Genomic DNA, 55,162 nt, shown 5'->3' on the forward strand with positions numbered 1-55,162 from the left:
CCGACCCCTCAACCTGCGTCACCACCAACTCCGCCGTGACCTGCCCGACCAACGACGCATGAGCCAACGGACTCGTCTCCCGCGCAGCCCGCTCCGCCACCGCATGTGCCTGTACGCCTGCGGCCCACGACTGCAGCCGTGCGCACGCGCCGACCAGCTCGCCCAGCAGGTCGTCGGACAACGCGGCGAGCGGATCCGACCCAGCGTCGGCAACAGCGGGTCCGCCAGCAGCCACGGCAGCGGACCCGACAGCACGTGCGACCTCGGCGGCGCGGTGCGGTGCGGCACCCAGCCCGGTGTACTCGGCGACCACCCACGCGAGCTCGGCGCCCGGCGCACCGGCCAGCGCCTGCCGCAACACCTCGGCCGGCCACAGCGCCACGGGGCCGGGGTCGTGAGGCGCGGGGCCTGGGTCGTGAGGCGCGGGGCCGAAGGGCCGGCTGTCAGGCTCCGCGGCAGTCTCCGCTGGAACGCCAGGCCCGGCTCGCCTGTCACGCTCACGGAACAGCGCCTCACCCTCGGCGAAGAGCGCGGCGAGCCAGGCGTCGTCCGGCATGGTGCCGGCCGCGGGATCGTCGTCGGGCGCCGTGGGCGTCGCATGCTCGCCGGGCACGACCTGCCCGGCGTCGTCGACCAGCCCGACCGGAGCGCCCTTCCCCGCGAGCACCCCACCGGGCGCGGCGGCGTTCGGGGACGCCACCCAGCCACCGCCGCCATCGGGCCACTGCTTGCCCATGCTGATACCTCCCCCTGAACTCGGACGCCACTCAAACAGGTCTGCTACGCACCATTGCAGCGGACGTTTGTTCGATCCTAGGATCGGCCACTGACATGCGCTCGTTCTTCTGCCCGCCGCGTAAACGGGCTCTGCCCGGATGCGAGCGGTCAGGGACGACCATCCACAATGAGGCGCAGCCCCTAGGAAGGAGGCCCGTTGAAAGCCCCCCCACCGATCGTGTGCCTGTGCGGCTCGTCCCGGTTCGCGCAGGAGCTCCGCACGGTGAACCGTGACCTCACCCTCGCTGGGGTGATCGTCCTCGCCCCCGCTGAGCTCGGGTACCCCGGCGACCGGACGAACGACCAGCAGATCACCGACCAGCAGATCACCGACGAACCGATCACCGACCAACAGAGGACAGCGCTCGGCGCCCTGCATCTCGCGAAGATCGACCTCGCCGACCGCGTCGTGGTGGTCAACCCGGGCGGCTACCTCGGGGAGTCCACGCGACACGAGATCCGCTACGCGCACCGGACGGGAAAGCCGGTGGAATACACCGACCTACCCGGCTCTGCCGTCACCCCGTGACCCGGTCGCCCACCGCTCACCGCTCACCGCTCACATCCCAGCGGGATGCCGCCACCGCCACACCAGCTTGCGCAGCTCGTCGAACCACAGCACCGACGACGCCATCCCGACGGCCACCGCCCAGTGCGCCAGGTCCAGTCCGGCGGTGCCGAACGCCACCTGGAGGAACGGCACCTCGACGACGGCCACCTGGAGCAGCACCCCGAGCACGATCGCGCCCCAGAACCACCGATTCACGAACATGCGGTGGAACGCGCTCGTGGTCTCGGAGCGGGAGTTGAGCACGTTGAAGAGCTGGGCCAGCACGAGGGTGGTGAACCCGGCGGTGCGGGCGACGGTGAGGTCGTCGCTGCCCTCGACCAGGCCGCCGGGCAGGAAGATGTCGATGGTCAGCAGGGTGGCCACGCCCATGACGAGGCCGATGCTCAGCACGCCGGTCCACATGCGGCCGTCGATGATCCGCTCGTCCGGGCCGCGCGGCGGCCGGGCCATCACGTCGTCGGTCTCCGGGTCCACGCCCATGGCGAGCGCCGGTCCGGAGTCGGTGACGAGGTTGATCCACAGGATCTGGGTCGCCAGCAGCGGCACGACCACGGCCTCGCCCCCGGCGGCTCCCTCCAGGCCGACCACCCCGGCCAGCACCACGCCGAGCAGCACGGTGCACACCTCGCCCATGTTCGAGGAGAGCAGGTAGCGCAGGAACTTCTTGATGTTGTCGAAGATGATCCTGCCCTGGCGCACGGCCGCGACGATCGTGGCGAAGTTGTCGTCGCCGAGGATCATCTTGGCCGACTCCTTGGTCACCTCCGTCCCCGTGATGCCCATGGCGACGCCGATGTCGGCGGTCTTCAGGGCCGGGGCGTCGTTCACGCCGTCGCCGGTCATCGCCACCACGTGGCCGTCGGCCTGGAGCGCGTCCACGATCTGCAGCTTGTTCTGCGGGGCCACGCGTGCGTAGACCGAGACGCCGCGCGTCGTCTCCCGCAGGCCGGCGGCGTCCAGGGCGTCCAGCTCGGTGCCGGTGACGGCGCGGGCGCCGGGCTCCACGATGCCGAGGTCGGTCGCGATGCGGGTGGCCGTGACGGGGTGGTCGCCGGTGATCATCATGACGCGGACGCCGGCCCGGCGGGCCTCGGCCACCGCCGCGGCGACCTCGGGCCGGGGCGGGTCGATGATGCCGACCACGCCCAGGTAGACCAGGTCGGACTCGTGCTCCTCCAGACCCTCGGGCCCGGTGTCCTCGGGGACCCGCCGGTAGGCCACGCCGAGCGTCCGGTATGCCTGCGCGGACAGCCGCTCGACGGCGGCGAGCGCCGCGGCCCGCCGGTCGTCGTCGAGCAGGACGGTCTCGTCGCCGACCTGGAGGTCGGTGCAGCGGGGCAGGAGCGCGTCGGGCGCGCCCTTGGTGACGAGCGCCCACGCGCCGTCGCCGGGCGGGTCCACGAGCGCGGACATGAGCTTGCGCTCGGACGTGAACGGCACCTCGCCGCGCCGCTCGAACCCGGCGACGCGGTCCACGGTGCCGGCGAGCTTGTGCGCGGCCACGAGGAACGCCGCCTCGGTGGGGTCGCCCTGGACGGTCCACTCGCCGTCGGACTCGACGAGCTGCGCGTCGTTGGCCAGTGAGCCGCCGCCGAGCACCATGACCGCCTCGCGGGTGAGCCGCTCGTCGGTCAAGGGCCCGCCGTCGCCGTCGCCGTCGTCGCCGGCACCGCGAGCCAGCGCCTCCCCCTCCGGCCGGTAGCCGACGCCGGTCAGCGTGACCTCGCCCGATGCCGTGACCACCCGTTGGATCGTCATCTCGTTCTTGGTCAGGGTGCCCGTCTTGTCCGACGCGATGACGGACGCGGAGCCGAGCGTCTCGGCGGAGTGCAGCTTCTTGACGACGGCGTTGCGCCGCGCCATGGCCTGCACCCCGACGGCGAGGACCACCGACAGGATGGCGGGCAGGCCCTCGGGGACGGCGGCCACGGCGAGCGAGACGCCGAGGAGCAGCACGGTCACGAGATCGGCCGGGGTGCGCACCTCGTTGACGACGGCCGCCAGGACCATCACGACCACGGCGATGCCGATCACCGTGAGGCCGAGCACCCGGCTGACGTGCGCGATCTCGCGCTGCAGCGGGGTGACCTCCTCCTCGGTCGAGTCCAGCAGCCGCGCGATGTCGCCCATCTGGGTGCTCATGCCGGTGGCCACGACGACGGCGCGTCCCACACCCTGGGCCACGGCGGTGCCCTTGTAGACCATGTCGAACCGGTCGCCCAGCGGCGCCGGAGCCGCGAGCACGGCGGCGTCCTTGAGCACCGCCTCGCTCTCGCCCGTCAGGGAGGACTCCTGGACGCGCAGGGCGGTCGCGCTCAGCAGCCGGGCGTCCGCGCCGACGGCGTCCCCCTCGGCCAGGACGAGCACGTCGCCACGCACCAGCTCGGCCGACCGCACGGTGACCCGGCGCCCGTCGCGCAGCACCGTGGACATCGCCTCGGTCATGGTTCGCAGCGCCGCCACGGCGCTCTCGGCCTTGCTCTCCTGGACCAGGCCGAGCACCGCGTTGAGCACCACGATGGCCGCGATCACGACGGCGTCGACGGGCACGCCGTGCGCGTCCTCGACCCACCACACGGCCAGCGAGATGGCGACCGCCACGAGCAGCAGCGCCACGAGCGGGTCCTGGAACTGGTCCAGCACCTTGCGCCACAACGGCACGGGCGGCCGCGAGCGCAGCTCGTTGGGGCCGTCGGCGGCGAGGCGGCGCGCGGCCTCGGCGGCGGTCAGCCCGGTGGTGGGGTCGACGCCGAGGTCGGCGGCGACGTCGTCGGCCTCCCGGACCGACGGGTCCGGGGTGGGCATCGGGACGGATGGCGGCGGGACGCGCTGCTGCGAGGTGGCCACAGTCGATCATGCATCGACGGCGTCGCGTGCGCGCGGCTCACCGGGGCGGGGCGGGAACCAGCACCTCGCCCATGTCGCCCTCGCGCCACCGCGCCAGCACCCGGTGGAAGGCGACCGGCCCGGGGCTGTACCCCGTCGGCGCGCCGCCCTTCCGGGTGCCCTCGCCGTTGTAGTAACCCGGCGTGCACTCGGCCAGGAACGCCGAGTTGTCCTGCCCTTCGCCCACCTCCGCGATGGTGGCGGCCCAGGCGTCCTGTGCCGCCAGGGTCGGCTCCACGTACCGCGCTCCGGTCTTGGCGGCGCGGGCGACGACGGCGGCGATGTGCCCGGCCTGCTCCTGCAGGACGTGCACGAAGTTCACCGAGTTGGCGTTCTGCGCCGCGCCCAGGTGGAACAGGTTGGGGAACCCGTGGGTGTAGAAGCCGTGCAGCGTGCGCGGGCCGCGCGCCCAGGCGCCCAGCAGCGGGGCGCCACCGCGGCCCAGGACGGGCAGCGTGCCCGACACCACGCCCGAGACCCCGACCTCGAAGCCGGTGGCGAAGATGACGCAGTCCACCTCGTACTCGTCCTCGCCCACCACCACGCCGGTCTCGGTCATCCGGGTCACCCCGCCGTGGTCCGCCGTGTCCACGAGCGTCACGTTCGGCCGGTTGAACGACTGCAGGTACTGGTCGCTGAAGCCCGGCCGCTTGCACATGTACCGGTACCAGGGCTTGAGCGCCTCGGCGGTGGCGGGGTCGGTCACCACCTCGTCGACCCGGGCACGGATCTGGTTCATCTTGACGAAGTCCGCCAGCTCGTCGAGCCGCTCGCGCTCCGCCGGGTCGAGGGTCGTGTCCACGGCGCCCGTGATCATCTGGCGCTGCAGCCGTGCGGTGCCGGTCCAGCCGTCCTGGGTCAGGTCCTCCGCGACGTCCTCCCCCGCCAGGATCGCCAGGAAGTTCTCCATCCGCTCGCTCTGCCAGCCCGGCCGCAGGCTCGCCGCCCACTGCGGGTCGGTGGGCCGGTTGTCGCGCACGTCCACCGACGACGGCGTGCGCTGCATGACGTACAGGTGTGCCGCGTCCCGGGCGACGTGCGGGATCGCCTGCAGCCCGGTAGCACCCGTGCCGATGACGGCGACGCGCTTGTCGGCGAGCCCGGCCAGGCCGCCGTCCGCCGTGCCGCCGGTGTACCCGTAGTCCCAGCGGCTGGTGTGGAAGGTGTGGCCGCGGAAGTCCTCGATGCCCGGGATGCCGGGCAGCTTGGCCTGCGAGAGGGTCCCGGAGGAGACCACGACGTGGCGGGCCCGCATGCTGTCGCCGCGGTCGGTCCGCACCAGCCACTCGTCGGCGTCGTCGTCCCAGCGCAGCTCCGTGACGCGCGTGTGGAAGACGGCGTCCCGGTACAGGCCGTAGTGCTCCGCGATCCGCACGGCGTGCTGCCGGATCTCCTCGCCGGGCGCGTACCGCCACCGCGGCACGTAGCCCGTCTCCTCCAGCAGAGGCATGTACACGTACGACTCGATGTCGCAGTGGATGCCCGGATACCGGTTCCAGTACCAGGTGCCACCGAAGTCGCCCGCCTCGTCCATCATCCGCAGCGACTCGACGCCGGCCTCGCGCAGCCGGGCGCCGGTGAGCAGGCCGCCGAACCCGCCGCCCACCACCAGCACCTCGACCCGGTCGGTCAACGGCTCCCGCTCGGCCCACTCGGTGTACGGGTCCTTCGCGTAATAGCCGAACTCCCCCGCGGCACGCCGGTACTGCGCCGTGCCGTCCGGCCGGACACGCCGGTCCCGCTCGTGGCGGTACCGCTCGCGCAACGCATCGACGTCGACGCTCAGGTCGGTGCTCGGGTCGGTGCTCGGGCGGATCAGGTTCTCGGACACGGTCATGACCTTTCGTCGGGCGAACGTGAGGTGCCGAGCGCCGTTGCCCGAGGCAGAAGAACCGTACATCAATGTACGTTTAGCGGGTGAATCCCGGGGGGCCGCCTTCACCGAGCCTCCTCGTTACGCTCGGACAATGACCCTGGCACAGCCCCGAGCCGACGCCGTGCGCAACCGCGAGCTCCTCGTCGCGGCGGCCCGCCGGGCGTTCGCCGAGCGCGGCCCGGACGTGCCGCTGGAGGAGATCGCGAGCGAGGCCGGCGTCAGCCGCACCACGCTGCACCGCCACTTCGAGAACCGGAAGGCGCTCGCCTCCGCCGTCCTGGAGCACAACGTCACCGACATCGAGACCCGGGCGGCCGCGCTGGCCGACGCCGACGACGGCGCCGAGCAGCTGTACCACTTCCTGCTCGACGTGCAGTTCGAGTCCCCGTGGCTCGCGCGCGTCGTCGCGGACGGCCGGATGCCCGGCACCGCCGACCTGGCCGCCCGGACGGCGGCCGCGCTGGACCCGCTGCTGGACCGGGCCCGGTCCAGCGGCCGGGTGCACCCCGGCGTCGGCACGGGGGACGTGCTGCTCACGCTGCCCATGGTGATGGCCGTCCAGGCCGCCGCCGACGCCGTGGAGACGCCGGCCCGCCTGGGCACGACCCGGGCGATCCTGCACCGGGGCCTGTTCACGACCCAGCCGCCGACGGCAGGCTGACCGTCACGCGCCCGCGGGCGGGGACGCACGCGGGAACCAGCCGTGCACCACGCTGCGCCACGCGTCGTGGAAGGACCGCCCGACGCGCCACTCGTGCCAGGTCAGCGCCAGGATCAGGGCGTCGAGCAGCACCAGCGCCACGACGCCGATGCCCGGGCTCAGCACCAGCTGGACGAGCTGGACCGCCAGGAGCACGCTCAGCGCGCCGACGGCCCACGGGTACACCCGGCGGGACCCCGCCAGGAGCGCGACGACGATCGCCACCTTGACCACGCCGTGCAGCAGCAGGAACAGGCCGCCCGCGACGGCGGCGCCGTGGTCCAGCCCCGTCGCCTCGTCGAGCAGCAGGTGCGCCACCAGGTCGTGGGGGTCCTCCCGCAGCTCCTCCGCGACGGCGGCCCGGGTCAGCGCGACGATCCGGTCCTGGTGCAGCACCAGCAGCGCGGTCCCGGCCACCAGCTCGACCAGGCCGTCCAGGCCCTTGACCAGCACGCCCAGCACGAAGGCGGTCTCGACCAGCAGGCGTCGCCGCACCGGTTCGTTCATGGATCACCACTCTGGTACCCGGGGCCGTGCGTGACAACGGGCCGGCGCGCGACGGGTGTCGCGCGCCGGCCCGTCCGAGGAGCCTCGCCTAGTAGGCGGCGGCTGCGGTCTTGCGCTGCGGCCAGAGCGCGATGGCCAGCCCCGCCAGGGCGCTCAGGGCGTGCAGCCCGTTGTCGGCCGCATTGATGTTGAGGAAGTTGATCTCGGGGTTGCCCACCGCGAACAGCCCGTACACGAACGCCGCGCCGTACCCGGCCACCAGCAGCCAGCCGAACGTCCGCGCCCGGGCGACGGTGGACCACAGGCTGATCCCGAGCACCCCGATCAGGAGGTGCACGATGTTGTGCAACGGGTTGACCGCGAACCCGAGCAGCGTCTGGCTGTGATCGTGCTCGGCGAAGCCGCTGAACCCCGTCACGAGGAACCCCACGGCTCCGACCAGCAGGTAGACCACGCCGATCGTCAGGGCGAGCCACTGGGACACCCCGCGAGTGCGCGTCGAGGACATGGATTGCGTCATGGCGTTACTCCGTTCTGTTCGGCGTTCTCGCAGGTGGTTCGGAGCCGAGACAGGTCCGGATGGGGTGGGTTTACGACGACTTCTCTGCGCCGCGGCTCACGCTGCCGTGGCGAGTGAGGGCCACCGGGGCGAAGGTGAAAGTCCAGGAGTCCCTGAACGAAGGAGAGGACGTCATGGGCATCGACGACAAGCTCAAGCACGCGGCCGAGGACGTGACCGGCAAGGTCAAGGAGGCCACGGGCAAGGCCACCGACGACGAGGATCTGGAGGCCGAGGGCCGGACGGACCAGGCCAAGGCCTCGCTCAAGAAGGCCGGCGAGAACGTCAAGGACGTCTTCAAGAAGAGCGACTGAGCCGATCCGGCGGCTGGGCCGGAACTCAGCCGCCGCCGACGCCCGTCGTCGCGCTGCCCAGCGCCGGCAGCGCAGCCGTGAGCTGCCTGGTCAGGGGTGGTCCGGCCGCGGCGTCCCCCCGGTGAGTGCCTCCAGCGTCGCGCGGGCCCCCGCCTGGTGCAGCGAGCCGAGCGCGTCGAGATACGCGGCGACGAAGCGCGGCTCGGTCACGAGGGACCCGAACAGGTCCGGGCTGCGCAGGAACGCCACGGCGTCGCCGCGCTGCGAGCGGGCGAGCGGCACGAGCCGCTCCGCGAGCCGGTCGACGACGTCGATGGGCTCGCCCTGCTCGTCGGTCCCCTCGGCGTACCGGGCCCAGCTCGCGACGATCGCCGCCGACCGGACGATCTCGCCGCCGGCGCTCAGCTGCTCGCGCACGATCGGCACCAGCCACTTCGGGATGCGGTCCGAGGTCTCCGCGCACAGCCGGGCGAGGGTGTCCCGCACCTCCGGGTTGGCGAACCGCTCCACGAGCGAGCGCTTGTACTCGTCGAGGTCGACACCCGGGACCGGCCGCAGGGTCGGCGTCGCCTCGCGGTCCATGAAGTCGCGCACGAACCGCGCCACGACCGGGTCCGCCATCGCCTCGTGCGCGTACCGGTAGCCGCTCAGCCAACCGAAGTAGGCGATGGCCTGGTGGCTCGCGTTGAGCAGCCGCAGCTTCATCAGCTCGTACGGCTCGACGTCGGTCACGAGCTGTACGCCCGCGTGCTCCAGTGGTGGCCGGCCCAGCGGGAAGCGGTCCTCCAGCACCCACTGGAAGAACGGCTCGGCCACCACAGGCCAGCGGTCCGCGACGCCGAGCCGCTCGGCCACGAGGGCCCGGTCCGCGTCCGTGGTCACGGGCGTGATGCGGTCCACCATCGAGCTGGGGAAGGCGACCTCGTCGTGCACCCACCGGCCGAGGTCCGGGTCGCGCAGGGCCGCGAAGGCGGCGAACACGGTCCGGGCCTTGTCACCGTTGCCCTGCACGTTGTCGCAGGACATGACGGTGAACGGCGGCAGGCCGCGCGCCCGCCGTCGCGCCAGGGCCTCCACCACGTAGCCGAACACGGTGGCCGGCACGGCCCCCGGCCGGGCGTCGGCGACGACGGCGGGCGCCGTCGCGTCGAACTCGCCGGTGACCTGGTCGAACCCGTAGCCGCCCTCGGTGATCGTGAGCGACACGATGCGGGTGTCCGGGTGGGCCATGCGCTCCAGCACGGCCTCCGGGTCGTCCGGCGCGAACAGGTACTCCACGATGCTGCCGACCACCCGCGCGTCGAAGCGCCCGTCCGGGTGCTTGGTCACGAGGGTGTACAGGCCGTCCTGCGCCCGCAGCGCGTCGCGCATGGCGGCGTCGCCCGGCAGCAGGCCGACGCCGCAGATGCCCCAGTCGCGGGCCTCGCCGCGCCGCAGCAGCTCGTCGACCGCGAGCGCCTGGTGCGCACGGTGGAAGCCGCCGACGCCCAGGTGCACGATCCCGACGCGGAGGCCGGCGCGGTCGTAGGGCGGCAGGCTGACGGCGGGCGCGGCGGCGCCGGTCCCGGCGTCGGGCAGCGCGCCCGGCAGCGGGACGGCGAGGTCCAGCGTCACTTGATCGCTCCCATCGCCAGGCCGCGGACGAGCTGCTTCTGCGCGACCCACCCGGCCAGCACGACGGGGACGATGGCGACGGTCGCGGCCGCGGACAGGACGGCGAGGAACTGGCCGCGCCCGTCCACGAAGCTCGTGAGGAACGGCGGGGTGGGCCGCGCCACCTGCGCCGTGAGGAGGTTCGCGAGAAAGAACTCGTTCCACGCGAAGATGAAGCAGATCAGGCCCGCGGCGGCGACGCCGGGCAGCACGATGGGCAGGACCACGCGGAAGATCTCGGTGCCCAGGCGGGCGCCGTCGAGCTGCGCGGCCTCGATGACCTCGCGCGGCACCTCGGCGAGGAAGGACCGCATCATCCACACCGCGATGGGCAGGTTGACGCCCACGTAGAGGATGGTCAGCCAGGTGATGTTGTCGAGCCCGCCCACGGACTGGAGCAGCAGGTAGACCGGGATGATCGAGGCGGCCACCGGCATGAACCGGGTCGAGATGAAGAAGAACAGGGCGTCGCGCACGTTGGCGACCGGGCGGATGCTGAGCGCGTAGGCGGCCGGGACGGCCAGCACGAGGACGAGCAGCGTGGACCCGAGGCTCGCGCTGAGCGAGTTGATCAGGTACGGCAGCATGTCGCGCGCGAAGACCGCGTCGAACTGGTCGAGTGTGAGGTCGGGGGCGAACGTGGGCGGCATGGTGGCGGCCTGGTGCTCGGGCTTGAAGGCCGTGAACACCATCCAGGCCACGGGGAAGAAGAACATCAGCACGAGCACCCAGGTCGCCGCTGTGATCAGGCCCGCGCGCAGGCGTGAGGACGTCATCGGTCGATCCCTTCCGTGGAGAAGACCTTGAAGAGGGTGCGCAGCGCGACCGAGGCGACGACGATCGTGACGAGCACGGTCATCACGCCGTACGCGGCGGCCTCGCCGACCTCCAGGCCGACGAACGCCCGCTCGTAGAGCAGGTAGGACAACGTCTTGGTGCCGCCCGTGCCCCGGGTCATGATCGCGATCGGGTCGAAGACCTGGAGCAGCATGATCGAGGCCAGCAGCACCGCGATCTCGACGTACTGGCGCAGGTGCGGCAGCGTGATCGAGCCGAAGGTGCGCAGCGCCCCGGCGCCGTCGACGGCGGCGGCCTCCAGGACGTCCCGGTCCTGCGCCTGCAGCCCCGCCAGCAGGATCAGCATGGCGAACGGCGTGTACTGCCAGGTCAGGACCAGGATGATCGTGAGCATGGGCAGCTCGGTGTTCCAGGCCACGGGCGGCAGGCCGACCAGGCCGAGGCCCCAGTTGGCCATGCCGGTCGCGGCGTCCAGGATGGACCATTTCCACACCAGGGCCGCGGCGGCGGGCATGACGAGGAACGGTGTGATCATCAGGGTCCGGGCCACGCCGCGCCCCACGAAGTTGCGGTCCAGCAGCACGGCGAACAGCATGCCGAGCAGGGTCGAGGCCACCACGGACGTGCCGGTGACGGCGACGGTCGCGCCGAGGGACGACAGGAACGAGCCGTCGCGCAGCACGGTCACGTAGTTGTCGAGACCCGTGAACCCGCGGTCGCCCGGCCGCAGCATGTTCCAGCGCTGCAGCGAGTAGTAGATGGTCAGCACGAACGGGATCTGGGTCAGGACGATCGAGGTGGCCAGCGCGGGCCAGAGCAGGGCGCGCGAGACGGCCAGCCGGCGTCGGCGGCTCTGCTTCCCGGTAGGTGTCGTCCGCGGGGGCCGACGGCTCGTCGGGGCGGACATCAGAACGGTCATGGGGCCCTCCTACTTCTGGGCGTCGCCCGCCTTCTGGGCGAGGTCCTGGGCGCGTTCGAGCACGGGGGCGAGCTCGCTGCGGCCCGCGAAGACGTCGGCCAGGTCCTGCGAGACCTGGTTCCCGAGGTCCTGGAACTCCGGGATGGTGACGTACTGGATGCCGGTCCACGACTGCGGTGCCACGCCCGGCTGCTCCGGGTTCACGGCGAGCATGATGTCCCGCGTGATGGGCGCGAAGGACGCCGCGGCCTCCTCGTACTCGGGGATCTCGTACGTCGAGTTCCGCGCACCCGGGGGCACGCGGCTCCAGCCGAGCTCGGTGCCGACGAGCTGGTGGTACTCCTTGCTGGTGGCCCACTTCACGAACTCGACCGCGGCGTCCCGGTTCTGCGTGGTCTCGGGGATCGCGAGGTTCCAGGACCACAGCCAGCCGGACTCCTCCGTCTCGACCACCGGCGCGTGGGCGTAGCCCATCTTGCCCGCGACCTGCGACGACTCCGGGTCCTCCAGCAGGCCGGCCGCGACCGTCGCGTCCACCCACATCGCGGACCGGCCCTGGCTCACGTTGTTCAGGCACTCGGTGAAGCCGGTGGAGACGGGGTCGGCCTCCCCCGCGTCCTCGACGAGGTCCACGTAGAACTGGACGGCCTCGGCGAACTCGGGCTGGTCGACCTGCGCGTTCCACCCGGCGTCGAACCAGCTCCCGCCGAACGTGTTCACGACCGTCGTCAGCGGCGCGAAGACCTCGCCCCAGCCGGGCTTGCCCCGCAGGCAGATGCCGTCGACGTCGTCCGAGTCGACCTCGCGGGCGATGTCCGCGACCTCCTGCCACGTCGGGTGCTCGGGCATGGTCACGCCCGCCTCGTCGAGCAGCTCCTTGTTGTACATGAGCATGGAGGACTCGCCGTAGAACGGGACGGCGTACAGGGAGTCGTCGACCGTCAGCGCGTCCTTGACCGGCTCGAACAGGTCGTCGACGTCGTAGTCCGCGTCGGACTCCAGGTCGCCCGTCAGGTCGGTGAGCCAGCCGTTCTGGGCCCAGATCGGCACCTCGTAGGAGCCGACCGTGACGATGTCGTACTGGCCGCCGTCGGTCGCGACGTCCTTGGTGACGGCGTCCCGGAGGTCGTTCTCCTCCATCTGGACGAAGTTCACCGTGATGTCCGGGTGCTCCTCCTCGAACGCGGACTTCAGCTCCTCCATGTCCTTCATCTGCGGGTTGTTGACGGTCGCGAGCGTGAGCTCGACGGGACCGCCGTCCTGTCCGGCGGCGTCGCCGTTCCCGCCGCCTCCCGCTCCGGCGCAGGCGGTCAGCGCCAGCGCGAGCGTCGCGGCCGCGAGGCCGGCGGGCGCGGCCTGGCGGCGCGCAGTTCTCGTGAGCATCATTGCTTCGACCCTTCTGGTCACGTCGTCGTGAGGTGTCGTGGTGCCGCACATCGTGGGCCGGGCCACAAACCGGGTCAACGAGGGTGAAACCCAAACGGTCAACGAGACTGTGGTATCGCACAGCGGCGTGGGGTCCTGAGGCCCGACGGCGGGGCGGGCACAGGCGCCGGACGCCCGCACGGCCGACGCCCCGGTCCGTTCTGCCCGGTTCTACACCGCGCCGTCACCTGGGAAAACGCATCCCGCACCGGGCACGAACTGCTGGCCCCGAGGGGTCGACCGGTCACGCCCTCAGACCTGGACGATCTCCGCCCCTGCGGCATGGAACGCGCGCGCCCGCGCCGCGCCGAGCTGCGTGCCGGTGATCATCGCCTCGAAGTCGTCCAGGCCGGCGAACCGCACGAAGCTGGTCACGCCGAACTTGTGGTGCGCCCCGATGAAGATGCGACGCCGGCTCACCTCGATCGCCGCAGCCTTGACGCTCGCGACCGCCGGGTCGGGCGTGGTCAGACCGTCCTCGACGGTCACGCCGTTCGCGCCGATCAGCCCGAGGTCGAGCCGGAAGGTGCGCAGCATGTCCACGGCCGCACCGTCGACCACGCCCAGCGTCCTGCCGCGTACGCGCCCGCCGATGATGATCACCTGCACGTTGGGCCGGGCCGACAGCTCAGTGGCGACCGGCAGGGACGACGTGACGAGGGTCAGCTCGCGGTCGGTCGGCAGGGCGCGCGCCGCGAGCAGCGGCTGGAACCCCTCGTCGACGAAGATCGTCCGCGCCTCCCCCAGCCGCCGCGCCACCTCGGCGGCGATCCGCGCCTTCTCCTCCGGGAAGCTCTCCCGGCGCTGGGACAGGGCCGTCTCGAACGAGCTGGTCTCCACCGGGAAGGCGAGCCCGTAGCTGCGGCGCACCAGGCCCTGCGCCTCCAGCTTGCGCAGCTCGCGGCGCACGGTCTCCTGCGAGACGGCCAGCATCCGGGCCGACTCGCTCACCTCGATCCGGCCGCGCCGCCGCACCAGGGCCAGCAGCTCCGCGGACCGCGCGGCCTGCCTCCCGGCGCTCGCGTCGAGCACCATCGCCACGCCTCCCGTCGTCGGGCTCCGGCCCCTGAGTCTGCCGCGTACCCGCGCATCCCGGAAGCCCTGCGTGGGGATCAGCCCCGCCCACCGGGCAGGTCCTAACCGCGCGCCGCCGGCGGACGCACCTGGCTCGGGGCATAGCCGAAGCGGCGCCGGAAGGCCCGTCCGAACGATCCCGGGTCGAGGAACCCAGAGCGCTGGCACGCCGTCTGCACGCCGTGCCCCCGTTCCAGCATGCTGTGCGCGAACTCGAGCCGGATCCGCCGCACCTCGGACGCGGGCGACCGTCCGACGTCCGCGAACAGAGCCTGCAGCGAGCGCACCGAGACGTGCGCCTCGGCGGCAAGGTCGGCCACGGAGAACAGGGGGTCCGCGAACCGTTCGTGGATGATCGCGTACAGCCCGTCGCGCAGCACTGCACGCGACCGGACGGGATGCGGCGTCGGCGCCGAGTCGCGCAGCCGCTCCTCAGCCCTGTGCCGCAGGGCGTCGCCGGCACGGGGCGTGAAGCTCAGGACCGTCGCGCCCGTGTCGTTGAGCCTTCTCGTCGACCAGTGCACCGGGCGTGGGTCCCCCGCACGCGTCACGAACCATTCCTCGCCCTGGTGCTCCAGTCCCTGCGCGCAGATGATCGGACACTCGTCGGGTGGATAGGCGGTCCCGTCGAGCCGGTTGCGGTGGAGCAGCTCGTGACTGGGACCACCGATGAGATCGAGCTCGTTCCGGTAGCCGAGGAAAGTGACCGCTGCCCGGTTCGCGACGACCACGAATCCTTCGGATCCGATGACCCACAGAGGAACGGGAGCCGCACTGACCACATCCGCGAGCAGCAGCCGGTCCGCGGCAGGTTCGGCGGTGAATTTCGTCGGGTATTGCGCCAGTCCGGCCATCGGCTCCTCCGTTCTCCGGGGACCGTACGCGCAGGGCGATCCCGCACTCGTTGCGCAGACGTTTCACGCTCGTAAAAGGACGCTGCCGCTTCGCTTTCTGCGCATTGCCGTTCGCAAACGGCCTAGGAGTGCGCGGTGCCCGTTCGGTGAGATGAAGGCACACGGGCGGCACCCGACCGCCTCCTTCCGACCGGAGAACAGATGACCACGTGGAACAGCACGCGCGAGGCAGCGACGCAGGACGTCCGCGACTCCCGGCGCCGGTCAGGAACGACCTGGGCGGAGATCGCCGAACAGGTCGACCGCCCCCTGCTGTGGACCATCGCCGCGCTCCTGGGTTCGCACCCGGTCCCCGCCGACGTCGCCGAGGCCGTCGGCCGGCTGCTCGCGCTCGACGAGGACACCGTCGCCGCCCTCCAGGAGCAGCCGTACCGCCTGAACGGCGACTCCCTCCGGGCGGACCCGACGATCTACCGCTTCTACGAGCTCCTGGACGTCTACGGCCCGGCCCTCAAGGAAGCCATCCACGAGGAGTTCGGCGACGGCATCATGAGCGCGATCAACTGCAACGTCGAGATCTCCCGCCGTGAGGACCCGGACGGGGACCGGGTGCGCGTCGTCATCGACGGCAAGTTCCTGAAGTACCAGTGGTGACCCAGACCTCGATACGGAGCCCCTTCATGTCTTACGTAGCCCCCAAGGACTTCGCGATCCGGATGGTCGACGCCGGCCAGTCCAAGGCGTTGATGTCCACCCGCGACACCCTCATCCGCAGCTACATGGCGGGCGCGATCCTCGCCCTGGCCGCCGCCTTCGCCGTCACCGTCAGCGTGCAGACCGGTCAGCCGCTCATCGGCGCCGTGCTCTTCCCGGTCGGCTTCTGCATGCTGTACCTGCTCGGCTACGACCTGCTGACCGGCGTGTTCACGCTCGTTCCGCTCGCGTGGCTGGACAAGCGCCCTGGCGTGACGGCCGCTGCGGTGCTCCGTAACTGGGGACTCGTCTTCCTGGGAAACTTCGCCGGGGCGCTGACGACCGCACTGCTCATGGCCATCGTCTTCACCTTTGGCTTCTCCAGCCCGCCGAGCGAGGTCGGCCAGGCGATCGGGGTGATCGGTGAGGGCCGGACCGTGGGTTATGCGGAGCACGGAATGGCCGGCATGCTCACCCTTTTCGTGCGCGGGGTGCTCTGCAACTGGATGGTCTCGACCGGCGTCGTCGGCGCCATGATGTCCGACAGCCTCTCCGGCAAGGTCATCGCGATGTGGATGCCCATCCTGGTGTTCTTCTACATGGGTTTCGAGCACTCCGTCGTCAACATGTTCCTCTTCCCGATAGGGCTCATGCTCGGCGGCAATTTCACGATCGGCGACTACCTGCTCTGGAACGAGCTGCCGACCGTTCTCGGAAATCTCGTCGGAGGACTGATGTTCGTCGGAATCATGATCTATCACACGCACCTCAGGACGTCCCCGGCCAGAGTGCTCCGCTAGGGCATCTCCCGGGCCGTCCCGTCGCGGACGGCCCGCTTCACCGACTCGTCGTGCTCGGTGTGCGCCCGGTGCAGGAGATCCATGAGCTCGCTCTCGTCGCGGGCCTTCTGCCGGTACTTCTCGCCGAGGTTCTTGATCGTCGTCTCCTCCTCGCAGAGCGCGGCGTAGACCCGGATGCGCTCGGCGTGGTCGGCCGTGTAGCCGAGGTCCAGGTACTCGGTCGCGTGCCGGCGCGCGTTGGCGATCGCCGTCTGCGCGCGCCCCGCCTTGCTCCACAGGGAGGCGACGACGGTCACGATGATCACGCCGAGGATGACCGACAGCGACAGACCGGTGCTGATCTCGAAGACCGGGACCGGCTCACCACCGTTGATGAACGGCACGTTGTTCTCGTGCAGGGCGTGGAGCACCAGCTTGACCCCGATGAAGGCGAGGATGATGGCCAGCCCGTACGAGAGGTAGATCAGCCGGTCGAGGAGGCCGTCCAGCAGGAAGTACAGCTGGCGCAGGCCCAGGAGCGAGAACGCGGTGGCCGTGAACACGATGTACACGTCCTGCGTCAGGCCGAAGATCGCGGGAATCGAGTCGAGCGCGAACAGCAGGTCGGTGCCGCCGATCGCGACCATGACCAGGAGCATCGGGGTCAGCGCCCGCTTGCCGTCGTAGATCGTGAACAGCTTGTCGCCGTCGTAGTCCGGGCTCGTGTGGAACAGCCTGCGAGCCACCCGCACCGCGATGTTCTCGTCGTGTCTCGACTCCGAGCTCTCCGGCCTGAGCATGTTGCCGGCCGTGACCAGCAGGATGAGCCCGAAGATGTAGAACACCCAGGCGAAGGAGTTGATCAGGGCCGCGCCGAGGAAGATGAACCCGGTGCGCGCGGCCAGGGAGAACGTGATACCGAACAGCAGCACCTTCTGCTGGTCCTCCCGCGGCACGCGGAAGCTCGTCATGACGATGAGGAAGACGAACAGGTTGTCGACCGACAGCGCCTTCTCCGTGATGTAGCCGGAGAAGTACTCCGACCCCGCGGCGACCCCACCCAGCACCAGCACGCCCACCCCGAAGAGCAGCGCGATCCCCACGTAGACCGAGGACCAGATCGCGGCCTCTCTCAGCCCGGGGACGTGCGCCTTGCGCACGTGGAAGAAGTAGTCGAAGAGGAGCAGCAGCACGATCCCTGCGACCGTGAGCGTCCAGACGAGCGGCGAGACATCCATGCGGCCTGCTTTCGGTCGAGGGACGGAGCCGCTCGGTGCCCACGACCAACGGTTCGGGCAACGAGGAGGCTGGTGTCCGGACGAGGCGAGGCCTCCGAGGTTACCCCGGCGACGCTGGTCGGTTCTCGTCGAACGCATGGAATTCGTCGGCCTCGGGGATTCACCCAGGGTTCACCCCTACGCCCCCGTCCCGAAGATCGTCTCGGGGTCGGACGACGTCGCCACCCACCCCTTGTTTGGATGGCCGTCATGAGCGCACCCGACACGGCCCTCGCGGCCCCTCCCCCGACCGGCACCCGCCCCCGCTGGCGGTTCATCGACTCGCTGCGCGGCTTCGCCGTGCTCGGGATCCTGCTGGTCAACGCCGTGGACATCACCCGGCTCGGCATGGCCCGCATGCTGGAGGGCGGCGCCCCGGTCCAGGACCCGGTGCTCGACGCGCTCTACCTCACGGTGCAGACCCGGTTCGTGCCCATCTTCGTCCTCCTGTTCGGCATGAGCCTCTGGATCGTGCTCGACGGCGCCCGCGCCCGCTCCGCACGACCGGTCCTCGTGCTGGTGCGCCGCCTGGTCGCGCTGTCGGTCATCGGCGGGCTGCTGATGCTCGCCTACCCCGGGAACGTCCTGATCGAGTACGGCGTCGTGGGGCTGCTGATGCTGCCCGTCGTCGCGTTCGCGCCCCGCTGGGTCACCCTGGCCGGCGGTGTCGCGCTCACCGCCGTGGCCTACGCGGTGTTCGGCGGCGGCCTGCCGTCCGTCCCGGGCCTCATCCTGCTGGGCGCGGGAGCCACCGCCTACGGCCTGCCCAAGGCCCTGGAGTCCTCGGGCCGGGCGGTCGCGATCGTGTTCGCGAGCGCCGCCGTCCTGACCGTGCCGGCCCTGGTCTGGCAGACCAACACGTCCGCCGGCGACCCCCGCTTCTCGACGGCGGGCTCCGTGGCCGGCCTGGTCATGGCCGTGCTGTACACCACCGGCCTGGCGCTGCTCTGGCGCACCCCGGCGCGCCGGGCGATCGCGGCCTTCTTCGAGCCGCTGGGCCGGATGGCGCTGACCAACTACGTGGGCGCCGCGGTCGTGGTGGCGCTGATCGCGCTGGTCGTCGACTTCGGCCACATGACCAGTGCGGCGCCCGTGGTGGTCCTGGCCCTGGTGCTGATCGTGGTGCAGTCCGTGCTCAGCCGGCTCTGGCTCCGGCACTTCGTCTACGGCCCCGTCGAGTGGCTGTGGCGCACCGCGACCTGGCTCCGGCCGGCGAGCATGCGGCGCCGGGTCGACGCGACCGAATATCAGTAGGCAAAAACCTAAAGGGTGTAGGCTGGGTCCATGACCCGCACACCCCTGACGTCCGCCTCGGTGATCGCCGAGGCGGCGGCGCTGGCCGACGAGAGCGGGCTGGAGGCAGTCACGCTCTCGGCGGTCGCCCGCCGCCTCGGCGTCCGCACGCCCAGCCTGTACTCGCACGTCCGGGACCATGCGGCGCTCGTGGACGGCGTCAGCGCCGTCGCCCTGGCGGACCTGTCCGCCAGGGTCGCCGAGGCGGTCGCGGGCCGTGCCGGACTTCCCGCGCTGGAGGGCCTGGCCGAGGCGCACCGCGCGTTCGCCCGGCAGTCGCCGGGTCGGTGGCAAGCGCTCCAGCGCCGGGCCGGGCCCACCGTTGTCGCGTCCGACGCCGCCCGGTCGATCGTCACCCTCACGGACGCCGTCCTGCGCGGCTACGACATCCCGCCCGGCGAGCGCGTGCACGTGACGCGGCTGCTCGGCAGCACGATCAACGGCTACCTCGCCCTGGAGCGCATCGGCAGCTTCGACCACAGCGAGCCCGCGCCCGACGTCTCCTGGCGCAGGACGGTCGTCGCGCTCGACTCCCTCCTGCGCGCCTGGCCCGCCGAATCCGAACACCCCTGACCAAGGAACACCCCATGCTCAGCACACCCCTGACCCCGTCCCTCGTGCACGGCGCGGCCGAGATCGAGACCACGGCCCGCGGCCTGCGCCCGCACCGCCTGCCGCAGTGGGCCCGCACGCAGTTCCCCGACCCGCACCTGCTCATGATGGAGGCCCAGCCCTCCGGCGTCCGCGTGGCCTTCCGGACGGGGGCGCGCACCGTCGCGCTCGAGACCCACCCGTCGCGGCTCGCCTACCGCGGCGCGGACCGCCCGCGCGGCAGCGTCGACCTGGTGGTCGACGGCGCCGTCGTGGCGAGCAGCCCGCTCGCCGGCGGCGACGTGCTCGAGTCCGACCTGCAGACCGGCGCCACCGAGTTCCTGTGCGGCACCTCGCACACCACGACGTTCGACGGCCTGCCCGCCGGCGACAAGCTCGTCGAGATCTGGCTGCCGCACAACGAGTCGGTCGAGCTGATCGGGCTGCGCACCGATGAGCCGGTCACCCCGGTGGAGCCGGACCGCCGGGTGTGGCTGCACCACGGCAGCTCGATCAGCCAAGGCTCCAACGCGAGCACGCCGACCCAGATCTGGCCCGCCGTCGCCGCGCGCCGCGCGGACGTCGAGCTGCGCAACCTCGGGTTCGGGGGCAACGCGCTCGTGGACCCGTTCGTCGCGCGCACGATCCGGGACGCGCCCGCGGACCTGATCAGCGTCAAGCTCGGCATCAACGTCGTGAACCTCGACGGGATGCGGCTGCGCACCTTCGTGCCGGCCGTGCACGGGTTCCTCGACACGATCCGCGACGGGCACCCGACCACGCCGCTCCTGCTGGTCTCGCCGATCTTCTGCGGCATCCACGAGGACACCCCCGGCCCGGGCGCCGTCGACCCGGACAGCCTCGGCACCGACCACGTGCGCTTCCGCGCCACGGGCCGCCCCGAGGAGCAGGCACAGGGCAAGCTCACGCTGCGGGTCATCCGCGACGCGCTGGCCTCCGTCGTCGAGCACCGCGCGGACGACCCGAACCTCCACTACCTGGACGGCACCACCCTGTACGGGGCGGACGACGCCGTCGTGCACCCGCTGCCGGACGCGCTGCACCCCGACACCGCCACGCACCGGCTGATCGGCGAACGGTTCGCCGACCACGCGTTCGCCCAGGACGGGCCGTTCGGGCGGCCCGCCGGCGTCACGGCGCGGGCGTAGCGGCGCGCGACGGCGCGGGCCGGGCCTGCGCGGGGAAGACGGCGGCCGTCACGAACCGGCCGTCCTCGATCCGCACGGTGAGCTCGCCGCCGTCGTCCGCCACGCGGCGCGAGAGGGTGGCGAGCCCGCGCAGCTCCGGGAGCGTGTCGTCGGCGACGCCGTCGTTGACCACGGTGAGGCTGTGCCCCGTGAGCTCGATGCGCACCAGCGTGGCCCGCGAGTGCCGCAGGATGTTCGTCGTCGTCTCCCGGAGCACCTGCGCCAGCAGGTCGGTCGCGCGGGCGCCGGCCTCGGCGCGGCGGTCCACCCGCACGCGCATGCCCGCCGCCTCCAGGAGGTTGCGCGCGTTCTCCAGCTCCGCGGACAGGTTGAGCTTGCGCTGCCCGTAGGCCAGCTCCTTGGTCTGCGCGATCGTGTCGCCCACCAGCGTGTACATCTCGCGCAGCTCCTGCTCCACGCGTGCGGTGTCGCTGTGCAGCAGCTTCTGGGCCAGGGCGATCTTCAGCTTGACCACGTGCAGGGTGTGGCCCTGGATGTCGTGCAGGTCGCTCGCGAACCGCATCCGCTCGCGCACCACCGCGAGCTCCGCGTCGCGCTCGCGCGCCTCCTCCAGCTCCGCCATGACGTCGTAGAACCCCTTGTTGGGGAACATCAGGCCGATCAGCACCACGGTGACCCCGGTCGGGATGACGACGTTCGCGAGCAGCTCGTCCACCCCGGGATCGGCGGTGCGGGCCAGGCCCAGCGCACCGACCGCCGCCACGTAGGCGGCGATCCCGACCGCCGCCGCCCCGCGGTGGCGCGGGAGCTGGGCGACGCTCATGCCGCCGATGACGGCGAGCGAGTAGTACGCCGCCTGCGGGTCGCCGTCCATCGCCAGCACCCCGTAGGGCCAGACCGCCGCGGCGACCAGGAGGCACGGCAGCGCGACCCGGTTGATCTCCCCGACCGTCCAGCGCTCGAAGGCCACCACCACCGCCACGATCCCGAGCCCCAGGACGACGACGTCCAGCGGCGTCTGCGCCTGGCGCACCAGCATGAACACGCCGACGGCGACGAGCAGCGGCAGCATCATCGACAGGTTGAGCGTGCGGAACCGCCGCCGCGAGAGCCGCGTGGCGTCGGGCGACCAGGGGGCCGCGGGGAACGGGCCGCGCCCCGGGCGAGCAGATCCGGCGGTCATGGGTGGGTCTTCTCGTCGATCGGCAGGGAACCCCTCCCAGTATGGTCGCCGTGGGCGGGCGCAGCAGTGACGCTGCGTCATACGTTCCGCCCCGGGATGTCATGCCGCAGACCTGACGTGAGCACACTGGTCCGGGGCGCCCGCAGCGGGTGTGCTGGACGGCATGACGACAACCCCCGCCATCGACATCGACCGGCTGAACGTCACCTATGGCGACTTCCACGCGGTCAAGGACCTCTCGTTCCAGGTGGAGCAGGGCGAGCTGTACGCGCTGCTGGGCACCAACGGTGCGGGCAAGACCTCGACCCTGGAGGTCGTCGAGGGGCACCGCAGGGCGACGTCGGGCACGGTGCGCGTGCTCGGCAAGGACCCCGCCGACCGGCGCGCGGTCCGGCCCCGCATGGGGATCATGCTCCAGGAGAGCGGGTTCTCCCCCGACCTCACCGTGGCCGAGTCGGTCCGTCTGATCGGACGGCTCAGCGGCCGCGCCGACACGGCGGAGCGGGTGCTGGGCGTCGTCGACCTCACCCGCAAGGCCGACACCCGGGTGTCGCAGCTCTCCGGCGGCGAGAAGCGGCGGCTCGACTTCGCCACCGCCGTGTACGGGCGGCCCGAGCTGGTCTTCCTGGACGAGCCCACGACCGGGCTGGACATCCAGTCGCGCGACGCGCTGTGGGACGCCGTCGAGCAGCTCCGGGAGGACGGGTCCACCGTGGTGCTGACCACCCACTACCTGGAGGAGGCGCAGCAGCGCGCGGACCGCATCGGCCTGATGCACGACGGCGCGTTCCGCCACCAGGGCACCGTGGCCGAGCTGACCCGCACCCTGCCGGCCGCCATCCGGTTCGCGCTGCCGCCGGGCGCGCCCGCGCCGCTGCTGCAGGCCGCGCCGCTGGCCGACGGGTCCTACCAGATCGAGACCTTCGACCTGCAGCAGGACCTCAAGCTGCTCCTCGACTGGGCCGACGCGCACTCGGTCGAGCTGGTGGGCCTGTCCGCCGCACCGACCCGGCTCGACGACGTGTTCCGCGCCATCGAGGCCGAACCCGTCCCCGCCTGACCCGAGAAACGGAAACGACCACCATGCTCTCCATCGCGCGCAGCGAGCTGACCCAGATCCTCCGCAACCGGGCCGTGCTGATCACCAGCCTGATCATGCCCGTGGCGGCCAGCGTCTTCTTCATCCGGTTCCGGGAGACGTTCGAGCAGATCGGCAGCCTCGGCTACATCGGCGCCGTGATCGTCTTCACCATCGCCGCGTTCAGCCTCTACGCCACCACGGTGACCACCCTGGCCGCCCGCCGGCAGGACCTCTTCCTCAAGCGTCTGCGCTCCACCGCCGCGAGCGACGCCTCCATCCTGACCGGTCTGGTGCTGCCGATCAGCGTGCTCTCCGCGGTGCAGGTGGGGCTGATCCTCGCGGTGTTCGCCGGGCTGAGCGGCGGGCCCGCCGACGTGCCGCTCCTCGTGCTGGCCGTCGTGGCGACGTTCGTCATGATGCTCGCCCTGGGGCTGGCCACCGCGGGGATCACCAACTCCCCCGAGCACGCCCAGGTCACCTCGCTGCCCCTGAGCCTGGGGGTCGTGGCCGTCACGAGCTGGGTGGGGATCACCGGCACGGAGGACCTCACGCTGCTCAAGCGGCTGCTGCCGGGCGGCGCGGCCACCGAGCTGATCGTCAACGCCTGGAACGGCGGCGTGCCGCTCGGCGACTCGCTGCTGCTGCTCGCGCCCACGCTCGCCTGGGTGGTCGTGGCGGTCACGCTCGCCCTGCGGATGTTCCGCTGGGAGCCGCGGCACTGAGCCGCGCCCCGCGCACGACGGCGCCGCGCCGTCCGCTCCCTGGGGTGGGGCGGACGGCGCGGCGCTCTTGTCCTGCGGCCGACGGCGCGAGGGAGGCGGCGTCAGCTGATCTTGCGCTTGTACCCGGCGATCGCGAAGGCGTAAGCGACGACGAGGATGCCGACGAGCCATCCGAGGGCGATCCAGATGTCGTTGCCGACGGGCTGCTGGGCGAACAGGGCCCGGATCGTGTCGACGATCGAGGTCACCGGCTGGTTCTCGGCGAACCAGGCGACCGGGCCCGGCATGGTCTCGGTGGGCACGAACGCCGAGCTGATGAACGGCAGGAAGATCAGCGGGTAGCTGAACGCGCTCGCGCCGTCCACGGTCTTGGCCGAGAGCCCGGCGATCACCGCGAGCCAGGTCAGGGCGAGGGTGAACAGGACCAGGATGCCGGCCACGGCGAGCCAGTCGAGCAGCGAGGCGCCGGTGCGGAACCCCATGAGCAGCGCGACGCCGATGACGATCGCCACCGAGATCAGGTTGGACACCACCGACGTGAGCACGTGTGCCCACAGCACGCTGGACCGCGCGATCGGCATCGACTGGAAGCGTTCGAAGATGCCGCCCTGCATGTCGAGGAACAGCCGGTAGGCGGTGTACGCGATGCCCGAGGCGATGGTGATGAGCAGGATGCCGGGGAGCATGTAGTTGACGTACGACTCGCCGGTGCCGGTGTTGATGGCGCCGCCCAGCACGTAGACGAACAGGAGCATCAGCGCGATCGGCGTGACGGCCGTGGTGATGATCGTGTCGGGGCTGCGCAGGATGTGGCGCAGGGAGCGACCGGTGAGCACACCGGTGTCGCCCAGGACGTGGGAGGTCATCGGGTTTCCTTTCCTGCCGCGGCGGTGCCGCTGGTCGTGTCGTCGGGGGTGCCGTTCTCGGTGGGGTCGGGCTCGCCGACCAGGGTGAGGAACACGTCCTCCAGCGAGGGCTGCTTCTCCACGTACTCGACCTTGGCCGGCGGCAGGAGCGCCTTGAGCTCGGCCAGGGTGCCGTTCTGGATGATGGTGCCCTTGTGCAGGATCGCGATGCGGTCGGCGAGCTGCTCGGCCTCGTCGAGGTACTGCGTGGTCAGCAGCACGGTGGTGCCGTTGTTCGCGAGCTCCTTGACCGTCTGCCACACCTCGATGCGGGCCTGCGGGTCCAGCCCGGTGGTGGGCTCGTCGAGGAAGATGATCGGCGGGTTGCCGATCAGGCTCATCGCGATGTCGAGCCGGCGGCGCATGCCGCCCGAGTAGGTGCCGGCGCGGCGGCCGCCCGCGTCGGTCAGCGAGAAGCGGGCGAGCAGGCCGTCGGCCACGGCGCCCGGGTCGGGCAGGTGGCGCAGCTTCGCCACGAGCACCAGGTTCTCCCGGCCCGTGAGGATCTCGTCGACCGCGGCGAACTGCCCGGTCAGGCTGATCGACTCGCGCACGTCGCCGGCCTGGGTGCCGACGTCGAAGCCGTGCACGGTGGCGGTGCCCGCGTCGGCCTTGAGCAGCGTCGACAGGATCCGCACGAGCGTGGTCTTGCCCGCTCCGTTGGAGCCGAGCAGGGCGAAGATGCTGCCGGCCGCGACGTCGAAGTCGACGCCCCGCAGCACGTGCAGGTCCTTGAAGGACTTCTCGATGCCGTGCACCCGGATGGCGGGTGTCGTGGCCTGGTCGGTGGTCATGTCCAGTTCTCCTTCGCTGGGGTCAAGCACTGGGGAAATCTCGGGGGTCAGGGACGGCGGACGACGATGTCGCCGTAGCCGGTGCTGGCGTGGATCTCGGCGGTCGACTCGTTCTCGACCGGACCCTCGGTGGGGGTCAGGTGGTTGCGGACGCTGCCGTGCTCGGAGACGACGTCGAGGTAGGCGGCCACGCCCTCGGGCACGCCGACCTCGATGGTGCCGAAGGACGTGGTGAGCGTGGCGCTGCCGGACTCCAGGTTGTTGACCCGGATGCCCGCGTGGGCGGACTTCACGGTGAGGGTGCCGCGCACCTGGCTGACCATGATGTCGGCGTGCGCGCCCTGCACCTGGAGGGTGCCGGTCACGGAGCCGACGGTCGTGGTGCCGTTGCTCGCGCGGATCGTGGCGTCGCCCGCGACCTCGTCGACGCGCACCGAGCCCGCGCTCACCTTGATGTCGGCGGGCCCGGCGACCCGGCGGGCGTTCACCGAACCGGCGGACACCTTGAGGGTGACGCGGTCGACGTCGTCCAGCGTGACGTTGCCGGACGCGAGGGTCATGTCGACGGAGGCGAGGGCGCCCTCGACGTAGAGCGAGCCGGTCTTGCCGCGCAGCTCGGAGCCCGCGGGCAGCTCGACGGTGATGTCGGCGGTGCCGGCCGCGAAGGGCAGCACGTACTGCTTCCACGAGTTCGGGTAGGTGATGGTCACGGCGTCGCCGTCCCGCTCGACGCGGACCTCCTCGGCGGCGCGCACGCTGCCGGACTTCTTGTCGGTGGGCAGCACGGTGACGACGACGTCGTCCCGCTCGCCGGCGACGACGTGCAGGTTGCCGAACGGCACGTCCACGACGACGGGGACCGGGTGGGGGGCGGGGAAGGTAGGCATGGCAAGGCTCCAAGGCGGTGTGAACGATGGTGGTGATGTCTGCGGCGATGTCAGTGGTGTCGCGGTGGTGTCACGCGGGCGGGTCAGCGCACCCACCCGGTGACGCGGCTGTTGGCGCGCTGCTCGGGGCCGGCCGGCTCGGCCGCGCGGCCGGGCGGCCGCTCGACGGCGGCGGCGACCGCCCGCACGAGCCAGGTGTTGACCGAGACGCCGTCGCGCGCGGCGGCGAGCTCCGCCTGCGCCTTGAGGTGGTCGGGCAGGCGCAGGGTGGTGCGGGTGGTGGCCCCCGCCTCGCCCTCCACCTGGGCCGACGCCGGTGCGGCCGGGGCGGGAGGCGCTGCGGGGGCGGCGGGCGCCGGCGCGGCAGGCCCGGCCGGGGCCGCCGGCGTGTTGACGACGAACTCCGGGGAGCCGCCGCGCAGCCGCACGTCGACCGAGCCCGGGGCGAGCTCGGCGGAGATCTCCCCGGCGGCGTCGGAGAGGGCGCTGAGCAGGACGAGGCGCGCGGCGGCATCCAGCGGTGCGGTCAGGCGGGCGGCGAGCTCGCGGGCGTCGTCACCGCCGGCGGCGGCTGCCGTGGCGAGCTGACGCTGGAGCTCGTCGGCGTATCGGTTCAGGTCCATGGCACCATCATGACACCTACGTGGTGTCACTGCAAGCCCTTTGACGCCACCAATGACACCACGTCTTCGCCGCGGGGGTTGGCGGGGCCGGGCGGGGTCAGCGGGACAGGCGGTCCACGACGGCGCCGTAGAGCCACGGCGCCCGCGTCGCGGCGGGCACGATGGCGGCGCGGGCGGGGCTCTCCGCCCAGGCGAGCAGCCCCGAGGTGAGCACGCGGTAGTCGCGCGTGACGGTCCGCCAGGCACGCTCGTACGCCGCCGGGTCCTCGAGGTGGCGGACGGCGGCGTCGGCCTGCGCGAGGCCCACTCGGACCCCCTCGCCGGTCAGTGCGTCGACGTACCCCGACGCGTCGCCCACGAGCCGCACCCGTCCCGCGGTGCGCCGCCGCGACCGCCGCCGCAGCGGGCCCGCGCCGAGCACCGTCCCGGTCGGCTCGGCGCCGTCGAGCCGGGCGGCGAGCTCCGGGAACTGCGAGCGCAGCAGCGTGTCGAACCCCGCGCCGGTCACGGTGCGGGGCGCGAGCAGCGCGACGCCGACGACGCCGTCGCCGACCGGCGTCACGTAGGCCTCGGCGTGCGGCGACCAGTGCACCTCGACCAGGTCGGTCCAGGGCGTCACAGCGAAGTGCCGGCGCAGGCCGTACCGAGGGCGGGCCGGCCGGCCGGAGCCCCGCCCGGTCCGGCGTCCGGGGCGGACGTCGAGCCCGGCCAGGCGGCGGACGACGGAGTGCAGGCCGTCGCACCCGAGCAGCCAGCGGGCGCGCAGGGTGACGGAGTCGCGGGCCGGGTGGCCGCCGCCGTCCGCACCCCCGGGCGTCACCTCGATCTCGACCCCCGCGTCGTCCTGCCGCAGCGCGGTGACCCGCCCGGAGGTGCGGCGGGCGCCGACGTCGGCGGCGCGGGCCCGCAGGGCGTCGTGCAGGGCGGTGCGCCGCACGCCCCGCCCGGGTCCGGCGGTGAACTCGTGGTCGGCGTGCCGGCCGGGCGCCCGGTAGCTGATCCCGGTGAGCACGTGGCCCGGCGGGTCGGCACCGAGCGCCTGCACGGCCCGCAGCGCGCCGGGCAGCAGGCCCTCGCCGCAGGCCTTGTCGAGGGTGCCGGCCCGGTGGTCCACGACCAGCACGTCGAGCCCGGCGGCGCGCGCGTGCACCGCGGCGGCCAGACCGACGGGCCCGGCGCCCACCACCAGGACGTCCGCGTCGGCGGCGGCCCGGCCCATGCCGCTCACCCCACCCCGGGCACGGCCTGCCGGAGCGCCCGGTCCTCGGCCGGGATGCGGAACCGCGCCAGCAGCACGGCGTTCAGCACGGTGAACGTGACGGCCGTGACCCAGCAGGTGTGCACCAGCGGCAGCGCGATCCCCTCGACCACCACGGCCACGTAGTTGGGGTGGCGCAGCCACCGGTACGGCCCGCCGGTCACGAGCGGCAGGTTCGGCACGACGATGATGCGGGTGTTCCAGCGGTGCCCCAGCGTGGAGACGCACCACCAGCGCAGCGCCTGGCTCGCGAGCACCAGCACGAGCATGGGCCAGCCCAGCCACGGCAGGAACGGGCGGTCGGCCAGCACGGCCTCCGCCACGCACGCCACCAGCAGCCCGGTGTGCAGCGCCACCATCGCCGGGAAGTGCCCCCGGCCCGACTCGACGCCGCCGCGCTCGAACGACCAGCGCGCGTTGCGGGCCGAGACGACGAGCTCGGCGAGGCGCTCCACACCCGTCGCCGCCACGAGCGCCACGTAGAACCCGAGCATCTCAGCGCCCCTCCAGCCGCAGCAGCACCAGCTCGCACGACACCCCGGGGCCGAACGCCATGAGCACGGCGGGCGTCCCGGGCGGCGCCTCGGCGGCCTCCAGGGTCCTGGCCAGGACGTCCAGCACGGAGACCGAGGAGAGGTTGCCCGCGCTCGCGAGGCTCGCACGGCTCTCCCGGACGGCGTCCTCGGACAGGCCGAGCGCGTCCCGCACCGCGTCGATCACGCGCGGCCCGCCCGCGTGCACCACCCAGGCCGGCACCTGGGCGGGCGTGAGGCCGTGGTCGGCCAGCAGCCCCTTCACGTCGGCGAGCAGGTGCGCGCCCAGCAGGTCGGGCAGGTCGGCCGAGAGGACGATCGCGAACCCGGTGTCCCGCACCTCCCAGCCCAGGGCGTCCGTGGTGCCGGGGTAGAGCTGCGAGCGGGTGTCCAGCACGCGGGCCGTCCGGCGTCCGCCCTCCGCGCGCGCCAGCGGGTGCTCCGCGCCCACGACGACGGCCGCCGCCGCGCCGTCACCGAACAGCCCGGACGCCACCAGGTTGGCCGCCGAGTCGTCGCGGTGCTGCAGCGTCAGGGAGCACAGCTCGACCGCGACCAGGAGCGACACGTCGCGCGGCCGGCCCAGCAGGTGGTCGTGCACCCGCGCCAGCCCGCCCGCCCCGCCCGCGCAGCCGAGACCGAACGACGGCGTGCGCCGCACGTCCCCGCGCAGGCCGAGCCGCTCGGAGAGCAGCACGTCCAGCGACGGCGCCGCCACCCCCGTCACCGACGTGGCGAACACGTGGTCGACCTCCGCCGGCTCGACCCCCGCCGCGGCCAGCGCCCGGCGGCAGGCCTCCTCCGCCAGCAGCGCGCCCTCCCGGACGAACACCGCGTTGGTCGCGCCCATCGACCCCAGGCCCGCGTACTCCTCCAGCGGCAGCGCCAGGTGCCGGCTGCGCACCCCGGCGCTCGCGTGCAGCCGGCGCAGCAGCGCGGCCCGCGACGGGTCCGGCGTCACCAGAGGCGCCACGGCCTCGGTGATCGCCTCCTGGGCGTAGACGTGCCGAGGCAGGACCGCCTCGACCGCAACGACGCGCGACACCTAAGCATCCTGACCCAGGACCAGCCCAGCCGCGCGGGGAGCGCCCACCAGGACTACCGTGCCGCCCATGATGACCGGCACCGGTGCCCGCCGCCTCGGCCGCGGCCTCGTGCTCGCGAGCCACCCCGCCCCCGCCGCCGTGGTCACCGCCCTGGCCGCCGGGCTCGCCGCCGCCCTCGGGTCCCCCGCCGACGTCGTCACGCTGGTCGCCGTGGCCGTCGGCACCGGCCAGCTCTCCGTCGGATGGTCCAACGACTGGATCGACGCACCCCGCGACCTGGCCGTGCACCGCGCCGACAAGCCCGTCGTGCAGGGGCTCGTCACGGCCGCCACCCTGCGCACCGCCGCGCTCACGGCGCTCGCCGTCTGCGTCGGCACGTCGCTGGCGGCGGGCCTCGTGGCCGGGGCCGCGCACCTGGTGGCCGTCGCCGGGGCGTGGGCCTACAACGCCCGGCTCAAGTCGACCGCCTGGTCCTGGCTGCCCTACGCGCTCTCGTTCGGGCTGCTGGCGGTCTTCGTCGTGCTCGCGGCGCCCGGCCCCGGCGTCCCTGCCGCGTGGGCGGTGCTCGCCGCCGCGCTGCTGGGGGTGGGCGCGCACGTCGCCAACACCCTGCCCGACCTGGAGGACGACGCCGCCACCGGCGTCCGGGGCCTGCCCCACCGGCTCGGCCGCCAAGCGTCCGGCGTGCTCGCGCCCACGCTCCTGACCGCGGCGGTCGCCGTCGTGGTCGTCGGGCCGGCCGGGCCCCCGGCACCTGCCGCCTGGGCCGGCGGCGCGGTCGCCGTCGTCCTGGCCCTGGCCGCCGGCGTCGTGGCCGTGACCCGGCCCCGCAGCCGCGCGCCGTTCGCGCTCAGCCTGTGCGTCGCCGTGGTGTGCGTCGTGCTGCTGGCGCTGGCCGCGCAGGACATCGCCGTGAGCCCCGGCGCATAGTGTGAGAACCAGGCGCCCGGCCTGGCGACGAAGGTAGGTCCGATGCGATGAGAATCTCGACGTCCCCCCACGACCTCGCCCGCCGAGCGGCCACCGTGCTCGGCTCCGGCCTCGAGGCCAGCATCATCTTCCGCGAGCACGGCGTGTCGGTCGCCGCGGGCAGCAGCACCGCCGCTGCCGGCCGGTGCGACCAGGCGGAGGCCCGGGCCGAGACCGGACCCTGCGTCGACTCCATCGACCTGCGGACGGTCCAGGTCGTGCCGGTCGTCGCCGACACGGCGGGCTGGCACGCCTGGCGCGCCCAGACCCTGCAGGAGGGGTTCGTCTCCGCGCTGGCGGTGCCCGCCTTCGTCAACGACGACGTCGCTGTCGCGCTGAACCTCTACTCCCGCGCGCCGGACCCCTGGACCAACGAGCTCCTGACCGCTGCGGACGGGTACGCCCAGCTCGCCGCGTCCCTGGTCGCCCTGCACCTGGAGCTCGCCGAGCTGGAGGACGCCACCGCGGGTCTCTACCGCCAGCTCTCCGACACCGCCGCGATCGAGCGTGCCGTCGGGGCCGTCATGCACTCCAACGACACCAGCGAGAACGAGGCGCGACGGATCATCGAGTCCGCCTCCAGGAACCGTAACGTGACACAGCGGGACGTGGCCGAGACCATCCTGCGTGCGCTGGTGGTCACCGACGCACCGCCGCCCGAGGAGGAGCCCGGCGCCTGAGCGGGGCCGCCCCGGCGCCGGGCTCCTCCCGACCGGTCAGACCTCGTTCAGCCGGGGCACGACCTGCTCGGCCAGCGCGGTCGCCCACGGGACCGGGTTCTCGTAGGGCGTCGGCATCAGGCCCACGAGCGAGACGCCCAGCGCCCGGTACCGCTCCATGTCCGCGAGGAACGCGTCCGTGTCGCCGGTCGCGTCGCCCTGGTACAACATCGTCTTCTCGATCGCGTCGTAGTCGGTGCCGAGCCGGTCGCAGTGCCCGCGCAGCACGTCCAGCTTGTGCGCGACCGTCGCCAGCGCCTCGTCGCCGGGCCCGCCGAACAGGTTGCACGCCTGCCCGTACTGGGCCACCAGCCGCAGCGTCTTCTGCTCGCCACCGCCGCCGATCATCACCGGGACGGTGCCGCGCGGCGGCTGCGGCAGGTTGATCGTCTCGGCGAGCTGGTAGTGCTTGCCCTCGTAGGCGCCGTCGTTCTCCGACCACATCTGGCGGCAGATCTGGAGGGTCTCCTCCAGGCGCTCGAACCGCTCCGCCGTCGACGGGAACGGCACGCCGAGGCCCGCGTGCTCCCGGTCGTACCAGGCCGCCCCGATACCCAGCATCGCGCGGCCGCGCGAGAGCACGTCCAGCGTGGAGACCGTCTTGGCCAGGAGGCCCGGACGCCGGTAGGTCACGCCCGTGACCAGCAGGCTCAGCCGGACGTTCGTGGTGACGCCGGCCAGGTAGCCGAGCGTGGTGTAGCCCTCCAGCATGGGCTCGTACGGCCCGCCGGCGCTGAGCATCTGGAACCAGTGGTCCATCACCGTGAAGAGGTTCACACCGCCCTCGTCGGCGATCTGCGCGGTCTCGGTGAGGCGGTCGGCCAGGGTGGTCTCCCACTCCGGGTGGGTGAACGTGTAGTAGTGCAGCCCAAGATCCATGCCACCGACCCTAGCACTCGACTGTCATGGTCTGACACCGCTGTCGTGATCTGCCACCGGCGCACGGACGGGGCGGCCGGACCGGGTGAGGTTCGGGCCTGTGGTGGTGCGCCGTCCGGACCCGGCGTTGACTGGACGCTGCGGGGGCACCGTGACGGCACGAGCCGAGGAGCAGTCCCATGACCGACACCGACCGTGTCCCGCCCGAGGTCCTCAGCGCCGTCGGCGCCAAGCACCGCGCGCTGTGGGCGCTCGGCGACTACCCGGCGGTCGCCACCGAGGTGATCCCCGCGCTGGGCCCCGTCCTGGTCGAGGCCACCGGCGTGCGGCCGGGCGACCGTGTGCTCGACGTCGGCGCCGGGTCCGGCAACGCCGCCATCCCCGCCGCGCTCGCGGGCGGGCAGGTCGTCGCGGCCGACCTCACGCCCGAGCTGTTCGACGCCGGGCGCGCCATCGCCGCGGCCCGGGGCGCCCAGCTCACCTGGGCCGAGGCCGACGCCCACGCGCTCCCGTACGACGACGGCGCGTTCGACACCGTGCTGTCCTGCGTCGGCGTCATGTTCGCCCCGTTCCACCAGACCGCCGCGGACGAGCTGGTCCGCGTCACGCGGCCCGACGGGACGATCGGGCTCGTCGCCTGGACGCCGGCCGGGTTCATCGGGCAGATGTTCGCCGCGATGAAGCCCTACGCCCCCGCTCCCCCGCCGGGCGCGGAGCCGCCGCCGCTGTGGGGCGACGAGGAGCACGTCCGCGCCCTGCTGGGCGACCGGGTCACCGACGTGCGTGCCGAGGTCCGGTCGCTGCCCGTCACCCGGTTCTCCACGGGCACGGAGTTCCGCGAGTTCTTCAAGGCCGCGTACGGCCCCACCATCGCGGTCTACCGCAACGTGGCCGACGACGCCGCACGCACCGCCGAGCTCGACGGCACGCTCCTGGACCTGGCCGCGCGCTTCCAGGGCCTCGACGGCACGATGGGCTGGGAGTACCTGCTGCTCACCGCGCGACGGGCGTGACCGGCGCCGGACGCCCGGGCCGCCCCGCCTGCGCCGTCACGCCCGCGAGCGCGCCAGGAGCCAGACGAAGTACGGCGCGCCGAGCAGCGCGACCGCCAGCCCCGCGGGGAGCTGGGCCGGGGCGATGACGGTGCGGCCCAGGGTGTCGGCGAGGCCGAGCAGCACGGCGCCCAGCAGCATCGCGACGGGCAGCACCCGTGCGTGCCGGCCGCCCACCAGGGCGCGTGCGGCGTGGGGCGCGACCAGGCCCACGAAGCCCACCACGCCGACGGCGGTCACGCTCGTGGCCGCGAGCACGGCGGCCACGGCGAGCACGACCAGCCGGCTGCGCTCCAGCCGGACGCCCACGAGGCGCGGCGTGTCGTCGTCGAGCGCGAGCAGGTCCAGCTCGCGGCGCACGAGCACGGCGAGCGGCACCGCGAGCGCCAGCGTGACGACCACGGGCAGCACCTGTTCGAGGCTGCGGCCGTAGGTGGTGCCGGACAGCCAGGTGTAGATGCGCGGCGTGTTCCAGGGGTCGGAGCGCAGCAGCAGGAAGGTGGTCAGGGCGGTCGTGAGGTAGCCCAGGCCGATGCCGATGAGCACGAGGCGGTCGGCGTGCAGCCCGCCGCGCCAGGCCAGCAGGTAGACGGCGGCGAACGCGAGCAGGCCGCCGATCACGGCGGCCACGAGCATCGCGCCGTTGCTGGCGGCGACGCCGTTGCCCCAGGCGGTGCCCGCGACCGCGGTGACCACCACGACGGCGCCGAGGCCCGCGCCCCCGGTGATCCCGAGGATGCCGGGTTCGGCGAGCGGGTTGCGGGCGGTGGCCTGCACCATCGTGCCGGACAGCGCGAGGGCGGCACCGGCGACGACGGCGGCCAGCACGCGGGGCGCGCGCTCGTCGAGCGCGAACCGGACCACGGCGGGGCCCTGCCCGTCCAGCCAGAGGGCGATGTCGCCGGTGCGCAGCCAGGTCGACCCGGCGAGCAGGCCGAGCAGCACGACGCCGGCCGCGAGGGCGACGCACACGGCCAGCACGATCACGAAGCGGCGCGTGCTGCGCGGCCCGGTCCCGGCGACGGGCGGCCGGCGGGAGGGTCCGGCGTCGCGCAGGCGCCGCGCGAGGAGCACCATGATCACGGCGCCGGCGATCGTGGTCGCGACGCCCGTGGGGACGGCGAGGGCTTCCTCGGCGCCGAGCAGGGCGCGGACGACGGCGTCGGCGAGCACCACGACGAAGGCGCCGAGCAGGCCGGCGGCGGGCAGCAGGATCGCGTGCCGGTGCAGTGCGGGCACGACGCGGGCCAGGAGCCGGGCGACGACGGGCGCGGCGAGGCCGACGAACCCGAGGGGGCCCGCGAGGGTCACGGCCGCGGCGGTGAGCAGCACCGCCAGCAGGACGCCGATCGCGCGGGTCGAGCGGACCGGCACGCCGAGCGCCCCGGCGGTGTCGTCGCCGAGGCCGAGCACGTCGAGGCGCCGGGAGACGAGGAGGCCGCCGAGGGTGGCCAGCAGGACGACGGGCAGCGCCCGCCAGAACGCCGTGAGATTGAGCTGGCTCAGGGAACCGCTGCCCCAGGCGAACAGTCCGGTGGTCTCCGTCTGGAAGAGGATGAGCAGCGCGGAGGCGGCGGCCTGCAGCGCGAGCGCGACGGCGGAGCCGGCGAGCACCAGGCGCGTGGACGATGATCCGGCGCCACCGGCCAGCCCGAGCACGAGCCCGGCGGCGGCGAGGCCGCCGGCGAAGGCGACGGCGCCCGAGGCCCACAGCGGCACGGCGAGCCCGAAGGCGGCCACGGCGATGACCGCGAGGTAGGAGCCGGCCGTCACGGCGAGCGTGTCCGGCGAGGCGAGCGCGTTGCGGGCGATCGACTGGAAGAGCGCCCCGGCCACGCCGAGGGCGAATCCGACGGCCACGCCGGCCGCGAGGCGCGGCAGGCGTGACCCGACGAGGATGTCGCGGACCGCCGACGCGTCGTCGGCGTCCTGCCCGGTGAGCAGGCGCAGCAGGTCGCCCGTGCCCACGCCGGACGTGCCCTGTGTCAGGTGCCAGGCACCGACGGCGAGCACGGCCAGCGCGAGCACCACCAGGGCGGCCCCGCCCGTGGCCCAGGTGACGGGGCGGGAGGCGGGAGCCTGGGGCAGGGTGTCCGTCGCGGACGGCGACTGCGTGGCGGTCATGGCGTCAGTTCGTGAAGACGTCGACGTACGCGTCGACGATCTTCTCCGCGGAGCGCGGGCCGCCGAACGTCCAGATGTGCTCCGGGAACGCGTGCGCACGGTCCTCGGTGACGGCGGGCAGGTTCGCCCAGACGTCGTTCTTGGCGAGCTCGGCGGTCCAGTCGTCCTCGCCCTCCTGGGTACCGGTCCAGAGCAGGGTCGCGTCGCCGACGTCGGTCATGCCCTCGATGTCGGACTGGCCCAGGCCGTAGGCGGGGTCGACCTCGCCGGTCCAGGCGTTGGTCAGGCCGAGCTCCTCGCCCAGCTCGCCGACCAGCGAGCCCTGGCCGAACGGGCGGATCGAGACGTTGCCGCCGTCGACCCAGCCGTCGAAGTAGACGAAGTCGGTGCTCTCCGGGGCGGCCTCGGCGACCTGCGCCTTGGCGTCGGCCAGGTGCGCCTCGAACTCGTCGGTCACGACGGCGGCGCGCTCGGTGCGGCCGGTGGCCTCCGCGATGATGCCGAAGGTGTCGAGCATGGTGCCGACGGGGTCGGCGGCGTCGGCGCCCTTGGTGGCGAGCACCGGGACGTCGTAGGCCTCGAGCTTGGCGATGATCTCGTCGTCGGGCGTGTAGGCCTCGATGATGACCAGGTCGGGGTCGGCGGCGTACAGGGCGTCGAGGTTGGGCTCGCCGCGCGTGCCGACGTCGGTCACGCCCTCGGGCAGCTCCTCCGCGTCGTTCCAGGTGGCGTAGCCCTTGACGTCGGCCACGGCGACGGGGTCGACGCACAGGCTGAGCACGTCCTCGACCTGCTGCCACTCCAGCACGGCGACCCGCTCGGCCGGCTTGTCGAGCTCGACCGTGCGGTCGAACGAGTCGGTCACCGTGACGGGGTCGGTCGACGTGGTCACGTCGGCGCAGTCGCCGGTGGCGGCCTCGGTGGGACCGGCCGGCGCGGCCGCGCCGGGGTCGGTGGTGCCGCACGCGGACAGCGCGAGCGGCAGGATCAGGGCGGCGCCCGCCAGGGTCGCCTTGGTTCGGGGGGACATGGGTCTCCTCAGGTTCGTGACACGTCGTGTCGGTGCGGTGCCGGGTGCGGCGGGTGGTGCGGGCGCCGTCGGCGTCCTGGGGGTCTGGGGGTGGTGCCGGGGCTCAGCGGGTCCGGCCGTGGTGCCGCCCGCGCGGGTGCACGCGGACGCGGCCGGTCCCGGGGTCGGTGGTGACGTCGATCGGCAGGCCGTACGCGAGCGAGAGGTGCTCGGCCGTGAGCACCTGCGCGGGCGGTCCGGCCGCGAGCACGCGGCCCTGGTGCAGCAGGACGACGGCGTCGGCGACCGACGCGGCGTGGTCCAGGTCGTGCAGCACGATGCCGACGGCGGTGCCGTGCTCCTCGGCGAGGTCGCGCACGAGGTCGAGCGTCTCGACCTGGTAGCGCAGGTCGAGGTGGTTGGTGGGCTCGTCGAGCAGCACCACGCCGGTCTCCTGCGCCAGGCAGGTGGCCAGCCAGACGCGCTGCACCTCGCCGCCGGAGAGCTGGTCCACACCACGGCGGGCCATGGCGGCCACGCCCGTGATGTCCATCGCGCGGTCGATCGCGGCGTGGTCGGCATCGGTCAGCGGCGCGAACCGGCGGCGGTGCGGGTGCCGGCCGAACGCGACGACGTCGCGCACCTCCAGCCCGGCGGGGTGCGGGCGGGACTGGGCGAGCAGCGTGACCTGGCGGGCGAAGTCGCGCGCCGAGAGCGGTGCGACGTCGACGGCGTCGTCGGCCGTGGCCCCCAGACTGACGGTCCCCTGCTGCACCGGGTGCAGCCGAGCCAGCGAGCGCAGCACGGTCGACTTGCCGGACCCGTTGGGGCCGACCAGGGCGGTCACGACGCCCGGCGGCAGGTGCACGGCGACGCCGTGCACCACGGTGGTGCGCTGGTAGCCCAGCACGAGGTCGTCACCACGAAGGGCGGTAGGGGCGGTCACGGGAGGTAAGCCTAACCTTATGTTGGCACCACTTGGACGCCCGTCTCATTCCTCACCCGCTGCCGGTGCTGCCGCGGCTACTCGGCCTCGACGCTCGTCGTGTGGTGCGGGGTGCCCACGGGCTTGGACTCGCTCGACCCGCGCTGCCGCAGGAAGATCGCGAACGTCACCATCGCCCCGACCGCCAGGAACTCGGACTGCCAGTTCTGCAGGGTGCGGTTCCAGAAGTCCGGCGACGCCACGTACTGCAGCCAGGTCAGCGCGGGCTCGTCGTGCTCGGCGGCCTCCTGGTTGGCCACGACCTGCCCGCCGAGCGACTGCGCCAGCCACGAGAGCAGGAAGATCGTGCCCATGACCAGCAGCAGGGAGTTCGAGTAGGCCCAGAGCCGCAGACCGCGGGCGCGGGCCCAGCGCGGGGAGTCGGGGCGGGCGTGCTCGCCGACGAGCTGCTCCTCGTCGGTGCCGAGACCCTCGTCGCCCGGCTTCTTGGACTCCGGCGAACCTCGCTGCACCAGCCAGACCGTGGCGAGGATGAACATGAAGAACTGCAGGAACTCCGACTGCCAGTTCTCGGCCACGTCCACCAAGAAGGCGGAGGAGCCGATGAAGTCGAGGTAGCTGACCGGCGGCTCGCCGTGACTGGCCAGCTCCTCCAGCTCCGCGGCGTGACCGGCGAACGACTGCCCGACGAGCGTGGCCAGGAACAGTCCGATGAAGGCGAGGCTGAGCCCGTTGTCCCGCACGAACCGGCGCATGCTCAGCGCCCCGTGAGCGGCGTGACGATCATCACGGCGAGACCCACCGCGACGATCACGAGCAGCGCCCAGAACGGCGTGCGTCCGATGTGGTCCCCCTCGCCGGACCCCTGTTCCTCGTTCATTCCCGCCCCTCCAGCACGTCACCCGTCAGCCCATGATGCTCCTTGCGCTGGTGACAGGCCCGTCGGCCGCTCCGCGCGGGTCCGTGTCGGACAGTCCACGTACCCTGGTCGGCGATGAGCACAGCCACCGTGGAGGGAGCGTACGAAGGTGCGCTCCGAGCGTTCAAGAACCCGATGCTGGACCTGCTCCACGGGACGTACGCGCCGTTCGTCGTGACCATGCTGGCCCTGGTCTTCACCGCGCAGCGCCCGCAGGTCCCCGTGGCCGACGCGCACGCGGAGATCGACGCCGCCCTGGACCGCCTGCGCGCCGCCGGGTACGGCGAGGAGGGCAACGCGCCGCTCCCCGTCGGCAGCTCGCGCGACCTGTGCCGCGGCTGGGTCCGCTCGGGCTGGCTCAAGCGGCACGTGCAGGACGGCGTGGAGGTCTACCAGGTCTCCGCGCACGGCGTCGGAGCCCTCGAGGTCGCGGGCCGGGTGGGCGGCGCCCGCACCCGGGTCTCCGAGTCCCGGGTGCGCACCCTGCTCGACGCCGTCGAGGAGCTGGCGCAGGACGCCGACCCGGACGTGCTGTCCCGCATCGCGCGGCTCGACGCCGAGATCCGGGAGCGCACCGCCGAGGTCGAGCGGCTGGAGCGCACCGGCGCCGTCGAACCGGTGAGCGACGACCAGCTCCTGGAGGAGGCGGAGAACGTGCTGCACCTCGCGCGCGAGCTGCCCGCCGACTTCGCACGGGTGGTCGAGTCGATCAAGCAGGTCCAGCGCGACGTCGTCACCGACCTGCGGCAGGACGTGCGGCCGACGGGCGAGGTGCTCCGGGAGTACCTCGCGCGCGGCAAGGACATCATGGAGTCCACGCGGGAGGGGCGCGCCTTCGCCGGGGCGCTCGCCCTGATCGGCCGGGCCGAGCACATCGACCAGCTCGCCGGGAACCTCCGCGTCATCCTGGGGCACCCCTTCGCCGAGCAGCTTCCCGCGCCCCAGCGGCGCGAGCTGCACGAGATCGCGCGGCGCATCGAGCAGGGCGTGCGCGAGGTGCTGCACGCGCAGCAGCAGGCGTCGCACGTCATCACCACCCAGATCCGTAACCACGACCCGCTCCGGGACCGCGAGGTGGACGGGCTGCTGCGCGACGTGATGTCCGGGTTCCAGCAGTGGATGCCCACCTCGCGGCACAAGCAGGCGGTCGGGCCGATGCGGCGCCTGCCCGTGGCCGACGTCGGACACCTGCGGCAGAAGGTCGACGGACTGCGCCCGCCCGCTCCCCCGACGCCGCTGGAGGCCTGGGAGATGGGCGCCGTGCCGGACGACGACTCCCGGGCCTGGGGCGGTCCGCACTACGCGGACCTGGAGAGACATCTGGCCGGGCTGCCACGCGAGGACGGGGCCGTGGACGTCGCGACGGCGTTCCGCTCCGCACCCGAGCGGCTGCGCCGGCCGGTCGACCTGCTGGGCCTGCTGGAGATCGCGCACCGGCACGGCATGGTCGAGACGGACGAGGTGGTGACCGTCGAGGCGGTCCGGCCGGACGGGACGCGGCGGCGGTTCGCGTTCGGCGGTGTGGCGATGCGGGACGAGCACGAGGGCAGGACGACGGATGAGTGAGACGGTGGCTGACGAGGCCGGGACCGACGAGGCGGGCTTCATCGAGCCCGCCCCCATGGAGGACGACCAGACCGAGCTGTTCGCGGGCGACCGCGGCCTGCTGGACCCGGAGGTCCGGCGCGTGCTGGTCCGGCTGCTGCAGCGCCGGTTCCTGACGGCGGAGAAGAACCGTGCGCAGTGGAAGACGCTCCTGGAGCACCAGTCCGTGATCGAGTCCCGCCTGCACGACCTGTTCGTGCGCCTCGTCGTCGACCACGACCGTGGCATCGCCTACAAGCAGCAGGTGCGCTCGGGCGAGGTGGACGTGCCGATCCTGCTGCGCGACGACCCGTACAACCGCGTCGAGACGCTGGTGCTGGTGCACCTGCGCACCGTGTACCAGCACGAGGCGAGCTCGGGCGAGACGTCCGCGCGGATCGACCTGGAGGACATCGAGCAGGGCGTGCTGACGTTCTTCGACCTGGACGACAACAACCTCGTGCGCCCGCAGCGCGAGATCCGCGACGCCGTGGGGCGCCTGGCGTCCGAGGGCCTGATCGACGAGGAGTCGAGCGGCAGGTACCGCATCACGCCGCTGGTGGAGGTCGTGCTCGACAACAACCGGCTCGCGGAGCTCACGCGCTGGCTCGCCGGGAACAAGGAGGACAGGTCGTGAGCATGATCGAGACGCTGTGGGGGCTGGTCCCGGCGCGGTCGACCGGCCAGCAGTGGGTGGCGCAGACCCTGCAGCTCGTCAACTGGGGCGGCTACCACGGCCACCACCACGTGCGGTTCTCCCCGGGGGCCACGCTGTTCAGCGGCGGCTCGGGCTCGGGCAAGTCCACGCTCATGGACTCCTACATCGCGTTGATCATGCCGCACACCACGCCGTTCAACGGGGCGTCCAACGGCGGCGTGACCGGCAAGCCGCGCGGCAAGGAGCAGCGCAACATCCTGTCCTACGCGCGCGGCAAGCTCGACGAGAAGCGGGTCGACGGCGAGACCCGCGTGCGGGTGCTGCGCGGCGAGAAGGAGGACACCTGGTCGGCGATCGCGATGACGTGGGTCGACCAGGGCGGGGCCACGTTCACCGCCGTCCGCGCCTGGTACGTGCCGTCGTCCGCCCGGACGCTGGAGAACGTCACCGCGGTGCGCGGCACCTGCGACGGGCCGTTCGACCTGAGCGGCCTGGAGGACGCGGCCCGGCACCGGTTCGACCGCCGGGCCGTGACCCGCACGGGGCTGACCTGCTTCGAGACCGACCGGGACTACACCGCGCGGCTGCACACCGCGCTCGGCATCGGCGCGAGCGGTGACGGGCACAAGGCCGTGGGCCTGCTCGGCCGCATCCAGGCCGGCCAGCAGATCACCACGGTCGACGCCCTGTACAAGACGATGGTGCTGGAGGAGCCCTCGACGTTCGCGACGGCCGACGGCGCGGTGCAGCAGTTCGACGAGCTGTCCGCCACGCGCGACCGCATGGTCACCGCGCAGCAGCAGGTCCGCGCGCTCGGGCCCGTCCGGGAGCACCGCGCCGCGATCGACCAGGCCGTCGAGCGGCTGCGCATGATCGACGCCGTCGGGCAGTTCGCGGACCCGGCGGCCCCCGCGGCGCTGTGGCTCGCGGGCCGGCGGCTGGACCTGCTGCGCGCGTCGGAGGCGGACCTCCAGCGGCGGCGCGCCCGCGCGCGGGACGAGGCGACCGAGCTCACCGTACGGGTCTCGGCGGCCCGGCTGGAGCGGGACGCGGCCCGGGACCTCCTGGGCGCCGCCGGCGGTGACCGCCTGAAGAAGGCGCAGGACGAGGTGGACCGCCTGGCGGCCCGCATCGAGCCTGTCGCCGCGGCCCGGGCCCGGTTCGACGCGCTGCTGACGGACATCGGGGCCGAGGTGTCGGACGCCGCCGGCTTCGACGCCGTCGTCGAGCAGGCGCACCGCGCGCTGAACGACGCCGACGCGCGCGCCGACGCGCGGCGGCGCTTCACCGAGGCGACCCTGGCCGAGCAGGCCGCCGCGAAGGAGCTCGAGACCCTGCGGTCCGAGCTGCGGACCGTCAGCGCCCGCAAGGACAACATCCCGTCCGACCTGCACCGGGCCCGTGCGGCCCTCGCCGAGGCCGCGGGCCTGTCCCCGGACGAGCTGCCGTTCGTGGGCGAGCTGATCGAGGTGCGCACCGAGTTCGAGCCGTGGCGCCAGGCGTTCAACCTGGCGCTGGGCGGGTTCGCCACCGAGATGCTGATCGACGTCGCGCACGTCAAGGCGTTCCGCGCCGCGATCAACTCCGTGCCCACCGCGCGCCGGGTCCGGTTCCGGGGTGTGCCCACCGGGCGGCGCGACGAGGCCGCCACGGCGGACCGCACCCTGCCCGCGCGCCTCGACCACCGGCCGACGCCGTTCACCGGCTGGCTCCGGCAGGAGCTCGTCGACCGCTTCGGCTACGTCTGCATCGACTCGCCGGCGCAGTTCGCGCTGCACCCCAAGGCCGTGACGATCACGGGTCAGACCTCCGACGGCCGGCGGGGCGCCCACGGTGGCCAGGGCGTGACCAACGTGCTCGGGTTCTCCAACGCCCGCCGGCTCAAGGAGCTGGAGGGCGCCGTCGCCGAGGCGGAGGCGGCGCACGCCGCCGCCGCGGGCGCGCTGGAGGCCGCGACGGCCGGGCTCGACTCGTTCGAGAAGCAGCGCGGCGCCTACGAGAAGATCGCGGACCTGACGTGGGAACAGGTCGACCTCGACGCTCTGCGGACCGAGCTGGCCCGCTGGACCGCGATCGTCGAGGAGGTCACGTCGGACAACCCGGAGATCGGACGGCTGCGCACGGAGCTCGGCGCCCTGGAGGACCGGGTCACCCGGCTCACCGAGGAGAGCGGCGTGGCCAAGAGCCGGGCCGGCGAGCTGGAGGCGGCGTGGGAGCGGACGGCGGACGCCGTCGACACCGCGCAGCGCACGCTCGACACGGCCGAGGCCGACGGGACCCAGGTCGCCGCCGCGCACCGCGAGTACCTCCAGGGGCTGTTCGCGGGCGAGCAGGGCGCCGACGGCTCCCCCGCACAGGCCGTCGAGCGCTTCGACGCGGCGCTGGACCGCGCGACGGCGCGGGTCCGGGACGACCAGGGCGAAGCGCAGGCCGCCGTCGGCCGGGGCCGCGCGGCCCTGCACGACATCTTCGAGACGTTCAAGGAGCGGTGGCCCAACCCGAACCTCGGCGTCGACCCGGACACGTCGTACGACGACTACGAGCGGTTCCTGACGGACCTGGAGAAGAACGGGCTGCACGAGCTGGAGGCGGAGTGGCGCGACAGCCTGCTCCGGCTGTCGGGCGCGGACCTGACCAAGCTCGACAGCGACATCTCGACCGCCGTGCGCGAGATCCGCGACCGCATCGACCCGGTCAACCGGATCCTCGACGGGCTGGACTTCTCCGACGAGCACCACAAGCTGCACATCGAGCTGCGTGACACCGCCTCGCCGGTGCGCTCCCGGTTCCGCGCCGACCTGCGGGCGGTGCGCGAGGCGATCGCGAACGCGGTCAGCGACACCGACCGGCAGCGGGCCTACACCCGCATGGCCAAGGTGGTCGACCGCGTGCGCCGCACCGCCCCGGAGTTCCACGACCTGATCGACGTGCGCAACCACGTGCGGATCAGCGCCGAGAAGCTCACCAAGGACGGCGCGCACGTCGCGGTCTACGACCACATCGGCGAGAAGTCCGGCGGCGAGTCGCAGGAGCTGGTCGCGTTCATCGTGGGCGCGGCCCTGCGCTACCAGCTCGGTGACGCCGGAGCCGAGCGGCCCCGGTACGCGCCGGTCTTCCTCGACGAGGCGCTCATCAAGGCCGACGCCCACTTCACCGGGCGCGCGATCAACGCCTGGCGCGGGCTCGGCTTCCAGCTCATCATCGGCGCCCCGAACGACAAGCACAGCGGCATCGAGCCGCACGTCGACGCGGGCTACGTGGTGCTCAAGGACACGAGCGGCAAGTCGTTCACCCAGCTCACGGTGGGGTTGCCGGACGAGGCGCCGGTGTGATCCGGCGCCCCGTCCGGGGCACCCGGCTCGTCAGGCCAGGTCCAGCTCCGTGCGCGGGCCGAGGAACCTCGGCACGTCCGGGCCGCCGTCCGGCGCCGGCTCGAAGACCAGCTCCGTGAGCCACATCTGGCGGCCCGGCTCGGGCGCGCCCACTGCGCCGGGCGGCCAGGCGTGGTGCACGTACCAGGTGCGGCCGTCGCGCTCCACGACCATGCCGTGCCCCGGGCCGGCCGCCACCTCGTTCGACACCATGATCGGGCCGTCCTGCGGCTTCACGTACGGCCCGGTGGCGCGGTCGGCGACGGCGTAGCCCACGCCGTACCGGTCCGAGGCGAACGCGTTGCCCGAGTAGAACAGGTAGTACCGCCCGCCGTGCGGCCAGACGTACGGGCCCTCCACGAGCGTGCCCTCCCACTCCTGGTCCTGCTTCAGGATGCGGCTCGGCTCGCCCTGCAGGCGCAGCCCGTCGTCGGACAGCCGCTGCACGTAGATCCACGTGTCGACGCCCACGTGGTTGCCGTCGTTCTTCCACAGCAGCCAGCGTGAGCCGTCGGCGTCGGTGAACGGTGAGGCGTCGATCGAGCCGCCCTCGGTGTCCTGGCACAGCAGCGGCCGGTCGGCGTCGTCCCGGAACGGGCCGTAGGGCTTGTCGGCCACGGCCACCCCGACCGCCTGCACGTCGGTCGCCCGGTCGTGCGCCGTGTAGTACGCGACGTACCGCTCCCCCACGACCGCCACCTCGGGCGCCCAGTTCAGCCCGGGCTCGACCCAGGAGGCCAGCTCCGGCATCGCGTCGCCCACCGGCTCCCACCGCACGAGGTCCTGCGAGCGCAGCACCGGCAGCGCCTCGACGCGGTTCTTCGTCGCGTACGCCCAGTAGGTCCCGTCGACCTCCAGGACCGCGGGATCGGGGAAGTTGGAGCCGTACACAGGGTTCGTCGCCATCGTCTGTCCTGCCCTCTCGCTCGACACGTGGGTCCCACACGGACCCGCCGTCAGCCCACCAGGCTAGGAAAGATGTCCGGGCCACGCCGGGGTGTCCACGACGTCCCGGCCCGGCCACGGTGTCACGCCGCACCGGGGTGAATATCGTTGCTCGGAGCAACTCAGCGAGATGATCGAACCTCTGCAACGATCGATGCGGCCGCATGGTGTGGACGCGGCCGCCGGTTGGCTGGATCTGCCCGAGGGGAAGTTCGTATGACCAAGCACAGGATCATCAGGACGATGTTCGGCGCCGTGGGGGTCGCCGCACTGCTCGTCACCGCGGGATGCTCGGCGAGCTCCGCGGACGACGACACCGCGTCGGGCACACCGTCGGCGACGTCCACCGGTTCGACGCCGTCCGCGCCGGCGGAGTCGCCGTCGGACGAGGCGACCGGCGAGGTGTCGGAGCCCGGCGCGACGAGCGACGCGACGGACGGGACCGGATCGACCGACGACGCCGGGGCGTCGGAGGGGCGATGCCAGTCCCCCGAGCTCGCGGGCAGCCTGGTGCCGGACGAGGGCGGCGCGGGCGCCGGTCACTACGCGGTGCGGATCGAGCTGAAGAACGAGGCGCCCGAGGCCTGCACGCTGCAGGGCTGGCCGGGTGTCTCCTTCGTCGGCGACGGTGACGGCAAACAGCTCGGCGCCGCGGCGGAGTTCGACCGGTCGAGCCCGCACGGGACGGTGACCCTGGAGCCGGGCGCTTCCGCGCAGGCCCTCGTCCGCGTCGCTCAGGCCGAGAACTACGGCGACGAGTGCGGCCAGACGCCCGCCGACGGGCTGCGGGTGTACCCGCCCGGCGAGAAGCGCTCGCTGTTCGTGCAGAACGACCAGCTCACGCTGACGGCGTGCGCCGACTCGGACGAGTCCCTGCTCCAGGTCCAGGCCCTCCAGCCGGCGAGCTAGCACCCGCCGGGCGCCGCGCCCAGAAATGACTTCGGTCCGTTGTCTTGAGACCGGTCCATCATCGGACCGGTCTCAAGGCAACCGACCGATCTCGCTGCAGGTGCCGCCCGCCTCGGGTCAGCGGCCCCCGCGGCCGCCGCCCGCCAGCGGGAGGTCCTTGCGGGAGAAGGCCGCGACGATCACCAGGCACAGCGCCGCGGCGGCCGCCCCGAAGCCGAACATCTGGCCGTACGACCAGGTCGCCTGGAGCCAGGCGAGCACCATCGGGGCGAAGAACCCGAGGTAGGTGAGGGAGTAGAAGACGGCGGTCAGGCCGGCGAGCTGGCCCGGCCCGGCGATGCGCGCGACCTCGCTGAGGCCCGCCACGAGACCGAGCCCGTAGCCGGTCCCGAGCACGACGGCCGCGAGCACGCCGAGCGGCAGCGAGGGCGAGACCGCCGCCCAGGCGGCGAGCGCCATCCCGACCGCGACGATGCTCAGCGCCACGATCGACGCGCGGGCCGACGCCGGGGTGTCGATCCGCCGGGCCACGGCCTGCATGCCGATGCCGCAGCCGAGCGAGAGCACCGTCATCCCGCCGGCGAACGCGATGGGGACCTGGCCCGCGTGGTCGGAGAGCAGGGCCGGCAGCACCGCGTACGCGCTGCCGCCGCAGCCGAACACCCAGGGCGCGAGCGGCACGACGACGCGCAGGAAGCGCCGGTGCCCGACGGCGGTGATGCGCAGGTCGTCGCGCAGCGGCGCGCGGTGGTCGCGGTGCAGGCCGGGGTTGGTCTCGGGCACGCGCAGCAGCCACACCCCGGCCGCGAGGGCGCCCGCGGCGTGCAGCACATAGGCCAGGTGCGTGGGCCACGGGCCGAACTGGGCGAGCGCCGCGGCCACGCCCGCGCCGAGCAGAAAGCCGACGGTGAGCGACAGGGAGCCGCGGCGCGGGCCGGCGGCCCGGTCACCCGTACGGGCGCTGAGCTCGGTGATCCAGGTGCTGCCCACTGCCATCACCAGCCCGAGCGCGACGCCGCACAGCACCCGGCCGGCAGCCAGCAGCACCGGGCTGGTCGGGTCGAGGGCGAGCACGAGGGAGCCGAGCGCACCCACGGGTGCGGCGGGCAGCAGGAGCGGACGGCGGCCGTGCCGGTCGGACAGCGGCCCACCGAACAGCAGCGCGGGCACGATGCCGAACACGTACGCGGCCAGCAGCGCGTCGACCGTCACGTCGCCGAGGTGCCCCTGCTCGCGGTACATCACCAGCAGCGGCGTGAACTCGTTGCCGCCCCAGGCGATCGCCAGGAGGACGGCGGCGACGGGCCACCAGGTGCGCGGTCCCACGGGGAGGCGTTCGGACGCAGGCGTGTCCCCGGGGAGCGAGTGTGGCATGACCACATCCTCCGCAATGGATGCCCGGGTGAACAACCTGAGGGGCTGTGAGCGTGCGCACAGCCTCGGAGACAACGCGGCGGGGTGGGTAACCGAGACGTAGCAGTGCTCGCTCTCCGTTACCTACCCCGCTGCGCAGGTACTACCCCGACTACTTGCTCCCGGCCGGGTCCACGGGGCTCGCGTCCGCGTCCGCGTCGGTCTCCGCGACCGTGGAGTCGGCGCCCTCACCGCCGGCGCTCGCGCCGTCAGCCTTCTCGCCGTCAGTTTTCTTGCCGGCCACCTTGTCGCCCTCGCCCGCCTCGGCGTCCTCGGCCTCCTCGTCCTCGGGCTCGCGGCCCGGCACGTAGACCGAGAGCTCCGGCTCCGGATGACGTCGGCCCTGCACCACGATGATGCCGATGCCCAGCAGCACCGCGATGCCCGACGTCCAGATGTTCGCGGGGATGCCCAGGGGCGCGTCGCTCGTGGGGTCGATCCGGATGGACTCGAGCCAGCTCCGGCCCAGGCCGTACCAGATCAGGTAGAGGCCGAACATGCGGCCCCAGCGCAGACCGGCCCCGGGGGTGCCGCCGTCGGCCAGGAGGGCCTCGTTCCGGCGCGCCACGCGCCGCTCGATGAACAGGAGCACCGCCACCCCGATGAGGTTCCAGATCATCTCGTACAGGAACAACGGGTGGAACAGCGTCCCCTCGGGCGTGCCGGTGGGGAACATCGGCGCGTCGGAGCGGATCTCCAGACCCCAGGGCAGCGTGGTCGGCAGGCCGAACAGCTCCTGGTTCACGTAGTTGCCGAGCCGGCCGATCGCCTGGGCCACCAGCAGGCCAGGCGCGAGCGCGTCGGCGAAGGACCAGAAGCGCAGGCCGGAGATGCGGCACCCGATCAGGACGCCGACCGCGCCGCCGAGCAGCGAGCCGAACAGCGCGTTGCCGCCCTCCCAGATGCGCACCCACGCCCAGGCGTCGACGCCGGGACCGGTGAAGTCGTCCAGGTGGGTGAGCACGTGGTAGATCCGGGCGCCGACGATGCCGATGGGCACCGCCCACATCGCGACGTCGACCGCGATCCCGGGGGCTGCCCCGCGCGCGCGGAGCCGCCGGTCCGTGATCCACGCGGCGGCGACGATGCCCGCCAGGAGACACAGGGCGTAGGTGTGGATGGTGAGGGGGCCCAGGCTGAACTGGGACCACACCGGGTCAGGGCTGGGGATACTGGCCGGAAGCACGACCTGAAGGTACCGCGATCCAGCCCCGACGTGGGCATCGACCGGCGTGCCGCACGCCGTGCCGCACCCCGGGCTGCGCGCGGGACCGGCGACTCAGCGCTTGCGCTTCTCCCGCACCCGCACCGAGATCTCGATGGGCGTGCCCTCGAAGCCGAACGTCTCGCGCAGGCGGCGCTCGATGAACCGGCGGTAGCCGGCCTCGATGAACCCCGTGGCGAAGATGACGAACCGCGGCGGACGCGTCGAGGCCTGCGTCGCGAACAGGATGCGCGACTGCTTGCCACCACGCAGCGGGTGCGGGTGGGCGGCCACGAGCTCGCCGAGGAACGAGTTGAGCTTGCCCGTGGGGATACGGCGGTCCCAGGACGCCAGCGACCGCTCGATCGCCGGCACCAGGCGCTCGCTGTGCCAGCCCGTGCGGGCCGACAGGTTGACGCGCGGCGCCCACTGGATCTGCACCAGCTCCTTCTCGATCTCGCGCTCGAGGTAGGGGCGGCGGTCCTCGTCCATGAGGTCCCACTTGTTGTACGCGATCACCAGGGCGCGACCGGAGTCCACGACCTGCTGGATCACGCGGATGTCCTGCTCGGTCAGCGGGGCGGACGCGTCCACCAGGACCACGCCGACCTCGGCCTTCTCGATGGCGGCCGCGGTACGCAGCGACGCGTAGAAGTCGGCGCCCTTGGTCTGGTGCACCCGGCGACGGATGCCGGCGGTGTCCACGAACCAGTACGGGATGCCGCGCAGCTCGATCAGCTCGTCGACGGGGTCACGCGTGGTGCCCGCCACCTCGTCGACGACCACACGCTCCGAGCCGGCGATCTTGTTCAGCAGCGACGACTTGCCGACGTTCGGCCGGCCGACGAGCGCCACGCGGCGCGGACCCGAGGGCCGCAGCGTGCCGTGGGCCGACTTCGTCGGCAGGGCCTTGACCGCGGCGTCGAGCAGGTCGCCCGTGCCGCGACCGTGCAGGGCGGAGACCGGGTACGGCTCCCCCAGGCCCAGGGCCCAGAGGTACGTGGCGTCCGCCTCGCCCGAGGCGCCGTCCACCTTGTTGGCGCACAGCACGACCGGCTTGCCGGAACGGCGCAGCAGCTCCACGACCCGTTCGTCGGTCGCGGTGGCGCCCACGGCGGCGTCGACCACGAAGACCACGGCGTCGGCCAGGGAGATCGCGACCTCGGCCTGCTCCGCCACCTTGGACTCGATGCCGGCGACGTCGACCTCCCAGCCGCCCGTGTCCACGAGCATGAACCGGCGGCCCGCCCACTCGGCCGGGTAGGAGACGCGGTCGCGCGTCACGCCCGGCTTGTCCTCCACGACCGCCTCGCGGCGGCCGAGGATGCGGTTGACCAGGGTCGACTTGCCGACGTTCGGGCGGCCGATGATCGCGAGCACCGGCAGGATCTGCTCGGCCTCGGACTCCTCGTCGGACCACTCGGAGTCCAGGAGCGCCTGGTCCTCCTCGTCGAGCTCGAACTCCTCGAGGCCGACGCGCAGGGCGCGCTCGCGCGCGACGTCGTCCTCGGTCTCGGTGAGGTCGAGGTCGGGAGCGTCCGGGGCGGCAGCGTCCGGGGCAGCATCGTCTCCGGCCACCGGGTTCAGGGCAGCCTCAGATGCAGAGGAGTCGTGGGTCATGCCTCCATTGTCGCAGGCCCGACCCGCTCAGGCCGACTCGCGCGCATATGACCTGCGTCGCTCCGGAGCTCAGCCGTCGCGCAGGTAGGCGAGCACGGCCGAGACGCGCCGGTCCGACGTCGGGTCGAGAGGCAGCTTGGCGAAGATGTTCCCCACATGCTTGCGCACCGCGGCCTCCGACACGAACAGCTCGGCGGCGATCGAACCGTTGGTCCGCCCCTCGGCCATGAGGGCGAGGACCGCCCGCTCGCGCTCCGTGAGGGAGGCGAGCGGGCCGTCGTCCCGCCGCCGACCGAGGAGCTTGCGCACCACCTGCGGGTCGACCACCATCTCGCCCGCGGACACCCGGGCCAGGCTGTCCAGGAACTCGCGCACGTGCCCGACCCGGTCCTTGAGCAGGTAGCCGATACCGCCGCCGGGCGCGGAGTCGAGGAGCTCGGCGACGTAGGCGTCGGCGACGTACGCGGACAGCACCAGCACCGCCAGGTCCGGATGGCGGCGGCGCAGCTCGACGGCGGCCCGCAGGCCCTCGTCGGTGTGCGTCGGCGGCATCCGGATGTCGGTGATGACGACGTCCGGAGAGACCCGCCCGGCGAACGCGAGCAGCGCCTCGGCGTCCTCGACCGCGGCGACCACCTCGTGACCCGCCCGTTCCAGGATCGCCAGCAGACCTTCGCGAAGCAGGGCGGCGTCCTCGGCCAGCACGATCCTCAGGGAACCGGGCATGTCGCTCGCACCTCCGTCGGGCCGCCGGGCGGACTGGTCACGGACAGCTCACCGTCGAGCGCCTCGACACGCAGGGCGAGGCCGGCCAGCCCGCCGCCCGACCGCACGCTCGCGCCGCCGACGCCGTCGTCCAGCACCGTCAGGACGAGGGAGCCGTCCGCAAGACGGCCGTGCACCCGCACGGACCGCGCCTCGGCGTGCCGGACCACGTTCGTCAGCGCCTCGCTCACCACGAAGTAGGCCGCCGCCTCGACCGGCCCCGGCAGCCGCCGGGGCAGCCGGACGTCCACGGTGACAGGGACCTCGGCCGCGTCAGCGACATCATGCACCGCCGCCTCGACGCCATGGTCCACCAGCACCCGTGGGTGGATCCCCCGCACCGTGCTGCGCAGCTCCTCCAGCGCTGCCTCGGCCTGTCCGTGCGCCTCCCGGACCAGGTTCAGGCCCGTACCCTCCGGGATCTCCAGCTCGGCCCGCCCGAGTGTCATCGTCAGGGCCACGAGACGCTGCTGCGCGCCGTCGTGCAGGTCGCGCTCGATGCGGCGCCGCTCGGTCTCGAAGGCGTCGACGAGACCGACCCGTGAACGCCGCAGCTCGGCGACGGCCTCGGTGAGGCGCGCGTGCGTCGGGTCGAGGAGCAGCCGGGCCAGGCTCGCCTGGGCGGCGGCCAGCAGGGTCACCCCGTACAGGCCGGCCGCCAGGAGCACCAGGCCCGGCCCGACCGCGAGCCACGCCTCACCCGTGGTGTCCGCCTGCCACGGGCCCAGGTCGACCGGGTCGCCGGAGGCGACCAGGACCGGAGCGGAGAGCAGGATCCCGGGGAAGACGACGAGCAGGTTCAGCGCCACGGCGTCGACGACCCAGAGCACGACGGCCAGCAGCACCGTGTAGCCGACCTCCGGCCAGGCGACGGGCATGGTGCGCGACGCCCGCAACCTCGTGAGCCACGGCACACCGTCCGACGGCGCCCGCCGGCCCAGCAGGAGCCCCATCCGGCGTCGTTCGACGTCTGCGACCACCGACGCGATCAGCGGAAGCGCGGCCAGCACGAGCACCCCGACCACGAGCACGGCGGTCAGCACGCCCACACCGACGGTCACGAAGAGCGCCGTCGCGACAGCCAGCCCCACCGGCACGGTGCTCACCAGGTAGGCCAGCGCCCGCCACGGCCAGGATGAGCCGAGGAAGCGCCAGGGGCGCCCGCGCAGGGCGGTCCACACGTCGGGTCGCGAGGTCACGGGACGACCCTAGACACACCGGAGTGCCCCGCGGGGTAGCGCACACGCTACCCATCAGTGGCGTGCGGGCCCGGGTACCACCCGCGGGACTGCGATTCGCTCATGTCATGACCAACGGCACCGCCACCGACACGGCAGTCGTCCTCGACGGCATCACCCGCACCTACCGGTCCCGGTCCGGGACGGTCGACGCCCTGCGCGGCGTCACCCACGTCTTCCCGGCCGGGACGTTCACGGCCGTCATGGGCCCCTCCGGCTCGGGCAAGTCCACGCTCATGCAGATCGCCGCAGGCCTGGACCGCCCCAGCAGGGGCGGCGTCACGATCGCCGGCACACCGCTGAAAGGCCTGGACAAGACGCGGCTGACGAAGCTGCGCCGGACCACGATGGGCTTCGTGTTCCAGCAGTACAACCTGCTCGACGCCCTGACCGCCTTCGACAACGTCGCACTCCCCGCCCGGCTCGCCGGGCTGCGCGTCGACCGCACCGCGGTGCTCGACGCCTTGGACGGGGTGGGGCTGCGCGACCTGGCCCGGCGTCGTCCGCCCGAGATGTCCGGTGGTCAGCAGCAGCGCGTCGCCATCGCCCGCGCCCTGCACTCCCGCCCCGCCGTGCTGTTCGCGGACGAACCGACCGGGGCCCTGGACCGGTCCACGGGCCGCGACGTGCTGGCGCTGCTGCGAGGGCTCGCCGACTCGGGCCAGACCGTCGTGATGGTCACCCACGACCCGCTGGCCGCGTCCTACGCCGACGCCGTGCTGTTCCTCGCGGACGGCCTGGTGGTGGGGCAGATGCGGCGCGGCGACCCCACGCAGATCGCGGCACGGATGACGGAGCTGGAGCGATGATCCTCGCCCACAGCCTCAAGACGTTCCGCGACTCGTGGCGGGCGTACGCCGGCGCGATGGTGGCCCTCGCCGGTGGCACCGGTCTGATCGGTCTGGCCGTGAACCTGCTGGGGTCTCTCGGCACGACGTCCGGCCACGCGGAGCTCACGGCCCAGGCCCGCAAGCAGCTGGACGACCTCGGGTCGCTCTTCGGCTTCATGGCGGGTGTCTCGCTGTTCATGGCGCTGTTCGTGGTGGCGAGCACCTTCGGGTTCGTCGTGGCGACCCGGCGCCGTGAGCTGGGCCTGCTCCGGCTGATCGGTGCCACACCCCGGCAGGTGCGGCTGCTCCTGCTCGGCGAGGCGGCGGCGGTGGCCGTCGCCGGAACGGTGCTCGGTGTGGTCCTGGCGACGGTGGTCACACCGCCGGCGTTCAGCCTCCTGCACCTGACCGGGCTGACGCCGGTCCGCCTGACGGCACCGGGGCCGGGCGCGGCCTGGTCGGCCGCGGCGCCCCTCGGCGCCGGCGTCGCGCTGGTCGGTGCGTGGCGGGCGGGCGGACGTGCCGGTCGCACACAGCCCGCCGAGGCGTTCCGCGAGGCGGTGCTGGAGCGACGGCGGCCCGGCGTGCTCGAGGCGCTCGCCGCGCTCTCCGCACTGGCGGCGCTGGTCGGGGCGGCCGTCCTCGCGCCCGAGATGGAGCTGCTCTTCGCGCTGCTGGCAGGGATGCTCCTGCCGGTCGTCGCCGTGGTCGGGATCAACGGCGTGGGCCGGCTGGTCTACCCGCCCCTGGCCGGGTGGGTCGGAGGGGTCGTGGCGGACCGTGACCCCGCGGCACGCCTGGCCCGGGACCACGCCCGGTCGTCGCTGCGCATGACCACGGCGGTGGCCGCGCCGGTCGTGGCGATCTCCGCCATGGCCGGTTCGCTGCTCCTGGCCGTGAGCTTCACGGCGGACTGGACCGAGGGTGCCAACCGGGCCGCGCTGAGGGCCCCTCTCGTGGCCGAGGTTCCGGGCGATGCCCACGCTGTCGCCACGGCTCCGGGGGTCGCGACGGCCGACGTCCGGCACACCGCGCAGGTCCGGCTCGGGCGCGACGGTGACACCGAGGCCGAGGTCCTGGACGTCACCACCGCGGCCGAGACCCGCAGCCTCCGCGCCGTGCGGGGTTCGCTCGACGACCTGCACGGTGCGGCCATCGCGGTGACCGAGTCCTACGTGACCGACCTCGGCGTGGGGATCGGCGACGTCCGGACCCTGCGCGTCGGGGACACGAGCACGAAGGTGACCGTCGCCGCCGTCGTGCCCGATGCCCCCGACCTGTGGACGGACGTGCTGGTGCCGGCGGACCTGCCGGGCGTCGCCGGTGCCGCGCGTCCGACCGGCACCGTGTTCGTGGTCCCCCGCGACGGCGCCGACGGCGCCGCGGTGGCCGCCGCGCTGCGCGAGACGGGGGCCGGCGTGGAGACTGCCGACGAGTGGGTGGGCCGGGTGGCCGGCGAGGCCCGGGCGATGAACGCACTCGTGCTGTGGGTCATGCTCGGACCCGCCGGCGTCTATGCCGCCATCGGCGCGGTCAACGCGATCCTCATCGGTTCCGCGCAGCGACGCCGCCAGCTCGGCACCGCCCGCCTCCTGGGCGCGACGCCCGCGCAGGTGCGCCGTGCGGCCGTCTGGGAGACCAGCTTCACCGGCGTCGCGGCCCTGCTCGTGGGTGGCTCGATCACCGGCTTCGTCGGATGGCTCGTCCGCCAGGCCGTGGTCCGCGAGGTGCCGGCCGCACCGCTGACGATCCCGTGGCTGCCGTTCGCGGGCATCGTCGCGGCCTTTGCCGTCGTGCTGGTCGCGGCCGGCGTGGCGGGAGCCCGCGCGGCGACCCGGGAGTAGTCCCGGGGCGCCGCGGCTCCGCTCCGGCTCACGCGGACGGCGCGACCTCGCGCCCCGTCACCTGCGCGACGACGGCCAGCACGGCGTCGACCGTCTGCTCGAAGTCGAGGTCGCTGGAGTCGACGGTCACCACACCGTCCGCGGCGACGAGGAACTGCGTCACCTTGGCGTCGTCCTGGTCCCGGCGCAGCACCTGGTCCTTCGTCGCCTCGACGGCGCCGGCGTCGGCGGCGCCGTGCACCTCCAGCGACCGGCGGCGCAGGCGGGCCTCCTCCGAGGCGATGAGCAGCACGCGGACGTCGGCGTCGGGCGCCACGACCGTCGTGATGTCACGGCCCTCGGCCACGATCCCCCGGCCGCCCGACTGCACGGCCTGGTCCTCCGCGGACTCCTGGTCGATGATCGCGCGCTGCAGGC

51 protein-coding genes and 1 pseudogene (1 of these 52 cut by a window edge) are annotated in these 55,162 nt (G+C 73.1%); 19 read left to right on the forward strand and 33 right to left on the reverse strand.

Annotated features, from left to right (window positions below):
* Positions 1-736, reverse strand: a pseudogene (locus tag ACZ7LE_RS10800) (hypothetical protein); the annotation flags it as partial.
* A gap of 198 nt (positions 737-934) precedes the next feature.
* Between ACZ7LE_RS10800 and ACZ7LE_RS10805 the strand changes: the two are divergent.
* Complete coding sequence (locus tag ACZ7LE_RS10805) at positions 935-1,306, forward strand: hypothetical protein (RefSeq protein ID WP_470403304.1); 372 nt, start codon at positions 935-937, stop codon at positions 1,304-1,306.
* Between the two features lie 30 nt (positions 1,307-1,336).
* Here the strand turns inward: ACZ7LE_RS10805 and ACZ7LE_RS10810 are convergent, their stop codons facing one another.
* Entirely contained in the window at positions 1,337-4,153 is a 2,817-nt protein-coding gene (locus tag ACZ7LE_RS10810) for a cation-translocating P-type ATPase (RefSeq protein ID WP_470403305.1), read from the reverse strand.
* Positions 4,154-4,232: 79 nt separating this feature from the next.
* Positions 4,233-6,071, reverse strand: coding sequence for a flavin-containing monooxygenase (locus ACZ7LE_RS10815; RefSeq protein ID WP_470403306.1), 1,839 nt, complete (start codon positions 6,069-6,071; stop codon positions 4,233-4,235).
* Between the two features lie 130 nt (positions 6,072-6,201).
* Here ACZ7LE_RS10815 and ACZ7LE_RS10820 point away from each other — a divergent pair, with 130 nt between their 5' ends.
* Positions 6,202-6,771 (forward strand): TetR/AcrR family transcriptional regulator, encoded by a 570-nt coding sequence (locus ACZ7LE_RS10820; protein WP_470403307.1) that lies wholly within the window; start codon positions 6,202-6,204, stop codon positions 6,769-6,771.
* A 3-nt stretch (positions 6,772-6,774) separates the two neighbouring features.
* Here the strand turns inward: ACZ7LE_RS10820 and ACZ7LE_RS10825 are convergent, their stop codons facing one another.
* On the reverse strand, positions 6,775-7,317 hold the full coding sequence (locus ACZ7LE_RS10825; RefSeq protein WP_470403308.1) for a DUF2127 domain-containing protein: 543 nt from the start codon (positions 7,315-7,317) through the stop codon (positions 6,775-6,777).
* Between the two features lie 88 nt (positions 7,318-7,405).
* A complete protein-coding gene (locus tag ACZ7LE_RS10830) occupies positions 7,406-7,837 on the reverse strand; it encodes a DUF4383 domain-containing protein (RefSeq protein ID WP_470403309.1) in 432 nt (143 codons plus the stop codon).
* 173 nt (positions 7,838-8,010) lie between these two features.
* On the opposite strand from ACZ7LE_RS10830, the gene ACZ7LE_RS10835 reads away from it, so the two are divergent.
* Positions 8,011-8,190: a CsbD family protein gene (locus tag ACZ7LE_RS10835; protein ID WP_470403310.1), complete on the forward strand. Its 180-nt coding sequence runs from the start codon at positions 8,011-8,013 to the stop codon at positions 8,188-8,190.
* A gap of 90 nt (positions 8,191-8,280) precedes the next feature.
* On the opposite strand, the gene ACZ7LE_RS10840 is transcribed toward ACZ7LE_RS10835, so the two are convergent.
* The 6 genes from ACZ7LE_RS10840 to ACZ7LE_RS10865 all read right to left on the reverse strand — a co-directional run bounded on the left by ACZ7LE_RS10840 (position 8,281) and on the right by ACZ7LE_RS10865 (position 14,913).
* Complete coding sequence (locus ACZ7LE_RS10840) at positions 8,281-9,804, reverse strand: mannitol dehydrogenase family protein (RefSeq protein ID WP_470403311.1); 1,524 nt, start codon at positions 9,802-9,804, stop codon at positions 8,281-8,283.
* Entirely contained in the window at positions 9,801-10,619 is an 819-nt protein-coding gene (locus tag ACZ7LE_RS10845; protein ID WP_470403312.1) for a carbohydrate ABC transporter permease, read from the reverse strand. Before ACZ7LE_RS10845 ends, ACZ7LE_RS10840 begins: the two co-directional genes overlap by 4 nt.
* On the reverse strand, positions 10,616-11,560 hold the full coding sequence (locus tag ACZ7LE_RS10850; protein ID WP_470403313.1) for a carbohydrate ABC transporter permease: 945 nt from the start codon (positions 11,558-11,560) through the stop codon (positions 10,616-10,618). Before ACZ7LE_RS10850 ends, ACZ7LE_RS10845 begins: the two co-directional genes overlap by 4 nt.
* A gap of 9 nt (positions 11,561-11,569) precedes the next feature.
* Entirely contained in the window at positions 11,570-12,946 is a 1,377-nt protein-coding gene (locus ACZ7LE_RS10855; protein ID WP_470403314.1) for an ABC transporter substrate-binding protein, read from the reverse strand.
* Between the two features lie 291 nt (positions 12,947-13,237).
* Positions 13,238-14,020: a DeoR/GlpR family DNA-binding transcription regulator gene (locus ACZ7LE_RS10860; protein ID WP_470403315.1), complete on the reverse strand. Its 783-nt coding sequence runs from the start codon at positions 14,018-14,020 to the stop codon at positions 13,238-13,240.
* A 101-nt stretch (positions 14,021-14,121) separates the two neighbouring features.
* Complete coding sequence (locus ACZ7LE_RS10865) at positions 14,122-14,913, reverse strand: helix-turn-helix transcriptional regulator (RefSeq protein ID WP_470403316.1); 792 nt, start codon at positions 14,911-14,913, stop codon at positions 14,122-14,124.
* 201 nt (positions 14,914-15,114) lie between these two features.
* Between ACZ7LE_RS10865 and cynS the strand changes: the two genes are divergently transcribed.
* Entirely contained in the window at positions 15,115-15,567 is a 453-nt protein-coding gene (gene cynS / locus ACZ7LE_RS10870; protein WP_470403317.1) for a cyanase, read from the forward strand.
* 26 nt (positions 15,568-15,593) lie between these two features.
* Entirely contained in the window at positions 15,594-16,406 is an 813-nt protein-coding gene (locus ACZ7LE_RS10875; protein WP_470403318.1) for a formate/nitrite transporter family protein, read from the forward strand.
* On the opposite strand, the gene ACZ7LE_RS10880 is transcribed toward ACZ7LE_RS10875, so the two are convergent.
* Entirely contained in the window at positions 16,403-17,623 is a 1,221-nt protein-coding gene (locus tag ACZ7LE_RS10880; protein ID WP_470403319.1) for a TerC family protein, read from the reverse strand. The two genes, ACZ7LE_RS10875 and ACZ7LE_RS10880, sit on opposite strands and share 4 nt — an antisense overlap.
* 249 nt (positions 17,624-17,872) lie before the next feature.
* Here ACZ7LE_RS10880 and ACZ7LE_RS10885 point away from each other — a divergent pair, with 249 nt between their 5' ends.
* From ACZ7LE_RS10885 to ACZ7LE_RS10895, 3 genes are read left to right on the forward strand one after another with little or no spacing between them, the layout of a single operon-like run.
* On the forward strand, positions 17,873-18,916 hold the full coding sequence (locus ACZ7LE_RS10885) for a DUF418 domain-containing protein (RefSeq protein ID WP_470403320.1): 1,044 nt from the start codon (positions 17,873-17,875) through the stop codon (positions 18,914-18,916).
* A 30-nt stretch (positions 18,917-18,946) separates the two neighbouring features.
* A complete protein-coding gene (locus tag ACZ7LE_RS10890; protein WP_470403321.1) occupies positions 18,947-19,528 on the forward strand; it encodes a TetR/AcrR family transcriptional regulator in 582 nt (193 codons plus the stop codon).
* Positions 19,529-19,542: 14 nt separating this feature from the next.
* Complete coding sequence (locus ACZ7LE_RS10895; RefSeq protein ID WP_470403322.1) at positions 19,543-20,715, forward strand: SGNH/GDSL hydrolase family protein; 1,173 nt, start codon at positions 19,543-19,545, stop codon at positions 20,713-20,715.
* Here ACZ7LE_RS10895 and ACZ7LE_RS10900 read toward each other — a convergent pair.
* Positions 20,699-21,898 carry a sensor histidine kinase gene (locus ACZ7LE_RS10900; RefSeq protein ID WP_470403323.1) on the reverse strand — a complete coding sequence of 400 codons (1,200 nt, stop codon included), beginning with the start codon at positions 21,896-21,898 and terminating at the stop codon, positions 20,699-20,701. The genes ACZ7LE_RS10895 and ACZ7LE_RS10900 overlap by 17 nt on opposite strands.
* A gap of 163 nt (positions 21,899-22,061) precedes the next feature.
* Between ACZ7LE_RS10900 and ACZ7LE_RS10905 the strand changes: the two genes are divergently transcribed.
* Both ACZ7LE_RS10905 and ACZ7LE_RS10910 read left to right on the forward strand, forming a co-directional pair.
* Entirely contained in the window at positions 22,062-22,958 is an 897-nt protein-coding gene (locus tag ACZ7LE_RS10905; RefSeq protein ID WP_470403324.1) for an ABC transporter ATP-binding protein, read from the forward strand.
* A 23-nt stretch (positions 22,959-22,981) separates the two neighbouring features.
* Entirely contained in the window at positions 22,982-23,701 is a 720-nt protein-coding gene (locus tag ACZ7LE_RS10910) for an ABC transporter permease (protein ID WP_470403325.1), read from the forward strand.
* Positions 23,702-23,802: 101 nt separating this feature from the next.
* Here ACZ7LE_RS10910 and ACZ7LE_RS10915 read toward each other — a convergent pair whose 3' ends face one another.
* From ACZ7LE_RS10915 to ACZ7LE_RS10945, 7 genes are all read right to left on the reverse strand, one after another.
* Entirely contained in the window at positions 23,803-24,567 is a 765-nt protein-coding gene (locus ACZ7LE_RS10915) for an ABC transporter permease (RefSeq protein WP_470403326.1), read from the reverse strand.
* A complete protein-coding gene (locus tag ACZ7LE_RS10920) occupies positions 24,564-25,400 on the reverse strand; it encodes an ABC transporter ATP-binding protein (protein WP_470403327.1) in 837 nt (278 codons plus the stop codon). Before ACZ7LE_RS10920 ends, ACZ7LE_RS10915 begins: the two co-directional genes overlap by 4 nt.
* A 47-nt stretch (positions 25,401-25,447) precedes the next feature.
* Positions 25,448-26,287 (reverse strand): DUF4097 family beta strand repeat-containing protein, encoded by an 840-nt coding sequence (locus ACZ7LE_RS10925; protein ID WP_470403328.1) that lies wholly within the window; start codon positions 26,285-26,287, stop codon positions 25,448-25,450.
* A gap of 83 nt (positions 26,288-26,370) precedes the next feature.
* Entirely contained in the window at positions 26,371-26,910 is a 540-nt protein-coding gene (locus ACZ7LE_RS10930; RefSeq protein ID WP_470403329.1) for a toxin-antitoxin system HicB family antitoxin, read from the reverse strand.
* 97 nt (positions 26,911-27,007) lie between these two features.
* Positions 27,008-28,129: an NAD(P)/FAD-dependent oxidoreductase gene (locus ACZ7LE_RS10935; protein ID WP_470403330.1), complete on the reverse strand. Its 1,122-nt coding sequence runs from the start codon at positions 28,127-28,129 to the stop codon at positions 27,008-27,010.
* Positions 28,130-28,134: 5 nt separating this feature from the next.
* Complete coding sequence (locus ACZ7LE_RS10940) at positions 28,135-28,662, reverse strand: isoprenylcysteine carboxyl methyltransferase family protein (protein ID WP_470403331.1); 528 nt, start codon at positions 28,660-28,662, stop codon at positions 28,135-28,137.
* A gap of 1 nt (position 28,663) precedes the next feature.
* Positions 28,664-29,746: a type III polyketide synthase gene (locus tag ACZ7LE_RS10945; protein WP_470403332.1), complete on the reverse strand. Its 1,083-nt coding sequence runs from the start codon at positions 29,744-29,746 to the stop codon at positions 28,664-28,666.
* 67 nt (positions 29,747-29,813) lie between these two features.
* Between ACZ7LE_RS10945 and ACZ7LE_RS10950 the strand changes: the two genes are divergently transcribed.
* Complete coding sequence (locus tag ACZ7LE_RS10950; RefSeq protein WP_470403333.1) at positions 29,814-30,677, forward strand: UbiA family prenyltransferase; 864 nt, start codon at positions 29,814-29,816, stop codon at positions 30,675-30,677.
* A 47-nt stretch (positions 30,678-30,724) separates the two neighbouring features.
* Entirely contained in the window at positions 30,725-31,396 is a 672-nt protein-coding gene (locus tag ACZ7LE_RS10955) for an ANTAR domain-containing protein (protein ID WP_470403334.1), read from the forward strand.
* Positions 31,397-31,432: 36 nt separating this feature from the next.
* On the opposite strand, the gene ACZ7LE_RS10960 is transcribed toward ACZ7LE_RS10955, so the two are convergent.
* Positions 31,433-32,314 carry an LLM class F420-dependent oxidoreductase gene (locus ACZ7LE_RS10960; protein ID WP_470403335.1) on the reverse strand — a complete coding sequence of 294 codons (882 nt, stop codon included), beginning with the start codon at positions 32,312-32,314 and terminating at the stop codon, positions 31,433-31,435.
* A gap of 179 nt (positions 32,315-32,493) precedes the next feature.
* Between ACZ7LE_RS10960 and ACZ7LE_RS10965 the strand changes: the two genes are divergently transcribed.
* Entirely contained in the window at positions 32,494-33,327 is an 834-nt protein-coding gene (locus tag ACZ7LE_RS10965) for a class I SAM-dependent methyltransferase (protein ID WP_470403336.1), read from the forward strand.
* A gap of 36 nt (positions 33,328-33,363) precedes the next feature.
* Here ACZ7LE_RS10965 and ACZ7LE_RS10970 read toward each other — a convergent pair whose 3' ends face one another.
* From ACZ7LE_RS10970 to ACZ7LE_RS10990, 5 genes are all read right to left on the reverse strand, one after another.
* Positions 33,364-35,490, reverse strand: coding sequence for an iron ABC transporter permease (locus tag ACZ7LE_RS10970; RefSeq protein ID WP_470403337.1), 2,127 nt, complete (start codon positions 35,488-35,490; stop codon positions 33,364-33,366).
* A gap of 4 nt (positions 35,491-35,494) precedes the next feature.
* On the reverse strand, positions 35,495-36,520 hold the full coding sequence (locus ACZ7LE_RS10975) for an ABC transporter substrate-binding protein (RefSeq protein WP_470403338.1): 1,026 nt from the start codon (positions 36,518-36,520) through the stop codon (positions 35,495-35,497).
* A 103-nt stretch (positions 36,521-36,623) separates the two neighbouring features.
* Complete coding sequence (locus tag ACZ7LE_RS10980; protein ID WP_470403339.1) at positions 36,624-37,445, reverse strand: ABC transporter ATP-binding protein; 822 nt, start codon at positions 37,443-37,445, stop codon at positions 36,624-36,626.
* Between the two features lie 77 nt (positions 37,446-37,522).
* Positions 37,523-38,200, reverse strand: coding sequence for a DUF6766 family protein (locus ACZ7LE_RS10985; RefSeq protein WP_470403340.1), 678 nt, complete (start codon positions 38,198-38,200; stop codon positions 37,523-37,525).
* A 2-nt stretch (positions 38,201-38,202) separates the two neighbouring features.
* Positions 38,203-38,325 (reverse strand): hypothetical protein, encoded by a 123-nt coding sequence (locus ACZ7LE_RS10990; protein ID WP_470403341.1) that lies wholly within the window; start codon positions 38,323-38,325, stop codon positions 38,203-38,205.
* Between the two features lie 114 nt (positions 38,326-38,439).
* Between ACZ7LE_RS10990 and ACZ7LE_RS10995 the strand changes: the two genes are divergently transcribed.
* From ACZ7LE_RS10995 to ACZ7LE_RS11005, 3 genes are read left to right on the forward strand one after another with little or no spacing between them, the layout of a single operon-like run.
* Positions 38,440-39,930 carry a DUF3375 domain-containing protein gene (locus ACZ7LE_RS10995; RefSeq protein ID WP_470403342.1) on the forward strand — a complete coding sequence of 497 codons (1,491 nt, stop codon included), beginning with the start codon at positions 38,440-38,442 and terminating at the stop codon, positions 39,928-39,930.
* Positions 39,923-40,585, forward strand: a complete 663-nt coding sequence (locus tag ACZ7LE_RS11000) for a DUF4194 domain-containing protein (protein WP_470403343.1) — start codon at positions 39,923-39,925, stop codon at positions 40,583-40,585. Before ACZ7LE_RS10995 ends, ACZ7LE_RS11000 begins: the two co-directional genes overlap by 8 nt.
* Positions 40,582-43,938: an ATP-binding protein gene (locus ACZ7LE_RS11005; protein ID WP_470403344.1), complete on the forward strand. Its 3,357-nt coding sequence runs from the start codon at positions 40,582-40,584 to the stop codon at positions 43,936-43,938. Before ACZ7LE_RS11000 ends, ACZ7LE_RS11005 begins: the two co-directional genes overlap by 4 nt.
* A 30-nt stretch (positions 43,939-43,968) precedes the next feature.
* On the opposite strand, the gene ACZ7LE_RS11010 is transcribed toward ACZ7LE_RS11005, so the two are convergent.
* A complete protein-coding gene (locus ACZ7LE_RS11010) occupies positions 43,969-44,883 on the reverse strand; it encodes a glycoside hydrolase family 43 protein (RefSeq protein WP_470403345.1) in 915 nt (304 codons plus the stop codon).
* Between the two features lie 255 nt (positions 44,884-45,138).
* Here ACZ7LE_RS11010 and ACZ7LE_RS11015 point away from each other — a divergent pair, with 255 nt between their 5' ends.
* Entirely contained in the window at positions 45,139-45,831 is a 693-nt protein-coding gene (locus ACZ7LE_RS11015) for a DUF4232 domain-containing protein (RefSeq protein ID WP_470403346.1), read from the forward strand.
* Between the two features lie 117 nt (positions 45,832-45,948).
* Here ACZ7LE_RS11015 and ACZ7LE_RS11020 read toward each other — a convergent pair whose 3' ends face one another.
* The 5 genes from ACZ7LE_RS11020 to ACZ7LE_RS11040 form a co-directional block, all read right to left on the reverse strand.
* Positions 45,949-47,205, reverse strand: coding sequence for an MFS transporter (locus ACZ7LE_RS11020; RefSeq protein WP_470403347.1), 1,257 nt, complete (start codon positions 47,203-47,205; stop codon positions 45,949-45,951).
* A 151-nt stretch (positions 47,206-47,356) separates the two neighbouring features.
* A complete protein-coding gene (gene lgt / locus ACZ7LE_RS11025; RefSeq protein ID WP_470403348.1) occupies positions 47,357-48,430 on the reverse strand; it encodes a prolipoprotein diacylglyceryl transferase in 1,074 nt (357 codons plus the stop codon).
* A 93-nt stretch (positions 48,431-48,523) separates the two neighbouring features.
* Positions 48,524-50,068, reverse strand: a complete 1,545-nt coding sequence (gene der / locus ACZ7LE_RS11030; RefSeq protein ID WP_470403349.1) for a ribosome biogenesis GTPase Der — start codon at positions 50,066-50,068, stop codon at positions 48,524-48,526.
* Between the two features lie 69 nt (positions 50,069-50,137).
* Complete coding sequence (locus ACZ7LE_RS11035; protein WP_470403350.1) at positions 50,138-50,794, reverse strand: response regulator; 657 nt, start codon at positions 50,792-50,794, stop codon at positions 50,138-50,140.
* Positions 50,779-52,032 (reverse strand): sensor histidine kinase, encoded by a 1,254-nt coding sequence (locus ACZ7LE_RS11040; RefSeq protein ID WP_470403351.1) that lies wholly within the window; start codon positions 52,030-52,032, stop codon positions 50,779-50,781. Before ACZ7LE_RS11040 ends, ACZ7LE_RS11035 begins: the two co-directional genes overlap by 16 nt.
* 107 nt (positions 52,033-52,139) lie before the next feature.
* Here ACZ7LE_RS11040 and ACZ7LE_RS11045 point away from each other — a divergent pair, with 107 nt between their 5' ends.
* Both ACZ7LE_RS11045 and ACZ7LE_RS11050 read left to right on the forward strand, forming a co-directional pair.
* Positions 52,140-52,880 carry an ABC transporter ATP-binding protein gene (locus ACZ7LE_RS11045; RefSeq protein WP_470403352.1) on the forward strand — a complete coding sequence of 247 codons (741 nt, stop codon included), beginning with the start codon at positions 52,140-52,142 and terminating at the stop codon, positions 52,878-52,880.
* Positions 52,877-54,745, forward strand: coding sequence for an FtsX-like permease family protein (locus tag ACZ7LE_RS11050; protein ID WP_470403353.1), 1,869 nt, complete (start codon positions 52,877-52,879; stop codon positions 54,743-54,745). Before ACZ7LE_RS11045 ends, ACZ7LE_RS11050 begins: the two co-directional genes overlap by 4 nt.
* A 28-nt stretch (positions 54,746-54,773) precedes the next feature.
* Here the strand turns inward: ACZ7LE_RS11050 and cmk are convergent, their stop codons facing one another.
* Positions 54,774-55,162, reverse strand: the 3' portion of a protein-coding gene (gene cmk / locus ACZ7LE_RS11055; protein ID WP_470403354.1) for a (d)CMP kinase. The gene runs 349 nt beyond the window's last position; 389 of the gene's 738 nt are visible here — the last part of the coding sequence; its start codon lies beyond the right edge, outside the window — the gene reads right to left on this strand; the stop codon is at positions 54,774-54,776.

This window comes from Promicromonospora sp. NPDC110617, assembly GCF_055598465.1.

Excerpts from the sequence above, each read along its gene's own strand:
- ACZ7LE_RS11020 (WP_470403347.1), bottom strand. The coding sequence starts at position 47,205 with ATGCCACACTCGCTCCCCGGGGACACGCCTGCGTCCGAACGCCTCCCC.
- ACZ7LE_RS10880 (WP_470403319.1), bottom strand. The coding sequence starts at position 17,623 with ATGGATGTCTCGCCGCTCGTCTGGACGCTCACGGTCGCAGGGATCGTG.
- ACZ7LE_RS10810 (WP_470403305.1), bottom strand. The coding sequence starts at position 4,153 with ATGCCCACCCCGGACCCGTCGGTCCGGGAGGCCGACGACGTCGCCGCC.
- ACZ7LE_RS10930 (WP_470403329.1), bottom strand. The coding sequence starts at position 26,910 with ATGGACCTGAACCGATACGCCGACGAGCTCCAGCGTCAGCTCGCCACG.
- ACZ7LE_RS11035 (WP_470403350.1), bottom strand. The coding sequence starts at position 50,794 with ATGCCCGGTTCCCTGAGGATCGTGCTGGCCGAGGACGCCGCCCTGCTT.
- der (WP_470403349.1), bottom strand. The coding sequence starts at position 50,068 with ATGACCCACGACTCCTCTGCATCTGAGGCTGCCCTGAACCCGGTGGCC.
- ACZ7LE_RS10885 (WP_470403320.1), top strand. The coding sequence starts at position 17,873 with ATGAGCGCACCCGACACGGCCCTCGCGGCCCCTCCCCCGACCGGCACC.
- ACZ7LE_RS10850 (WP_470403313.1), bottom strand. The coding sequence starts at position 11,560 with ATGACCGTTCTGATGTCCGCCCCGACGAGCCGTCGGCCCCCGCGGACG.
- ACZ7LE_RS10905 (WP_470403324.1), top strand. The coding sequence starts at position 22,062 with ATGACGACAACCCCCGCCATCGACATCGACCGGCTGAACGTCACCTAT.
- ACZ7LE_RS10940 (WP_470403331.1), bottom strand. The coding sequence starts at position 28,662 with ATGCTCGGGTTCTACGTGGCGCTCGTGGCGGCGACGGGTGTGGAGCGC.
- ACZ7LE_RS10855 (WP_470403314.1), bottom strand. The coding sequence starts at position 12,946 with ATGATGCTCACGAGAACTGCGCGCCGCCAGGCCGCGCCCGCCGGCCTC.
- ACZ7LE_RS10965 (WP_470403336.1), top strand. The coding sequence starts at position 32,494 with ATGACCGACACCGACCGTGTCCCGCCCGAGGTCCTCAGCGCCGTCGGC.
- ACZ7LE_RS11045 (WP_470403352.1), top strand. The coding sequence starts at position 52,140 with ATGACCAACGGCACCGCCACCGACACGGCAGTCGTCCTCGACGGCATC.
- ACZ7LE_RS10960 (WP_470403335.1), bottom strand. The coding sequence starts at position 32,314 with ATGGATCTTGGGCTGCACTACTACACGTTCACCCACCCGGAGTGGGAG.
- ACZ7LE_RS11015 (WP_470403346.1), top strand. The coding sequence starts at position 45,139 with ATGACCAAGCACAGGATCATCAGGACGATGTTCGGCGCCGTGGGGGTC.
- ACZ7LE_RS10865 (WP_470403316.1), bottom strand. The coding sequence starts at position 14,913 with ATGGCCGGACTGGCGCAATACCCGACGAAATTCACCGCCGAACCTGCC.
- ACZ7LE_RS10995 (WP_470403342.1), top strand. The coding sequence starts at position 38,440 with ATGAGCACAGCCACCGTGGAGGGAGCGTACGAAGGTGCGCTCCGAGCG.
- ACZ7LE_RS10890 (WP_470403321.1), top strand. The coding sequence starts at position 18,947 with ATGACCCGCACACCCCTGACGTCCGCCTCGGTGATCGCCGAGGCGGCG.
- ACZ7LE_RS10895 (WP_470403322.1), top strand. The coding sequence starts at position 19,543 with ATGCTCAGCACACCCCTGACCCCGTCCCTCGTGCACGGCGCGGCCGAG.
- ACZ7LE_RS11000 (WP_470403343.1), top strand. The coding sequence starts at position 39,923 with ATGAGTGAGACGGTGGCTGACGAGGCCGGGACCGACGAGGCGGGCTTC.
- ACZ7LE_RS10975 (WP_470403338.1), bottom strand. The coding sequence starts at position 36,520 with ATGTCCCCCCGAACCAAGGCGACCCTGGCGGGCGCCGCCCTGATCCTG.
- ACZ7LE_RS10820 (WP_470403307.1), top strand. The coding sequence starts at position 6,202 with ATGACCCTGGCACAGCCCCGAGCCGACGCCGTGCGCAACCGCGAGCTC.
- ACZ7LE_RS10990 (WP_470403341.1), bottom strand. The coding sequence starts at position 38,325 with ATGAACGAGGAACAGGGGTCCGGCGAGGGGGACCACATCGGACGCACG.
- cynS (WP_470403317.1), top strand. The coding sequence starts at position 15,115 with ATGACCACGTGGAACAGCACGCGCGAGGCAGCGACGCAGGACGTCCGC.
- ACZ7LE_RS11010 (WP_470403345.1), bottom strand. The coding sequence starts at position 44,883 with ATGGCGACGAACCCTGTGTACGGCTCCAACTTCCCCGATCCCGCGGTC.
- ACZ7LE_RS10845 (WP_470403312.1), bottom strand. The coding sequence starts at position 10,619 with ATGACGTCCTCACGCCTGCGCGCGGGCCTGATCACAGCGGCGACCTGG.
- ACZ7LE_RS10860 (WP_470403315.1), bottom strand. The coding sequence starts at position 14,020 with ATGGTGCTCGACGCGAGCGCCGGGAGGCAGGCCGCGCGGTCCGCGGAG.
- ACZ7LE_RS11050 (WP_470403353.1), top strand. The coding sequence starts at position 52,877 with ATGATCCTCGCCCACAGCCTCAAGACGTTCCGCGACTCGTGGCGGGCG.
- ACZ7LE_RS10815 (WP_470403306.1), bottom strand. The coding sequence starts at position 6,071 with ATGACCGTGTCCGAGAACCTGATCCGCCCGAGCACCGACCCGAGCACC.
- ACZ7LE_RS10875 (WP_470403318.1), top strand. The coding sequence starts at position 15,594 with ATGTCTTACGTAGCCCCCAAGGACTTCGCGATCCGGATGGTCGACGCC.
- ACZ7LE_RS10830 (WP_470403309.1), bottom strand. The coding sequence starts at position 7,837 with ATGACGCAATCCATGTCCTCGACGCGCACTCGCGGGGTGTCCCAGTGG.
- ACZ7LE_RS10835 (WP_470403310.1), top strand. The coding sequence starts at position 8,011 with ATGGGCATCGACGACAAGCTCAAGCACGCGGCCGAGGACGTGACCGGC.
- ACZ7LE_RS10910 (WP_470403325.1), top strand. The coding sequence starts at position 22,982 with ATGCTCTCCATCGCGCGCAGCGAGCTGACCCAGATCCTCCGCAACCGG.
- ACZ7LE_RS10935 (WP_470403330.1), bottom strand. The coding sequence starts at position 28,129 with ATGGGCCGGGCCGCCGCCGACGCGGACGTCCTGGTGGTGGGCGCCGGG.
- ACZ7LE_RS10955 (WP_470403334.1), top strand. The coding sequence starts at position 30,725 with ATGAGAATCTCGACGTCCCCCCACGACCTCGCCCGCCGAGCGGCCACC.
- ACZ7LE_RS10915 (WP_470403326.1), bottom strand. The coding sequence starts at position 24,567 with ATGACCTCCCACGTCCTGGGCGACACCGGTGTGCTCACCGGTCGCTCC.
- ACZ7LE_RS10950 (WP_470403333.1), top strand. The coding sequence starts at position 29,814 with ATGATGACCGGCACCGGTGCCCGCCGCCTCGGCCGCGGCCTCGTGCTC.
- ACZ7LE_RS10825 (WP_470403308.1), bottom strand. The coding sequence starts at position 7,317 with ATGAACGAACCGGTGCGGCGACGCCTGCTGGTCGAGACCGCCTTCGTG.
- ACZ7LE_RS10900 (WP_470403323.1), bottom strand. The coding sequence starts at position 21,898 with ATGACCGCCGGATCTGCTCGCCCGGGGCGCGGCCCGTTCCCCGCGGCC.
- ACZ7LE_RS10985 (WP_470403340.1), bottom strand. The coding sequence starts at position 38,200 with ATGCGCCGGTTCGTGCGGGACAACGGGCTCAGCCTCGCCTTCATCGGA.
- ACZ7LE_RS10970 (WP_470403337.1), bottom strand. The coding sequence starts at position 35,490 with ATGACCGCCACGCAGTCGCCGTCCGCGACGGACACCCTGCCCCAGGCT.
- ACZ7LE_RS10925 (WP_470403328.1), bottom strand. The coding sequence starts at position 26,287 with ATGCCTACCTTCCCCGCCCCCCACCCGGTCCCCGTCGTCGTGGACGTG.
- ACZ7LE_RS10920 (WP_470403327.1), bottom strand. The coding sequence starts at position 25,400 with ATGACCACCGACCAGGCCACGACACCCGCCATCCGGGTGCACGGCATC.